This is a genomic window from Streptomyces sp. NPDC002698, from assembly GCF_042888945.1.
Taxonomy (GTDB): domain Bacteria; phylum Actinomycetota; class Actinomycetes; order Streptomycetales; family Streptomycetaceae; genus Streptomyces.
Map to the genome: position 1 here is coordinate 166792 of NZ_JBIAQM010000013.1, position 57671 is coordinate 224462.

The 57671-nt window shown below is 71.6% G+C and carries 45 protein-coding genes and 2 tRNA genes (1 of these 47 running past the window's edge); 9 read left to right on the plus strand and 38 right to left on the minus strand.

From position 1 onward, the window contains the following. Positions 1-141: 141 nt before the first annotated feature. The 8 genes from holA to leuS all read right to left on the minus strand — a co-directional run bounded on the left by holA (position 142) and on the right by leuS (position 11677). Positions 142-1128 carry a DNA polymerase III subunit delta gene (gene holA, locus ACFYW9_RS20500; protein ID WP_389152048.1) on the minus strand — a complete coding sequence of 329 codons (987 nt, stop codon included), beginning with the start codon at positions 1126-1128 and terminating at the stop codon, positions 142-144. A 424-nt stretch (positions 1129-1552) separates the two neighbouring features. Next, complete coding sequence (locus ACFYW9_RS20505; RefSeq protein ID WP_351866947.1) at positions 1553-1798, minus strand: hypothetical protein; 246 nt, start codon at positions 1796-1798, stop codon at positions 1553-1555. 91 nt (positions 1799-1889) lie between these two features. Continuing rightward, positions 1890-2720 (minus strand): arylamine N-acetyltransferase, encoded by an 831-nt coding sequence (locus tag ACFYW9_RS20510; protein WP_389152053.1) that lies wholly within the window; start codon positions 2718-2720, stop codon positions 1890-1892. A 4-nt stretch (positions 2721-2724) separates the two neighbouring features. Continuing rightward, the gene (locus tag ACFYW9_RS20515) at positions 2725-5358 is read right to left on the minus strand and encodes a ComEC/Rec2 family competence protein (RefSeq protein ID WP_389152056.1); all 2634 of its coding nucleotides are present in this window, start codon (positions 5356-5358) and stop codon (positions 2725-2727) included. Between the two features lie 251 nt (positions 5359-5609). Continuing rightward, the gene (locus tag ACFYW9_RS20520) at positions 5610-6629 is read right to left on the minus strand and encodes a helix-hairpin-helix domain-containing protein (RefSeq protein ID WP_389152059.1); all 1020 of its coding nucleotides are present in this window, start codon (positions 6627-6629) and stop codon (positions 5610-5612) included. Between the two features lie 384 nt (positions 6630-7013). Continuing rightward, a complete protein-coding gene (locus ACFYW9_RS20525; RefSeq protein WP_328452593.1) occupies positions 7014-7859 on the minus strand; it encodes a DegV family protein in 846 nt (281 codons plus the stop codon). Between the two features lie 72 nt (positions 7860-7931). Then, positions 7932-8663, minus strand: a complete 732-nt coding sequence (locus tag ACFYW9_RS20530) for a hypothetical protein (RefSeq protein WP_389152063.1) — start codon at positions 8661-8663, stop codon at positions 7932-7934. 125 nt (positions 8664-8788) lie between these two features. Beyond that, positions 8789-11677 (minus strand): leucine--tRNA ligase, encoded by a 2889-nt coding sequence (gene leuS, locus ACFYW9_RS20535; protein WP_389152066.1) that lies wholly within the window; start codon positions 11675-11677, stop codon positions 8789-8791. Positions 11678-12084: 407 nt separating this feature from the next. Here leuS and ACFYW9_RS20540 point away from each other — a divergent pair, with 407 nt between their 5' ends. Together ACFYW9_RS20540 and ACFYW9_RS20545 are read left to right on the plus strand one after the other, a co-directional pair. Further along, on the plus strand, positions 12085-13374 hold the full coding sequence (locus ACFYW9_RS20540) for a cytochrome b/b6 domain-containing protein (protein ID WP_389152069.1): 1290 nt from the start codon (positions 12085-12087) through the stop codon (positions 13372-13374). Then, positions 13371-14990, plus strand: coding sequence for an NADH-ubiquinone oxidoreductase-F iron-sulfur binding region domain-containing protein (locus ACFYW9_RS20545; RefSeq protein ID WP_389152072.1), 1620 nt, complete (start codon positions 13371-13373; stop codon positions 14988-14990). The genes ACFYW9_RS20540 and ACFYW9_RS20545 overlap by 4 nt, the downstream gene beginning before the upstream one ends. A gap of 136 nt (positions 14991-15126) precedes the next feature. Here the strand turns inward: ACFYW9_RS20545 and ACFYW9_RS20550 are convergent. The 10 genes from ACFYW9_RS20550 to ACFYW9_RS20595 all read right to left on the minus strand — a co-directional run bounded on the left by ACFYW9_RS20550 (position 15127) and on the right by ACFYW9_RS20595 (position 21275). Beyond that, positions 15127-15199, minus strand: a tRNA-Ala gene (locus tag ACFYW9_RS20550). 644 nt (positions 15200-15843) lie between these two features. Further along, complete coding sequence (locus ACFYW9_RS20555) at positions 15844-16077, minus strand: hypothetical protein (protein WP_037618755.1); 234 nt, start codon at positions 16075-16077, stop codon at positions 15844-15846. A 3-nt stretch (positions 16078-16080) separates the two neighbouring features. Then, positions 16081-16254 carry a hypothetical protein gene (locus ACFYW9_RS20560; protein ID WP_261702676.1) on the minus strand — a complete coding sequence of 58 codons (174 nt, stop codon included), beginning with the start codon at positions 16252-16254 and terminating at the stop codon, positions 16081-16083. Between the two features lie 462 nt (positions 16255-16716). Then, positions 16717-16789, minus strand: a tRNA-Ala gene (locus ACFYW9_RS20565). A 117-nt stretch (positions 16790-16906) separates the two neighbouring features. Then, positions 16907-17593, minus strand: coding sequence for a histidine phosphatase family protein (locus tag ACFYW9_RS20570; protein WP_389152075.1), 687 nt, complete (start codon positions 17591-17593; stop codon positions 16907-16909). Beyond that, positions 17590-18033 (minus strand): ribosome silencing factor, encoded by a 444-nt coding sequence (gene rsfS, locus ACFYW9_RS20575; protein WP_326787839.1) that lies wholly within the window; start codon positions 18031-18033, stop codon positions 17590-17592. The genes ACFYW9_RS20570 and rsfS overlap by 4 nt, the downstream gene beginning before the upstream one ends. 126 nt (positions 18034-18159) lie before the next feature. Beyond that, complete coding sequence (locus tag ACFYW9_RS20580) at positions 18160-19977, minus strand: LCP family protein (protein WP_389152081.1); 1818 nt, start codon at positions 19975-19977, stop codon at positions 18160-18162. Between the two features lie 17 nt (positions 19978-19994). Next, positions 19995-20726 carry a nicotinate-nucleotide adenylyltransferase gene (nadD, locus tag ACFYW9_RS20585; protein WP_389152084.1) on the minus strand — a complete coding sequence of 244 codons (732 nt, stop codon included), beginning with the start codon at positions 20724-20726 and terminating at the stop codon, positions 19995-19997. Between the two features lie 68 nt (positions 20727-20794). Next, positions 20795-20956 (minus strand): hypothetical protein, encoded by a 162-nt coding sequence (locus ACFYW9_RS20590; RefSeq protein WP_037618764.1) that lies wholly within the window; start codon positions 20954-20956, stop codon positions 20795-20797. A 127-nt stretch (positions 20957-21083) separates the two neighbouring features. Beyond that, positions 21084-21275, minus strand: coding sequence for a hypothetical protein (locus tag ACFYW9_RS20595; RefSeq protein ID WP_389152191.1), 192 nt, complete (start codon positions 21273-21275; stop codon positions 21084-21086). A 58-nt stretch (positions 21276-21333) separates the two neighbouring features. On the opposite strand from ACFYW9_RS20595, the gene ACFYW9_RS20600 reads away from it, so the two are divergent. Then, complete coding sequence (locus ACFYW9_RS20600) at positions 21334-22506, plus strand: M48 family metallopeptidase (RefSeq protein WP_389152088.1); 1173 nt, start codon at positions 21334-21336, stop codon at positions 22504-22506. Positions 22507-22618: 112 nt separating this feature from the next. Here the strand turns inward: ACFYW9_RS20600 and ACFYW9_RS20605 are convergent, their stop codons facing one another. The 5 genes from ACFYW9_RS20605 to proB all read right to left on the minus strand — a co-directional run bounded on the left by ACFYW9_RS20605 (position 22619) and on the right by proB (position 27914). Continuing rightward, complete coding sequence (locus tag ACFYW9_RS20605; RefSeq protein WP_389152091.1) at positions 22619-23686, minus strand: hypothetical protein; 1068 nt, start codon at positions 23684-23686, stop codon at positions 22619-22621. A gap of 123 nt (positions 23687-23809) precedes the next feature. Continuing rightward, positions 23810-24451: a hypothetical protein gene (locus tag ACFYW9_RS20610; RefSeq protein ID WP_389152095.1), complete on the minus strand. Its 642-nt coding sequence runs from the start codon at positions 24449-24451 to the stop codon at positions 23810-23812. A 211-nt stretch (positions 24452-24662) separates the two neighbouring features. Next, entirely contained in the window at positions 24663-25949 is a 1287-nt protein-coding gene (locus ACFYW9_RS20615) for a glutamate-5-semialdehyde dehydrogenase (protein WP_351863008.1), read from the minus strand. Between the two features lie 61 nt (positions 25950-26010). Next, the gene (locus tag ACFYW9_RS20620) at positions 26011-26478 is read right to left on the minus strand and encodes a hypothetical protein (protein ID WP_387302233.1); all 468 of its coding nucleotides are present in this window, start codon (positions 26476-26478) and stop codon (positions 26011-26013) included. 329 nt (positions 26479-26807) lie between these two features. After that, positions 26808-27914 (minus strand): glutamate 5-kinase, encoded by a 1107-nt coding sequence (gene proB / locus ACFYW9_RS20625; protein ID WP_389152188.1) that lies wholly within the window; start codon positions 27912-27914, stop codon positions 26808-26810. A 256-nt stretch (positions 27915-28170) separates the two neighbouring features. Here proB and ACFYW9_RS20630 point away from each other — a divergent pair, with 256 nt between their 5' ends. After that, positions 28171-29571: a polysaccharide pyruvyl transferase family protein gene (locus ACFYW9_RS20630; protein ID WP_389152100.1), complete on the plus strand. Its 1401-nt coding sequence runs from the start codon at positions 28171-28173 to the stop codon at positions 29569-29571. Positions 29572-29637: 66 nt separating this feature from the next. Here the strand turns inward: ACFYW9_RS20630 and ACFYW9_RS20635 are convergent, their stop codons facing one another. The 11 genes from ACFYW9_RS20635 to ACFYW9_RS20685 form a co-directional block, all read right to left on the minus strand. After that, a complete protein-coding gene (locus ACFYW9_RS20635) occupies positions 29638-30849 on the minus strand; it encodes a glycosyltransferase family 2 protein (protein WP_351863006.1) in 1212 nt (403 codons plus the stop codon). A gap of 224 nt (positions 30850-31073) precedes the next feature. Next, entirely contained in the window at positions 31074-33179 is a 2106-nt protein-coding gene (locus ACFYW9_RS20640; protein WP_389152105.1) for a hypothetical protein, read from the minus strand. Between the two features lie 170 nt (positions 33180-33349). Beyond that, positions 33350-34849 carry a bifunctional cytidylyltransferase/SDR family oxidoreductase gene (locus ACFYW9_RS20645; RefSeq protein WP_351863004.1) on the minus strand — a complete coding sequence of 500 codons (1500 nt, stop codon included), beginning with the start codon at positions 34847-34849 and terminating at the stop codon, positions 33350-33352. 753 nt (positions 34850-35602) lie between these two features. Continuing rightward, on the minus strand, positions 35603-37153 hold the full coding sequence (locus ACFYW9_RS20650) for an alkaline phosphatase D family protein (protein WP_389152110.1): 1551 nt from the start codon (positions 37151-37153) through the stop codon (positions 35603-35605). A gap of 221 nt (positions 37154-37374) precedes the next feature. Further along, positions 37375-38889 (minus strand): integrin alpha, encoded by a 1515-nt coding sequence (locus ACFYW9_RS20655; protein WP_389152113.1) that lies wholly within the window; start codon positions 38887-38889, stop codon positions 37375-37377. 208 nt (positions 38890-39097) lie between these two features. Further along, positions 39098-40534 carry a GTPase ObgE gene (gene obgE / locus ACFYW9_RS20660; protein ID WP_389152116.1) on the minus strand — a complete coding sequence of 479 codons (1437 nt, stop codon included), beginning with the start codon at positions 40532-40534 and terminating at the stop codon, positions 39098-39100. Positions 40535-40724: 190 nt separating this feature from the next. Continuing rightward, complete coding sequence (gene rpmA, locus ACFYW9_RS20665) at positions 40725-40979, minus strand: 50S ribosomal protein L27 (protein WP_037618784.1); 255 nt, start codon at positions 40977-40979, stop codon at positions 40725-40727. A 16-nt stretch (positions 40980-40995) separates the two neighbouring features. After that, complete coding sequence (gene rplU / locus ACFYW9_RS20670; RefSeq protein ID WP_164320786.1) at positions 40996-41316, minus strand: 50S ribosomal protein L21; 321 nt, start codon at positions 41314-41316, stop codon at positions 40996-40998. 267 nt (positions 41317-41583) lie between these two features. Next, complete coding sequence (locus tag ACFYW9_RS20675) at positions 41584-45657, minus strand: Rne/Rng family ribonuclease (protein ID WP_389152119.1); 4074 nt, start codon at positions 45655-45657, stop codon at positions 41584-41586. Positions 45658-45919: 262 nt separating this feature from the next. Beyond that, positions 45920-46708: a TIGR03936 family radical SAM-associated protein gene (locus ACFYW9_RS20680; RefSeq protein ID WP_351862998.1), complete on the minus strand. Its 789-nt coding sequence runs from the start codon at positions 46706-46708 to the stop codon at positions 45920-45922. 48 nt (positions 46709-46756) lie between these two features. Continuing rightward, positions 46757-47953, minus strand: coding sequence for a hypothetical protein (locus ACFYW9_RS20685; RefSeq protein WP_389152122.1), 1197 nt, complete (start codon positions 47951-47953; stop codon positions 46757-46759). A gap of 667 nt (positions 47954-48620) precedes the next feature. On the opposite strand from ACFYW9_RS20685, the gene ACFYW9_RS20690 reads away from it, so the two are divergent. Together ACFYW9_RS20690 and ACFYW9_RS20695 are read left to right on the plus strand one after the other, a co-directional pair. Beyond that, on the plus strand, positions 48621-49034 hold the full coding sequence (locus ACFYW9_RS20690) for a hypothetical protein (RefSeq protein ID WP_389152125.1): 414 nt from the start codon (positions 48621-48623) through the stop codon (positions 49032-49034). Between the two features lie 323 nt (positions 49035-49357). Beyond that, a complete protein-coding gene (locus tag ACFYW9_RS20695; protein ID WP_351862995.1) occupies positions 49358-49531 on the plus strand; it encodes a hypothetical protein in 174 nt (57 codons plus the stop codon). 245 nt (positions 49532-49776) lie between these two features. Here the strand turns inward: ACFYW9_RS20695 and ACFYW9_RS20700 are convergent, their stop codons facing one another. Further along, complete coding sequence (locus ACFYW9_RS20700) at positions 49777-51117, minus strand: hypothetical protein (protein ID WP_389152128.1); 1341 nt, start codon at positions 51115-51117, stop codon at positions 49777-49779. Between the two features lie 316 nt (positions 51118-51433). On the opposite strand from ACFYW9_RS20700, the gene ACFYW9_RS20705 reads away from it, so the two are divergent. Together ACFYW9_RS20705 and ACFYW9_RS20710 are read left to right on the plus strand one after the other, a co-directional pair. Further along, a complete protein-coding gene (locus tag ACFYW9_RS20705) occupies positions 51434-51760 on the plus strand; it encodes a carboxymuconolactone decarboxylase (protein ID WP_351862993.1) in 327 nt (108 codons plus the stop codon). Positions 51761-51873: 113 nt separating this feature from the next. Beyond that, positions 51874-53304 (plus strand): DUF2252 domain-containing protein, encoded by a 1431-nt coding sequence (locus tag ACFYW9_RS20710; protein WP_389152133.1) that lies wholly within the window; start codon positions 51874-51876, stop codon positions 53302-53304. Positions 53305-53337: 33 nt separating this feature from the next. Here ACFYW9_RS20710 and ACFYW9_RS20715 read toward each other — a convergent pair whose 3' ends face one another. Next, the gene (locus tag ACFYW9_RS20715; RefSeq protein WP_389152136.1) at positions 53338-53862 is read right to left on the minus strand and encodes a potassium channel family protein; all 525 of its coding nucleotides are present in this window, start codon (positions 53860-53862) and stop codon (positions 53338-53340) included. Between the two features lie 233 nt (positions 53863-54095). Here ACFYW9_RS20715 and ACFYW9_RS20720 point away from each other — a divergent pair, with 233 nt between their 5' ends. Next, complete coding sequence (locus ACFYW9_RS20720; protein ID WP_351862990.1) at positions 54096-54566, plus strand: VOC family protein; 471 nt, start codon at positions 54096-54098, stop codon at positions 54564-54566. 202 nt (positions 54567-54768) lie between these two features. Here ACFYW9_RS20720 and ACFYW9_RS20725 read toward each other — a convergent pair whose 3' ends face one another. Then, complete coding sequence (locus tag ACFYW9_RS20725; RefSeq protein WP_389152140.1) at positions 54769-56133, minus strand: glutamate decarboxylase; 1365 nt, start codon at positions 56131-56133, stop codon at positions 54769-54771. An 875-nt stretch (positions 56134-57008) separates the two neighbouring features. Continuing rightward, positions 57009-57671 carry the 3' portion of an APC family permease gene (locus tag ACFYW9_RS20730; protein ID WP_389152143.1) on the minus strand. Its footprint extends 831 nt past the window's final position, so 663 of the gene's 1494 nt are visible here — the last part of the coding sequence; its start codon lies beyond the right edge, outside the window — the gene reads right to left on this strand; its stop codon occupies positions 57009-57011.

The window sequence follows — 57671 nt, forward strand, 5'->3', positions numbered from 1 at the left end:
GATCTCCCTACGGCACTTCAGCCGCCGGTGCCGCCGCCTGCCGCGAGTTCCGGGTGCCGGTGGCGGTGCCTGCCGCGAGTTCCGGTGCCGGTGCCGGTGCCTGTCGCGGGGCTAGGAATTAGAGGCCAGGGGGGCCAGGGGCTAGCGTCGGCCGGAGCGGGCGGCCCGGGCGACGGCCACGACCGCCTTCTCCAGGGCGTACTCGGGATCGTCCCCACCGCCCTTGACCCCGGCGTCCGCCTTCGCGACGGCCGTGAGCGCCATGGCGACCCCGTCCGGCGTCCAGCCGCGCATCTGCTGGCGCACACGATCGATCTTCCACGGCGGCATCCCGAGCTCACGGGCCAGATCGGCGGGCCTGCCGCCCCGCGCCGAGGACAGCTTTCCGATCGCCCGCACCCCTTGCGCGAGCGCGCTGGTGATCAGGACGGGAGCCACGCCGGTCGACAGCGACCATCGCAGCGCCTCCAGCGCCTCCGCGGCCCGCCCCTCCACGGCCCGGTCGGCCACGGTGAAGCTGGACGCCTCGGCCCGGCCGGTGTAGTACCGCCCGACGACGGCCTCGTCGATCGTCCCCTCGACGTCCGCGGTCAGCTGCGACACGGCGGACGCCAGCTCCCGCAGATCGCTCCCGATGGAGTCCACCAGCGCCTGGCAGGCCTCCGGAGTGGCCGCCCGGCCCAGCGCCCGGAACTCGCTCCGCACGAACGCCAGCCGGTCCGCCGGCTTGGTCATCTTGGGACAGGCCACCTCCCGGGCACCCGTCTTGCGCGCGGCGTCGAGCAGCCCCTTGCCTTTGGCCCCGCCCGCGTGCAGGAGCACCAGGGTGATCTCCTCCGCGGGAGCCCCCAGATACGCCTTGACGTCCTTGATCGTGTCGGCCGACAGGTCCTGGGCGTTGCGGACGATCACGACCTTGCGCTCGGCGAAGAGCGAGGGACTCGTCAACTCGGCGAGCGTGCCCGGCTGAAGCTGGTCCGGGGTGAGGTCCCGTACGTCCGTGTCGGCGTCGGCGGCCCTGGCGGCGGCCACCACCTCCTGCACGGCACGGTCGAGCAGGAGATCCTCCTGGCCCACTGCCAGCGTGACAGGGGCGAGAGGGTCGTCTTGTGCGGTCTTCTTGGCCATCACCGAAAGCATCCCACGCGCCACTGACACCAAGCGCCGCGAGCCACAACCCGATACCGGCCTGGCCGGCCCGGCCTCGCGCGGCATCACCGACTCGACCGGCCCGGGCGGCGCGGGCGGTCCGGGCGGTCCGGGCCGCGCGGCACGGCCGACTCGAACTCGCGGGGCCTGGCTGGCTTGACCGGCCCGGCCTGGAGCGGCACGGCTCGGCATGGAGCGGCACGGCTCGGCCCAGCCTGGCCTGGCACGGTTCGGCTCGGCATGGAGCGGGCTGGCCTGGCCTTGCCCAGCGCGGCCCGGCATGGAGCAGCTCGGCATGGCCTTGCCCAGCGCGGCCCGGCCTGTCGCAGCTCAGCCGGGCGCGGACCGGCAATGGCGGCCCGGCGCGGCGCAGCTCAGCCAGGCCGAGCCGCGCCGCGCCGGTCTACGGCTCCTCGTGCCAGCCGTCCCACTCGGCCGCGAACGCGTCCAGGTCCTTCGGGTCCAGCCGTGCCTCGGGATCCGTCAGCACCACCAGCCACTGCGCGTCCTCGGCATCGTCCTCGCCGGCCAGGGCGTCCCGGACGAGCTGCGGCTCCTCCAGCAGCGCGAACCGGTCACCGACGGCCTCCGCCGCCTCTTCCGCGGCGTCACGGTCGGGCAGCACCAGTACATGTCTCACATCGCTCACCCGAACATTTTCCGGTACGCCCGGCGCGGCCGACGCCGGGATACGGGTCCGATGCGTGTGATCTACGCGGCTTGCCGGACCGCGGCCGCGGCTACCGGGCTTCCTTGACCTCCGGCACCCGGTCCAGCTCGATCCCGAACCGCTCGCGATACGTGGCCAGTACCTCCTCGTCCCTCGCCAGTTCCGACACCTCCTTGGTCCCGTCGGCCGTCGACACGGTGAACCTGCGGCCGCTGAGCGTGATCCGGCCTCCGTCCTCGGTGACCCGTGAACAGACCAGCGACCTGGTGAAGTGCGACAGCGGCGAGGTGCCGTGCCACCACGCTCCGGCCACGAAGTCCCCGAGCACACGCGGCCGTACCTCCAGCCGGTACTGGCGCTTGTCGCCCAGGAGCACGTCGAGGTCCTCGCACTCCCGGGAACCGCCCGCTCCCCGCACCCCCGCCGCGTCCGGCGCCGACTCCACGACCCGGAACATCCCTCCGGGGTCCCGCTGTTCGCCCCGCTCCGTGAACGACAGCGGGTAGTGGCTGTGGGCCCCGAAACCGACGTCGGCCAGCCAGTCGCCCCCGTCCACCGTCCGCACCCGCAGCGCGAGATGGTCGTAGGGGATCCCCGGCTTCCCCTCGTCCCCGTACACCCGCGCCGCGAGAAGCGTCACGTCGAAGCCCAGCGAACCCAGCAACGCCCCGAACGCGCCGTTCAGTTCGTAGCAGAACCCTCCTCTGCGCGCGCCCACCACCTTGTCCAGCAGCCTCTCCTCCTCCAGCACGATCTCCTCGCCGAGGTGGATCGACAGGTTCTCGAACGGCACCGTCCGCAGATGACACAGCTGGAGGTCGCGGAGCACATCGGACGTGGGCCACGCCGGGTGCTGGGCCCCGATGCGGCGTAGGTAGGCGTCGGCCTGTGCGGAATTCATGCGTTCAGTGTCGCGCCACTCCCAGCCCCTCGCCCTCACCGGTGACGGCGAGATCACCGTCCTCGTCGGTCCGCAGCACCACCGCGCCCCGGGCCCGCAGGGCCGCGACCGTGCTCGGAGCGGGGTGTCCATAAGGGTTGTCGCCGCCTACGGAGACGAGCGCGAGCCGCGGAGCCACCCTGCGTATGAGCTCCGGATCCTGATACGCCGATCCGTGATGGGCGACCTTGAGCACGTCCACACCGGCCAGCTCGGCGGCGGCCGGGGATCTCGCCAGCGCCCGCTGGGCGGGCGGCTCCAGGTCGCCGAGCAACAGCAGCCGCAGCCCCCCGGACCGCACGAGCAGGGTGACACTGGCGTCGTTCGGGCCGTCCGGCGGCGGGAACGGATCCGGCGGCGGCCACAGCACCCGCCAGTCGAGGTCTCCCGCGCTCCGCCCCTCCCCCGCCACGGCCCGCGTCAGGGGGATGTGCCGTGCATGCGCCTCCCGTCGTACGAACTCGGCCTGTTCCAGAGGCTCTTCGAAGCCGGTCGTCTCGATGGCACCCACCGGGCGCCCCCGGAGCACACCGGGCAGGCCCGCGACATGGTCGGCGTGGAAGTGCGTCAGGACGACGAGCGGGATTCTGGTGACCCCGAGCGTGCTCAGACAGCGGTCGGCCAGCACCGGGTCGGGCCCGGCGTCCACCACCACCGCGCTGCCGTCCCCCACCGCGAGCACGCTCGCGTCGCCCTGCCCCACATCGCACATGGCGAACCTCCAGCCGGGCGGCGGCCATCCCGTGATCACCCTGGTGAGCGGCGGCGGCTGCACCACGAACAGCAGGAGCAGCAGCGCGCCGACCCCACTGGGCAGCGGATGTCTCAGCAGCCGTCGGCCGACGGTGACGGCGGCCACCGTGACGAGGGCCAGCAGCACTGCGCCCGTCCAGCTGTCCGGCCAGTCCACGCCCGCACCGGGCTGAGCCGCCCCGGTGCGCGCGATGTCCGCGATCCACCGGGCCGGCCAGCTCGCCCACCACGCCAGGACCTCGGCCACGGGCATCGCCAAGGGGCCGGCCGCCAGCGTCGCGAACCCGAGCACCGTGGCCGGAGCGACCGCGAACTCCGCGAGGAGATTGCACGGCACCGCCACCAGGCTCACCCGCGCCGACAGCACGGCGACCACGGGCGCGCACAGGGCCTGAGCGGTGGCGGCCGCGGCCAGCGCCTCGGCCGCGCGTGCGGGCACCCGGCGTCGCTGGAGTGCCGCGCTCCAGCGCGGGGCGAGCGTGAGCAGGGCCCCGGTCGCGAGGACGGAGAGCAGGAATCCATAACTGCGGGCGAGCCAGGGGTCGTACAGCACCAGGAGCAGTACCGCGGCGGCCAGCGCCGGGATCAGCGATCTGCGGCGCCCGGTCGCGATGGCGAGCAGCGAGATCGCTCCGCAGGCCGCCGCCCGCAGCACGCTCGGGTCCGGCCGGCAGACGACGACGAAGGCCAGGGTGAGCCCTCCGCCGAGCAGGGCGGTCGCCCGGAGCGGAACTCCGAGCCGCGCGGCGAGGCCCCGGCGCTCCACCCGCTGGGCGAGGCCCGGCGGCCCGATGAACAGCGCGAGGACGATGACGAGGTTGCCCCCGCTGACGGCGAGGAGATGTGTGAGGTCAGTGGCCTCGAAGGCGTCGTCCAGCTCCGGCGTGACACGTGAGGTGTCCCCCACCACCAGCCCGGGCAGCAGCGCCCGCGCGTCCGCGTCCAGGCCGCCGGTCGCCTTTCGCAGCCCTTCGCGCAGCCTGCCCGCGAACCGCTGCGGACCGGACGGCGCTCCGACCACGTCCGGCGGCGCGCTCCCCCGTACACGCAGCACCGCCGCGATGTCCTCCCCGTCCGACAGGGCGGGCACGACCCGCGCGGCCACCCGCAGCCGGGTCGACGGCAGCAGCGACAGCCAGGGCGAGCGCCCGCCGGTCTCCCGGGACGCACCGCGTCCCGAGCGCCCCCCGAACCCCCGAGGCGCGCCTCGTCGCGAGCGGGCGTCGACGATCACCAGCACCGGTGTCCGGGTGGCCAGCACCGTGCCGTCCGCCTGGGTGACGCGCGTGACGTCGGCGTCGAACAGCAGGGCTGTCGGAGCGACGTGGTCCCCGCTGATCCGGGGCCGGGTGAGCCGGGGATCGGAGGTGATCTCCACCTCCGCGGTCACCTCGGCGTACCTCTCCGCGAGCGCGGGGACAGGTCCGCGTCGCAGATCCGCCGCGTGCAGCCCGGCGGAGGCCGCGGCGGCGGCGACGCAGAGGAGCACGGCGGCCACGGACACCCGCAACCCGCGGCGCACCACTCCGCGCCCTTGCCCCGCGCCGGAGCCTCCCCGCCCCGTGCCCGCTTCTCTCTGCCCCGCACCGGAGCCTCCCGACCCCGACCCCGTACCCGTATCTCCATCTCCCCGTCCCGTCCGCGCGGCTCTCCGCCCCGCCACTGACAGCGCGCCGGCCGCGATCAGGGACACGGCCGCGACAGCCGTGACCCGGCCCGGCGACGCTCCGACGCTCACGGCCGCCGTGAGCCAGACCGCCGCGGCGGGTGCCACGAGCCGGAGATCGACCGGACCCTCCGCCCTGGGGTGCGAGGCTCCCAGCCGCCGCCCGGACGCCGCGTGCACGGGCCTCCGGCCGGTGGCGCCGGGCAGACCCTCGGCGCGCGTCAGGGAACCTCGCGCCTCCCCGGGCTCCGTCGCCGTCCGGGGCCGTGGCTCCGTCGACGGCCGAGGTCCGGACTCCACCGTCGTGAGAGGCGCGCCCAAGCCTCTCACCACCGAGGACGTGGACTCCTCCGGCATCCTCACCGGCCCGCCGGACAGCCCGCTCAGCGCCGGGCCCGCCCGCTCGCCCCTCCTCCCGGTACCGGAACCGCTCATGGCCGCACCAGATGCCGGAGATCGGCGAAGCGGCGGTCTCCGATCCCGTTCACTTCGCGGAGCTCGTCGACCGAGCGGAACCCGCCGTGCGCCGTGCGGTAGTCGATGATGTGCCGGGCGAGGACGGGCCCGACGCCGGGCAGGCTGTCGAACTGGTCGACGGTGGCCGTGTTGAGGGGAATCGGCGCGGAGGGCACCGCTCCCGCCGCGGATCCCGCTGCACCGAAGGCCGCGGAGCCTCCGGAGCCGCCCGGTCCGGCTCCTGCCGGGGCCGTGGACGCGCCGACCACGATCTGTTCGCCGTCCACGAGGATCCGGGCACGGTTGAGGCCGTCGGTGTCCGTGCCGGACCGTAACCCGCCGGCGGCTCGCAGGGCGTCCTCGACGCGGGACCCGGCCGGCAGGCGCTGGAGTCCGGGGGCGCGTACCTTTCCGCCCACGTCCACGACGACCACACCCCCTCCGGCGGCGGCGCTCGAAACTCCGGCCGGGGCACCGGATTCCGCCCCCGGCCCGTCGCCCGGTGCGTGCTTCCCGCCGTACGGTGCGGCGGCGCTCACAACCTCCGGAGCCCGGACCGGTCGCGTCCGGCCCGCCCAGAAGTGCTGCACGGCGAAGGCGGCGGCCACGACCAGCAGCACGGTCAGCGCGGCCACGCTCCTGCGTTCCAGACCGCACCGCGACTGGAGCCACAACGGGAGCCGCTCCCGCACGGCGAGCCCGGCCCGGTCCCGCCACACGCCCGCTTCCCCGGCCGGATCACGCGAGGCCGGGGCACTTGCGGTGCCGGGGACCCGCCCGTCGTCGGGCGCCTCGCTCGCGGTCCACGCGCCCAAGGTCCGCGCACTCGCCGTCGGGGTGTTCGCCGTCGGTGTGTTCGGGGGCGTCGTCCTGTCGGCCGTCCGGCCTTCTGCCCGCAGGGTCCGTCCTGGGTCCGGGACCGTGTCGCGGCCGTGGGCCTCGAGCCGGGTGTTCCAGGGGTCCCGGACCGGATCGGCCATAACGCCCGTGGCCACTGCCGTGTTCGCCCTGGGGACGTCCCCGGCGTCGCGGTCCGTCCACGGTGGGCCGTTCCCCGACTCGTGCCGCCCCTGGGCGTGTTCGGTGAAGAGCGTGTCGGCGCGCAGCCGAAGGGCCGCGGCCGAGGCCTCATGACGACGGGTCCGGGTTCGCCCGTCGCGACGGCGATGGCGGCTGCGGCTGTCGGAGTGGGGGCCACGACCCGGTCCACTGGTCGGGGTCGCGGTGCGTGAGCTCGATCGAAGTGCCATGCGGCGAGGATGCGGCAACCCGCCGCCCTCGCGATGATCATGCTCAATTCCGGTGGAAAGCACTCCCGTTGTGGATAACTCCGTCACCCGCACGAGCTACGCACGCGAGCGACGCAGGTGCCGGCCTCCTCATCGAGGCGAGACGACCGCCGCCAGCAGACCGGGTCCGGTGTGCGCTCCGATCACCGCGCCCACCTCGCTCACATGCAGTTCGGCGAGGCCTGGCACCCGGGCCCGCAGCCGGTCCGCGAGGGCCGACGCCCGCTCGGGGGCCGCAAGATGGTGAACGGCGATGTCGACCTGTGCGCTGCCCGCCCGGTCGACGACGATCTCTTCCAGGCGCGCGATCGCCTTGGACGAGGTCCGGACCTTTTCGAGGAGTTCGATGCGGCCGTCGCGGAGCTGCAGCAACGGCTTCACCGCGAGCGCGGAACCCAGCAGCGCCTGCGCGGCCCCGATCCTGCCGCCACGGCGGAGGTAGTCGAGGGTGTCGACGTAGAAGTGGGCGGACATGCCCGCGGCCCGCTTCTCGGCGGCCGTGACCGCGTCGTCGACGCTCCCGCCCGCCTCGGCGGAATCGGCGGCGGCCAGCGCGCAGAACCCGAGAGCCATGGCGACCATCCCGGTGTCGACGACACGCACCGGCACCGGGGCGTCACGCGCCGCGAGCACCGCGGCGTCGTAGGTGCCCGAGAACTCCGAGGAGAGGTGCAGCGAGACGATCCCGGTGGCGCCGGACTCGGCGACCTCGCGGTAGGTCGCGGCGAAAGTCTCGGGGCTGGGCCGGGACGTCGTGACGGGGCGCCGCTTCTGCAGTGCCAGGGCCAGGGAACGCGCCGAGATCTCGGTGCCCTCTTCGAGCGCCTGGTCCCCGAGGACCACGGTCAGGGGAACCGATGTGATGCCGTGGCGCTCCATCGTCCGCGGCGGCAGGTAGGCCGTTGAATCGGTGACGATCGCGACATGGCGGGACATGAGCTGGAGATTACCTGGCGGGACGGGTGCGCGGCAGCCCGGGCCCTTCCACCTGCGGTCGCGACGGCCGGATCACGTCGTGCTCTCGGGGCGGGGCTTCTTCTGCCAAGGGTAGGTGGGCCGTTGGCCGGGCGGTGTGATGGCCGAAGGCCTCGCCCCGTCCTCGGGCCGGGACTGCGGGCTCCGAGCCCCGCTCTGTCCGTCGGAGGTGCCCGCGTCCGCGGCGGGAGCGTCGGGCCAGGACGTGGCCGGACCGGGCTCCTTGGTCCAGTGGCGCAGCGCGCCGGCCTCCACGTCGATCTGTGCGCTCAGTGTGTCCAGGTCGTCGCCGGCGAAGCGGTGGGCCCGGTCGCGGGCGGCCCAGCGCAGCGAGTCCGCCGACTGCGTGATCCGCTGGGTACGCTCGCGCAGACCCGGGAGTCGGACGGCGAGCGTGTCCCGGTCGGGCTCGGCCTCCAGGCGCTTCAGTTCGGCGTCCAGCTCGTGCCCGTGGGCGCTGAGCCGCTCGAAGAGGCTCAGGGACTCCTTGAGGGACTCGTCCTCCACCGCGCCCGCCTGGAGCGCGTCCTGGGTGGCGCGCATCGAGGTGCGCAGCGTCAGTCTGAGCTGGGCGAGCTCGCCCTGGGGTCCGAACTGGGCGAAGGTCTTCGCGCGCAGGGTGGTGTCCTCGACCGTGCGGCGGGCCTGCGAGATGGTGCGGTCCACACCGCGTTTGGCGGCGCCGATCACCTTCACCGTCGCATACGCGCCGAACACCACGAACAGCAGGAAGAGCAAGGCGATCACGGTGATCACGGTACCCATCACACTCCTCCTCCGACCGGCCGCGGCACCTTTCGCCGCGCTCTCAACGGTAAACGCTGCGGGCAGGTTCGGAGTTCCGGAAGGACCCCGAACCTGCCCGTAGGGGACTACCCCGAGCCGGTCGGCTACGCCGTGACGATGTTCACCAGCTTCGGCGCGCGCACGATCACCTTGCGGATCCCCGCGCCGCCCAGCGCCGCGACGACCTTCTCGTCGGCCAGCGCCACCTTCTCCAGCTCGGCGTCGGTGATCGACGGGGAGACCTCCAGGCGGGCCTTGACCTTGCCCTTGATCTGCACGACGCAGGTCACGGCCTCGTCGACGACGTACGCGGGGTCGGCGACGGGGAAGTCCTGGTGGACGACCGTGTCGGCGTGGCCCAGCTTGCGCCACAGTTCCTCGGCGATGTGCGGGGCCAGCGGCGCGACCATCAGCACCAGTGTCTCGGCGACCGGGCGGGCGACCGGGCCGCCCACCTTGGTCAGGTGGTTGTTCAGCTCGGTGACCTTGGCGATGGCGGTGTTGAACCGCATGCCCTCCAGGTCCTGGCGCACACCGTCGATGGCCTTGTGCAGGGCACGCAGCGTGTCCTCGTCCGGCTCGGTGTCGACGACCGTGACCTCGCCGGTCGCCTCGTCGACGACGTTGCGCCACAGCCGCTGCAGCAGGCGGTACTGGCCCACCACCGCGCGCGTGTCCCAGGGGCGGGACACGTCCAGGGGACCCATCGCCATCTCGTACAGGCGCAGGGTGTCCGCTCCGTACTCGGCGCAGATCTCGTCCGGGGTGACCGCGTTCTTCAGGGACTTGCCCATCTTGCCCAGCAGCCGGGAGACCTTCTCGCCCTGGTAGTAGTGCGCGCCGTCGCGCTCCTCCACCTCGGCGGCCGGCACGGCGATACCGCGGCTGTCGCGGTACACGTAGGCCTGGATCATGCCCTGGTTGAACAGCTTGTGGAACGGCTCGGCCGACGAGACGTGGCCCAGGTCGAACAGGACCTTCGACCAGAAGCGTGCGTACAGCAGGTGCAGCACGGCGTGCTCGGCGCCGCCGACGTACAGGTCGACGCCACCGGTCGGCTGGCCCTCGCGCGGGCCCATCCAGTACTGCTCGATGGCGGGGTCGACCAGCTTCTGGTCGTTGTGCGGGTCCAGGTAGCGCAGCTCGTACCAGCAGGAACCGGCCCAGTTGGGCATGGTGTTGGTCTCGCGGCGGTACTTCCGCGGGCCGCGGCCGTCACCCAGGTCCAGGGTGACGGCGACCCAGTCCTCGTTGCGCGACAGCGGGGTCTCCGGGGACGTGTTCGCGTCGTCCGGGTCGAAGGTGCGCGGGGAGTAGTCCTCGACCTCCGGCAGTTCCAGGGGCAGCATCGACTCGGGCAGCGAGTGGGCGACGCCGTCCTCGTCGTAGACGATCGGGAAGGGCTCGCCCCAGTAGCGCTGGCGGCTGAACAGCCAGTCGCGCAGCCGGAAGTTGACGGTGCCCTCGCCGATGCCCCGGCGCTCCAGCCACTCCGTGATGCGCGCCTTGGCGTCGACGACGCCCAGGCCGTCCAGGGAGACCTCGTCACCGGCGGAGTTGACGATCTTCGCGTCGTACGAGGCGAAGGCGTCGTCCCAGGTGGAGGCGTCGGTGCCGCGGTCGTCCGAGGGCTCGACCACGCAGCGCATGGGCAGTTCGAAGGCGCGCGCGAACGCGAAGTCGCGGGTGTCGTGCGCCGGGACGGCCATGATCGCGCCGGTGCCGTAGCCCATCAGGACGTAGTCGGCGATGAAGACCGGGACCTTCTCGCCGTTGACCGGGTTGGTCGCGAACGCGCCGGTGAAGACGCCGGTCTTGTCCTTGGCCTCGGCCTGCCGCTCGACGTCGGACTTCGAGGCGGCCTGCGCGCGGTAGGCGGCGACGGCCTCGGCGGGCGTCGCGTGACCGCCGGTCCACACCTCGTGGGTGCCCTCGGGCCAGGCGGCCGGGGTGAACTTCTCGACCAGCGGGTGTTCCGGCGCCAGCACCATGTAGGTGGCGCCGAACAGGGTGTCCTGACGGGTGGTGAAGACCGTGATCGCTTCGCCGTCGATCGGGAAGTCGACGCGCGCGCCCTCGGAGCGGCCGATCCAGTTGCGCTGCTGCAGCTTGATGGCCTCGGGCCAGTCCAGCGCGTCCAGGTCGTCCAGCAGGCGGTCCGCGTAGGCGGTGATGCGCATGTTCCACTGGCGCAGCTTGGCCTTGAAGACGGGGAAGTTGCCGCGCTCGCTGCGGCCGTCGGCGGTGACCTCCTCGTTGGCCAGGACGGTGCCCAGGCCGGGGCACCAGTTGACCGGCGCGTCGGAGGCGTACGCCAGGCGGTAGCCGCTCAGGACGTCGGCGCGCTCGACGGCGCTCAGCTCGTTCCACGCGCGCGAGGTGCCGTCGACGACGACGGCACGCTCACCGCTCTCGAACTGGGCGATCAGCGCGGAGATGGGACGGGCCTTCGAGGCCTCGTCGTCGTACCAGGAGTTGAAGATCTGCAGGAAGATCCACTGGGTCCACTTGTAGTACTCCGGGTCGATCGTGGCGAACGACCGGCGCTTGTCGTGGCCCAGGCCCAGCGCGCGCAGCTGGGACTTCATGTTCGTGATGGCGGCCACGGTGGTCACCCGGGGGTGCTCGCCGGTCTGCACGGCATGCTGCTCGGCGGGCAGGCCGAAGGCGTCGAAGCCCAGGGTGTGCAGGACGTTGTGACCCGTCATGCGCTGATACCGGGCGGACACATCGGTGGCGATGTAGCCCAGGGGGTGACCCACGTGCAGACCCGCACCCGAGGGGTACGGGAACATGTCCATGATGAACTTCTTGGGCCGGGCGACCAGCTCGGGGTCTCCGGCCAGGTCGCCGGTGGGGTTCGGGGCCTCGTACGTGCCCTCGGCGTCCCAGAAGTCCTGCCAGCGTGCCTCGATGTCGGCGGCCAGGGCGGCCGTGTAGCGGTGCGGCGCGGCCGACTCGGCGGTGGCGGCAGCGGTGTTCGTCTCGCTCATGTCCTCAAAGCTCCATCGATCGTCTCTGCCAGCAGAAATGAAAAAACCCCTCGCACAGGAGGGGACGCCGCGCTGATGCCGACCACGATGCGTCAGCGGTCGGGACTGATCAGCGCGGCCCGCTAAGCAGAAGGCGTACGGCACGCATGGCGTCAGGGTACCGCAGCGCCCACGCGGGCCGCGACGAGCTTTCGGGCCTGTCGGCACCGCGCGTCGCCCGGACGGACGGCAAAAAATTGTTGACCGATGTTCAAATTTTACTTCGCTTAACGGACGCTTGCGGACAACACAAAGACCTCATTGCCCTTTGGTAACAAGGCAATAACTCAAACGTGGAGCTCGGCGCCATTTCTCGACCTAGAGTGCGCCTTCGGGACCGCTTCCCCGAACCGTAGGGAGTACCCCTCATGAACCCTCGTCGTAACAACAGCTCGCTTCCCCGGATGGGCCGTTCGGCCTACGGGGTGGCCTCGGCTGTCGCCCTGTTCCTCATACCCGTGATCGTGCTGGTGGGAGGCACCGCGGTTCAGGATTTCCTGAACTTCGGCGCCGGCGTCCTGTCGCTGGTCTCCCTGACCTGCTCGGTGATCTGGGGCCTGGTCGCCCAGGACCGGCTCATCCTCGACACACGTCAGCGGATCATCGCGCAGGGCATCCACCGCGTGACCGCCGTCGGCTCGATCGCGTTCCTCCTGGTGCACATCACCGTCAAGCTGGCGCTGGACCACACCGTCCTGATCGCCGCGCTGATCCCCTTCAGCCTGGGCGTCACGGGCATCGGCGGGCTCATCGGCCTCGGCTCGCTGGCCGGCCTGCTCATGATCTTCGTGGGCATCACCGGCGCGCTGCGCAATCAGTTCGCCGCGCCGGCCGTGGTCGCCGCCCGCTGGCGCGCGATGCACATGCTGGCCTACCCGGCACTGTGCGCGGCCCTGGTCCACGGCCTGTTCGCGGGGCGCCCGGCGAAGACCTTCTTCATGGTCTCGTACGAGTTGTGCCTGCTCGGCGTCATGGCCGCCCTCGTGCTGCGCGCCGCCCCGAACTCGGTCAAGCACAAGGTCGCGGCGCGGATCCTGGCGCTCACCGGCGGCGGCAGCGCCCGCGGGTTCCGCGAGGACCTGGAGGCGTCCCGTGCCGCCGCGATGGAGTCGCCGCAGGGAGGTTCCGCGGGTCGCTCCGACCGGCGTTCCCCGGGCGCCGGCTCCGTCCCGTCCCCCCGCAAGGAGCGCAGGGAGGCCTCGTCCCCGCAGTTCGGCGGCGCGCCCGACCCCGCGGACAGCGGCTTCGCGGCGGCCTACCGCACCGTGGCGACACCCGGCGACGGCCCCGCGGCCCCCGGGACCCAGCAGTTCCAGATGCCCGTGCCCGCGCAGCCCACAGAGACGTTTCCCCGCGTCGGCAACGGCGGCGCGCAGAGCTGGCCCGTCCCTCAGTCGGCCCCCGTGGGCGAGGCCCCGGCATCGGCGTACGACCCGCTCAACGACACCGGATACACCACCCCCGTCTACGGCGCTCAGCCCGCCGGCGGCTACGGCACGAGTGATGTGTACAACACCGGTGAGACGAACGCGTCCTACCGCACGTACAACACCAATGACACGTACGACAGCGGTCCCACGACTGACGTACTGCCGGGCGCCTTCGACGCTCCTGGCTCCGGTGAATCTTGGAATGCCCCTTCCGGAGGCTTTAAGTGAACGAGGCCCTGCCCGACGTCCCGGAAGTCCGCGTAGTCGGACTTCCGCAGCTCACGTCGGGTTTCGACCTGGTTGAACGTCTTGATCTGCCCATGCACCTCAAGGTGCACGGTCCGCTCGAACCCCTGGGCGGAGAAGAACTCGCGAGCCTCGCCGAGGACATCAATCTGAAGGGCCGCGGCGGGGCGGGCTTCCCGTTCGGCAAGAAACTGCGCTCGGTCGCCGAATCAGCCATCAAGAAGGGCATCCGCCCGGTGGTGGTCGTCAACGGAAGCGAGGACGAACCGGCCTGCCGCAAGGACACGGTGCTCATCAACCGTGCCCCGCACCTCATCCTCGACGGCGCCCTCCTGGTCGCGGAGGCCATGGGCGCCCGCCAGCTCGTGATCGGCGTGACCCGCGAGTCCACCCAGCGCTCCATGGAAGCGGCGCTGGCCGAGCGGGGACTGAGCAACCGGAGGGGAGCGCCCCTTCGCGCGCGCGTGCAGCGCAACCCGATACGGATGGTGACCGGCGCGGCCGCGTCGCTGATCCGCTCGATCGACGGCGGCCCGGCCGTGCCGCCCGGCCGCAAGGTCAGCGCCTCCCAGGCGGGCGTCGGGGGCGCGCCCACGCTGCTGTCGAACGCCGAGACGTTCGCGCAGCTCGCCATCGCGGCCCGCATCGGCCCCGACCGCTACCGCAACACGGGCCTGTACGACGAGCCCGGCACCGTCATGCTCACCGTCTCGGGCGCGGTCGCGCGCCCCATGGTGATCGAGGTCCCCACCGGCGTACCGCTGCGCTACGTGCTCCAGCTGGCCGGCGCCCCGGCGATGCCGCAGGGCGTGCTGACCGGCGGCTATCACGGCAAGTGGCTGGACGCGGCGACGGTCAACGAGGCGATCGTCTCGCGGGACTCCCTGGCCGCGGTGGGCGGTGCGCTCGGCGCCGGGGCGATCCTGCCCATCACCCAGGAGACCTGCCCCCTCGGCGAGTCGCTGCGTGTGGCGCAGTGGCTGGCCGACGAGAGCGCCGGCCAGTGCGGCCCCTGCTACCTCGGTCTGCCCGCCGCGGCGCGTGGCCTGGCGGACATCCTCAACGGCGGCGGACCGGCGGCGCTCGAGGCGGTGAAGCAGGTCGCCAAGTCCGTGAAGCGGCGCGGTGCCTGCTCCCACCCGGACGGCTCGGCGATGTTCATCGAGTCGACCCTCAAGGCGTTCACGGACGACCTGGCCGCGCATGTCCTCGGAAACGGCTGCGGAAGGCCCGTGGAAGGCGTTCTGCCGCTCTTCGAGGACGGCCAGCTGCCCCTGAGCATCATGGGCGGCCAGAGCGAGCAGGAGGCGGGTCCCAGCCGCCAGAAGATCTTCGTCGACTGGACGCTGTGCCGCGGGCACGGCCTGTGCGCCGATCTCCTTCCCGAGGTCTTCGAACTGGGCGCCGACGGCTTCCCCACCGTCGCGCAGGCCCCGGTGCCGCGATTCGCCGAGGCGAAGGCCCTGCGCGCGGTACGCCGCTGCCCGGCGCTCGCCCTGCGGATCGAGGAGGACACCAGGGGCTCGTCCCCGTCGCGCAACAACCTGCCGGTCCTCTCCCAGGGCCGTGGGCGCCGCGCGCTCGGCAGCGGCCGCTGACACGAAGGAGCGGGCCACCAGGAACCGGTGGCCCGCCTTCGACACGTTCCGCGCGGTGGCCGGCCGGCCGTTCCGCGAGAGCACGGAAAACGAAGAAGCGGACCACCCTGATCGGGTGGCCCGCTTTCAACGTCTGTGGAGCTAAGGAGAATTGAACTCCTGACCTCCTGCATGCCATGCAGGCGCTCTACCAACTGAGCTATAGCCCCTTGTGGCCACGCGGTGAGACCGCGTTTTCACCGTGTCGCCGGTTTCCCCGGCGGCGACGCCAACATTACACGGTCCCCCTGGTGAACCACCAAATCGTTTCCCGTCTGTACCGATTCGGGCTTCATGTCGCATTGCGTGTGCCCCGCCGCGTGCCATGTCCGCCCGGACACGACCGCTGGGCCGAACGGGTTCGAGGAGGCGCGAGGCGGGGTTCTCCGGACGGCGACGGACGGGGAACGCCACCTGGGGCCGCTGCGCGGCTCCTGACGGGCTTCAGGGGCCACGGCGGACTCCGCCCGGCCTCCGGGGCGCGGACGATGCGTGGAAGCCGCTCCAGGGCGGCTGTGGCGTCCCGCTCACGCGTACGCGCCAGGGCGGGTGCGGTGCCCGCACGGTGCGGGCGAGGCGGGGCGGGGCGGGAACTGCGCCGGAACGGCAGCGGATTGACGCCGCCGACCCACCGAGGGGGGATCACCCGCGCCCGTCGGGCCGACCGGGGCCGGATCGCCCCGCGGCGGGACGGACCCCGGGCCGGGCCGGCGCCGGGACCGGCGGCCACACGGGCAGGCCGTCCCGGTGCCGTACAGCGCCGATGCCGTACAGCGCCGGAGTCACACGGCCCCGGGGGCGCGCGGTCCCCGGGTCAGGCCGTGGCGAACGAATAGAAGCGCTTGAGCGTGCAGTGCTCGTCGAGGAGCCGTGCGTAGATCGGCTCGCCCTCCAGCTCGCGGTACGTCTCGATCGGGTCGCCTTTTATGATCAGCGCCCGCGCGCATTCCTCGCACCAGTACTGGTAGTCGTGGTTGACCGGTTCCATGTCGCGGACGATCGGCGTACCACTGCCGCACCAATCGCATTTCCGCCTGTGTGCACCCATCAATCAGCTCCAGCTGTGGCCGCAGGCCGTGCACACGTAGGAGATTCCACCGTTGTCACCGAGAACCTGGGCAACGTGGACCGATCCGCAGGAAGGGCAGTCGAGGAGGGTGGCTTTCTTACGGTTCAGTGCCACTTCGAGGAGATCGTCGACCTCCTCGAGGATGCTGGCAGGCATCGCTACTCCCTCCCGTCGGGCCGCGCCCCCTTCCGGCCGTTTGATTCTGCCACGGCCGGAGCAATACGGTCAGCGACGCCTTCGTACCAGTCCGGACACGGGCACCCAGCACGGCCCTGGCGACCGGCGCATACGAGCACGCCAGGAGCGCGTCCGCAAAGGTATACGCCCCAGGGACCCCAAGTGACTCAAGCGGGTTCGAGATGAGTGTGCCCAAGACCACGGCTCCCCATGAGCCGGAGAGGGCGCGCGGCTCCTGACGGTGTCACGGAGGCTGCCGGGGCGACGCCTCCGGGGTGATCCACGACACGGCTTCCGGAGTCCGTCCGCCCAACTGCGCCCGCCTCGGCGCGTTCCTCCGAGGCCGGGCCCCAACTCCGGTACGAGCAACGAAAAATCCCGCTCCCTCACGGGAACGGGATCTTTCATCACTCTGTCCGACAACTCGAGAGAGTCGGTCTGTGGAGCTAAGGAGAATTGAACTCCTGACCTCCTGCATGCCATGCAGGCGCTCTACCAACTGAGCTATAGCCCCTTGCGTTCTTCCCGCCCTGCGGGCCGAACAAGAAGAACTTTAGCCTGCGACCAGCCGGAAAGTGAAATCCGGTCCCTCCGGGCCCGCGCGGCCGGACGGAGAGCCGTCCGGCGCCCCTCAGTCGTCGTCGCCGAGGACCGGTTCCGGCAGCGTGCCGGCGTTGTGCTCCAGCAGCCGCCAGCCGCGGACGCCCTCGCCGAGGACGGACCAGCAGCAGTTGGACAGGCCTCCGAGGCTCTCCCAGTGCCGGGACTCCAGACCGAGCAGACGGCCGATCGTGGTGCGGATCGTGCCTCCGTGGCTGACGACGACGAGGGTGCCCTCGTCCGGGAGCTTGTCGGCGTGCCGCAGCACCACGGGGGCGGCGCGGTCGGCGACCTCGGTCTCCAGCTCGCCCCCGCCGCGCCGCACCGGCTCACCGCGCTTCCACGCGGCGTACTGCTCGCCGTGGCGGGCGATGATCTCCTCGTGCGTCAGCCCCTGCCAGACGCCCGCGTAGGTCTCGCGCAGGCCCTCCTCGTGGGTGACGTCGAGGCTGGTGAGGGCGGCCAGCTCTGCGGCCGTCGCGGCGGCGCGCTTGAGATCCGAGGCGACGATGGCGTCGGGCTTCAGGGAGGCGAGCAGCCGGGCGGCGCGGACGGCCTGCCCGACGCCCGTCTCGGTCAGCTCGACGTCCGTCGAACCCTGGAAGCGGCGGTCCACGTTCCAGGAGGTCTGGCCGTGCCGCCACAGGATGACCCGACGGCCCCTGCCCGGCTTCGCCTCGGCGGTCGCGCCCACGGCCTCGCGGGCCTCGGCGGTCACCGCAGCTCCTCCATGCCGACGGAGTCCTCCTCGGCCTGGAACTTGGCGTGCTCGGCGGCCTTGCCGCGGGTCGCCTTGGCCTCGGCGGGCAGGTCGAGCTCGGGGCAGTCCTTCCACAGCCGCTCGAGGGCGTAGAAGACGCGCTCCTCGCTGTGCTGGACGTGCACCACGATGTCGACGTAGTCGAGCAGCACCCAGCGTGCCTCGCGGTCGCCCTCGCGGCGCACCGGCTTGGCGCCGAGCTCCTTGTTCAGGCGCTCCTCGATCTCGTCGACGATCGACTTGACCTGACGGTCGTTGGGCGCGGACGCCAGCAGGAAGGCGTCGGTGATGGAGAGCACATCGCTGACGTCGTAGGCGATGATGTCGTGCGCGAGCTTGTCTGCGGCCGCCTGTGCGGCGGCATTGATGAGCTCGATGGAGCGGTCCGTGGCGGTCACTACGCGGCTTTCCGTCGGCGGTCGGTTACGACTCAAGGGTCTCACGGACCGCCGAGGACACCCCACGCGTTTCCGGGGCCGCGCCCCGGGGCCGGGCCCCGGGGCGTGACGCCGGTCACCCGCGGGTCACCCGGTCGAGCGGCTGGTGATCTTGTAGTCCTGGCCGAGGACGACGGACACGTCCGCGTTGCCGGTGGCCTTGCCCTTCTTCACGGTGCTGGTGGGCAGACCCAGGGTCTTGGCGACCTCGACGGCGTCTTCCTTCTTGGCGGCGTCGCTGTAGGTGATCTGGGACACGCTCTGGGCGGCGGCCGAGGTGCCGGAGTCCAGGAACGTGTAGCCGCCGTTGACCAGGGCGATCCTGGCCTGGCCGGTGGCCGCCTTGACGCCGGTGGCGTTCTCGATGCCGACGCGGACCGCGGAGCCCGCCTCGGGGCTCTTCGCCGTACCGCCCAGGACGTTCTTGATCACGCTGTCGGAGGTGCTCGCGGTCAGCGTGCCGTCCTGCTGCACGGGCAGCAGCGCGGTCTTGTAGTCGCCGCCCTTGGCGAGGTCGGCGAGCTCGGCGAGGAAGGCGCCGAGGTCCTGGTCGGTCAGGGACGGGTCGAGGATCTGGGCCAGCGTCTGCACGGTGGTGGTGGCGGCCTGCTTGTCCGAGGACAGCTTGCGCATCACCCCCTGCATGACCTGTCCGAACCGCTCGAGCTGCGCGTTCTGGTCCTCGTCCGCGGCCTGGTAGGTGGCGTAGGCGACGGCCATCTTGCCGCTGAGGGTCTGGTCCTCGCCCTTCTTGACGAGCGGGGGGTCGCTCTTCTTCTTGGAGGCGGGGTCCGGAACGTCGGTGTTGGTGGTGACCTCGATGTCGCCGACGAGTTCGACGAGGTTGTTCAGGTAGGGGGTGTCCAGCCGCCAGGTGCCCTGGATGCTGGTTCCCAGCACGGTGTCGAGCGCTTCCCGTGTCCCGGAGGAGCCGTCCGTGTCGACGGACTTCGCGAGCGTGGTCGTCGAGCCGTCGTCGTCCGTCAGGGCGAGGGAGTTGGGCAGCAGGACGGTGGTGCCCTGCTTGGTGGTGGTGTTGTCGACGAGCAGGGCCGTGGCGGTGCCGCCGCCCTTGGTGTTGTGCAGGTGGACGACGACCACGTCGCGCTTCTGCGCGGCGACGGGCGTCGTGGTCCCCGGCTTGGCGTCCGAGGCGGTGCCGGGAAGCTTGCCCGCGTACCAGAGGTAGCCCGCGCCACCGGCCGCGACCAGGGCCACGACCACGACCAGGGCGACGATCCTGCTGCGGGCGCGGCGCTTGGCCTCCTCGCGGCGCTCGGTGCGGTTCTCGGTGAACTTCAGCCAGTCGATGACGTCCTCGGACTCGGTCTCCTGGTCCTCGACGAAGGCGAACTGCTCGGTGCGGTAGTCCCGGTCGGCCCGGGGAGCGTCGTCCTCGGGCGGCCCGGCCTGCTGCGGGATGCGGGGGGTCTGCTCGGCGACCCGGGGCTGCCGGCCGGTGCTCGCGGCGCCCGCCGTGTCGGCGCTCCGCCCGTAACCGTCGTGCTGAGTCCGGGTGGTCCCGGTCCCGCCGGCCCGGGGCGCACCCGTGCCGAACGGGTCGAAGGAGTCGTACGAGGAGGCGGCCGGCTGCTGACCGGTGTCGTACGGCGACACCGTCTCCTGCCTGCCGGTGTCATAGGGAGACACCGTTTCGTGCTGACCGGTGTCATAGGACGACACAGGTGGCTGGTGGCCCGTGTCGTAGGGCCGGACGGGTTCCTGACGGCCCGTCGCATAGGGGTCGTAGCCGTAGCCGGACTGCTGCCCGGCGTCGTAGCCGTCGTACCCCTGGGCGGGCTGCTGCGGGATCTGCCGGTACACAGGCTGCCCGTACTCGTCGTAGCCGACGAGTTCGTACTGCTGGTCGCCGCCGCCCGCGTATCCGTCGTATCGGTCGTTCACCGGGTGCCCCTCTCGGCTCACTGGCCGCGGTACAGCTCACGCTTGTCGATGTAGCGCACCACACCGTCCGGCACCAGATACCAGACGGGGTCGCCCTTGGCGACTCTCGCACGGCAGTCTGTGGACGAGATGGCGAGCGCGGGAACCTCGACCAGCGAGACACCGCCCTCCGGGAGTCCCGGGTCGGTCAGGGTGTGACCGGGCCGGGTGACCCCGATGAAGTGCGCGAGGGAGAACAGTTCTTCCGTGTAGCGCCAGGTGAGGATCTGGCCGAGCGCGTCCGCGCCGGTGATGAAGAAGAGATCCGCGTCGGGGTTGAGCGCGTGCAGGTCGCGCAGTGTGTCCGTCGTATAGGTCGGGCCGCCGCGGTCGATGTCGATCCGGCTGACCGAGAACTGGGGGTTCTCGGCGGTCGCGATGACCGTCATCAGGTAGCGGTCCTCGGCGGGCGTGACCGTGCGGTCGGTCTTCTGCCACGGCTGCCCGGTCGGCACGAACACCACCTCGTCGAGGTGGAACTGCGCGGCGACCTCACTGGCCGCGACCAGGTGTCCGTGGTGGATCGGGTCGAAGGTGCCGCCCATGACGCCGAGCCGACGCTTGCCCGGATTCGAGGGGCCGTTGCCGGTGCCGGTCACGAGGCGCTTCACCGCGCCGCCGGCCGCCGCGCCCGCGCCGCCCGTGGCGTCGCCGACGGCGCCGCTCTCCGTGTCACTCGCCGGACCGGTAGGCATGTCCTGCTCTCCCATGCGTGCAGACCCTACCGGCCCGGCCGACGGGCTCCTGCCGACAGGGGCCCCGAGCGGGCCCGGGAGGCTCAGCGGTCGCGGTTGAAGCGCGTGGTGATCCACAGCAGCAGGAGCAGGATGAACAGCGCCCCGCCGCCGGTCAGGTACGGGCTGAGGCTCTCGTGGTTGCCGCCGTTCTCGCCCTCGGCGACGACGGTGGCCAACTGTGCGGCGGTGTGCTGGAAGCTCATCTCGGCAGAACCTATCCAGTGGGTGCGGGATAAAGATGTCGGCCCATCGTATGCGGGCGCCCACACAGCGAACACGCCGACTCCGCCGTTGGGGACGGCGCTCCGCCCGTCGGTCCGCGGCCGGTCGTCAGCCGTCGCGCTTGTAGCCGCGCAGCAGGAACCAGGCGGCCAGGGCCACGCCGACGACCATGACGATCAGCACGACGCGGAGCAGATCGCCCGGACCCTGCCTGTCTGCGGCCGAGGCGGCTTCCGCGAGCCACGCGGCTGCGGGAATGTGCTCCATGTCGTACGACTCCTTCTCTGTACTGCCCGTCAACGGTATCTCCGCCTAGGCTGGGCTCTGCCTCAGGGGGACAGAAGGCACTCAGACGCACATGGGGGAAGACATGTCCGACGGCGGCCAGGGACGGAACGGGCACGAGAACGTGCCGAGCAGGCAGCGCAGGCGCTTCGAGGGGATCTCCTCGCGGGCCTACGAACACCCGGCGGACCGCTCGGCCCTGGTGGCCCTGCGCAAGCTCAGCGGTTTCGACACGGTCTTCAAGGCACTGAGCGGTCTGCTGCCCGAGCGCAGCCTGCGGCTGCTCTTCCTCTCCGACTCGGTGCGCGTCTCGGACGCGCAGTTCACGCACCTCAACGACATGCTGCGGGACGCCTGTTACATCCTGGACCTGGAGAAGGTCCCGCCGATGTACGTCAACCAGGACCCGCAGCCCAACGCGATGTGCATCGGGCTGGACGATCCGATCATCGTGGTGACGACCGGGCTCGTCGAGCTGCTGGACGAGGAGGAGATGCGGGCGGTCATCGGCCACGAGGTCGGCCACGCGCTGTCCGGTCACGCCGTCTACCGCACGATCCTGCTGTTCCTCACGAATCTCGCGGTCCGGGTCGCCTGGATCCCGCTGGGGAACCTCGCGATCATGGCGATCGTGACCGCGCTGCGCGAGTGGTTCCGCAAGTCGGAGCTGTCGGCGGACCGGGCGGGGCTGCTGGTCGGCCAGGACCTGCGGGCCTCGATGCGCGGTCTGATGAAGATCGCGGGCGGCAATCACCTGCACGAGATGAACGTGGACGCGTTCCTCGCGCAGGCCGAGGAGTACGAGTCGGCGGGCGACCTGCGGGACTCCGTGCTCAAGATCCTGAACGTGCTGCCGCGCACCCACCCCTTCACCGCGGTCCGCGCGGCCGAGCTGAAGAAGTGGGCGGAGTCCCGCGACTACCAGCGGATCATGGACGGTCACTATCCGCGGCGCGACGCGGACAAGGACACCTCGGTGTCGGACTCCTTCCGGCAGTCGGCGGCCAGCTACGCCAGCGACGTGAAGAACTCCAAGGACCCGCTGATGAAGCTGGTCAGCGACATCGCGGGCGGCGCGGGCGACCTCGGGGGCCGGGTACGGCGCGGTTTCGGGGGCTTCGCGGGCGGCACGCCCAAGGACGGCGCGGCCGACGGGGACGCCGAAGGCACCGGCACCGGGCAGGCGCCGCGCGAGGACCGCTCCGAGGACCGCTCCGGGGACGAGGGCACCGACGGCCGGAACTGATCGCCCCCGCCGGATTGCGCCGCCCCGCCGGGCGGCGCCGGGCGGGGCCGGCCGCCGGACCCCGCCGGGGGTGCCGCCGACCGCCGCCGGGCGGCGCCGCCCGGCGGTCCGGCTACACCCTCGGCTGCGCGCTCCTGGCCAGCGAACCGCACACGGCGGTGGCGCTGCCGGTGGCGTACGGGTCGGTACCGGCCGGCCCGCCCGCCTTGGCCGTCTCGCCCGCGAGCAGCGGCCGCAGCCGGCTCACCGGGTCGTCGGAGCAGGCGAGCGGGCCCGCCTGGACGTAGGAGACCACCAGTTCGGCCTGGTGCATGCGCAGGTCGTCGCGGTCGAAGCGGAAGGTCAGTTCGCGCCGCACGGTGAACAGGGAGGCCCTGGCCCCGGCGTTCGCACCCGTCGGCTTCAGCGCGTAGACGAAGGTGTGGTCGGCGACGACCTCCAGGGTGTTCGCGTCGGACTCGGCCGCCTGAAGGGTTCCCTGCACCCGGATCCCCTTGTCGGCGAGCTGCGTCCGGGTCGCGTCGAAGCGGATCAGCCAGCCGGTGGGGGCGTGCCGTCCGTCGGCGGCCGGGTGGTCGAAGCTCCGGTCGAACTGGTCGAGCTGCCGCGGGTCGAGCAGGATCCGTACGGGCCGGGTGGCGCCTCCGGTCAGCACGCTCGGGTCGAGCGAGGACTCGACGAGGTAGTCCTTGGCGGTGGTCAGGGCGGTGACGACCTGGCTGTCGGAGAAGTGCGCGGTGCGCCGGACGGCGGGCATGGTGATGCCGTCGGCCCCGGTGCGGAACTGGGCGGCCGGGCTGCCGGTGAACAACTGGTCGGTGCTGGTCGAGCCGGGGACGGCGGTCTGCGGAGCGAGCGGGATCACCGTCATGCGCAGCGGTTCGGCCGACCGGGTGGCGGTGGCCGGGTACGGGTGGTGTACCCCCATGTAGATCGCGGTGCCGAAGGCGATGGCTATCAGCAGGACGAGGATCAGGGCCTGCCGGGACAGCCCGCGCTGAAGGGGCGGGCGGCGGCGTACGGCCGGGCTGTGGTCGGCCATGCGTTCCCGGGCGGAGAACTCCTGGAGGCGGGCAGCGCGGACGAACGACTCGTCGAAGACGACGGATCGGTACTCGTCCTCGCCACCGGCGGGAGCACCCTCGGGTGTCCCCTCAGGTGGGTCTCCAGGCCCGCCCATACCTTCAGAGTAGGTCTCCGGGGGCTCCGGTAAACGCTGTGGTGCGCGACAAGTTCTGACAGGTTCCCACCAGGGCGGTCACGCTGTGCGACGAACGTCGCCGCCTCGGCGGGGAGACCGGTGTCAGGGCGTGCGCGGCACCGCCGACACCGCGGGACGGGAAGCGCCGACGGAGGCGGAGGGACCCGGGCCGGTGATCTTCTCCTGGCCCTGTTCGAGGCCGGAGGAGGCGGGCGAGGGGACCTGGTCCTGGCCGTCCGAGGAAGCGCCCCGGTAGACCGCCGTGAAGGCGAGGGCGACCATCCCGATGCCCATGACGAGGGCGAGGAGCCAGGCGACGGGGCGGTGCCAGCGGGCCTGCCTGCCGTAGGGCCGGCCGTACCTCCCCGGGAAGCCGTGGCGGCCCTCCAGGACCTCGGAGTCGTCCGGATCGTCCAGGTCGGGATCGTGGGCGAAGTCGCCGTGGTCGTCGGGGCCGAAGCCGTCCTCGTAGCGTTCGTCCTCGCCGCGGGCGCCGCGGGCGTGCGCCCGGCGGGCCTCGGCCTCGGAGGCCTCCGCGCGGGCCTGGGCGGCCGCGAGCAGCCGCTCCACGGCGGTCGGTTCGTGGAACGCCGCCGCCCGTACGAAGTCCTCGTCGAAGACCACGGAGGCGAACTCTTCGTCCGCGCCCCCGCGGTCGTGGTCGTCGTCGGGCTCCCAGCCGTCAGGGAACGGCGTGCCCCCCACGTCCTCCGGCACGGATCCAGAGTAGACCTGAGGGGTCAATTTGGGCAGACGGTACGGAAATTCGACCTCAGGACGGGACGGCGCCTCAGTGGACCACGGGCCGTGAACGGTCCGCCGCGCGCCCCGGCGCCCGGCGCCGCGCCGCCCGCGCGCCCCGGCGGACCTCCGGGGCGGGACCGGGGCTCCAGGGCTCTCACGGGGCCGCCACCGGCTTCGGGGACGCCGCCGTGGCCGCGCCCCCGCCGGTGCCTCAGCGGCGGATGTGGCCGTCGCCCGTGACGATGTACTTGGTGCTCGTCAGCTCCGGCAGTCCCATCGGGCCGCGAGCGTGGAGCTTCTGCGTGGAGATGCCGATCTCGGCACCGAACCCGAACTGTCCGCCGTCGGTGAAGCGGGTCGAGGCGTTCACGGCGACGGTCGTGGAGTCGACCAGCTGGGTGAAGCGGCGCGCGGCCTGCTGCGAGGTGGTGACGATGGCCTCGGTGTGACCGGAACTCCACAGCCGGATGTGCGACACGGCCTTGTCGAGCGAGTCGACGACCGCCGCCGCGATGTCGTAGGAGAGGTACTCGGTGTCCCAGTCCTCCGCCGTGGCCTCCACGACGGTGGCCTTGGAGTCCTCGGCGTAGGCGAGGACGCGCTCGTCGGCGTGCACGGTGACCCCGGCGTCCGCGAGGGCGTCCAGGGCGCGCGGCAGGAACGCGGCGGCGATGTCCTGGTGGACCAGGAGGGTCTCGGCGGCGTTGCAGACGCTGGGCCGCTGGGCCTTGGAGTTGATCAGGATGTCGATCGCCATGTCGAGGTCGGCGTTCGCGTCGACGTACACATGGCAGTTGCCGGTGCCGGTCTCGATGACCGGGACGGTGGACTCCTGGACGACCGTGCGGATCAGGGAGGCGCCGCCGCGCGGGATGAGGACGTCGACCAGGCCGCGGGCGCGCATCAGTTCACGGACCGACTCGCGGCCCTCGCCGGGCACGAGCTGGATGGCGTCGGCGGGCAGTCCGGCACCGCCCACGGCGTCGCGCAGGACCCGCACGAGGGCCGTGTTCGACTCGTAGGCGGAGGACGAGCCGCGCAGCAGGACCGCGTTGCCGGACTTCAGGCACAGGGCGGCCGCGTCGACGGTCACGTTCGGCCGGGCCTCGTAGATGATGCCGACGACGCCGAGCGGGACACGGACCTGGCGCAGGTCGATGCCGTTCGGGAGGGTCGAGCCGCGGACGACCTCGCCGACCGGGTCGGGCAGCGCCACCACGTCGCGGACGTCGGAGGCGATCGCGCGCACGCGCTCGGGGGTGAGCGTGAGCCGGTCGATGACGGTCTCGCTGGTCCCGGCCTCGCGGGCCTTCGCGATGTCCTTGGCGTTGGCGGCGACGATCTCGCTCGTACGCACTTCCAGCGCGTCCGCGATCGCGAGCAGCGCGTCGTCCTTCTCGGCCCGCGGCAGCGGCGCCAGGTCGGCGGCGGCGGACTTCGCGCGATAGGCGGCCTGGGCGACCGGGGACATGGAGTCGTACGGCGAGAGCGTGGTCATGAGGGAAGGGTAGTGCGCCCGGCGGGCCGGGCCGGCGGTTGTCCCATACGACGAGACGGGCTCAAAACGGGTGAACTCCCACAGGGGTCGCGGGCAGCGGTCCGTACCCCTCGGCGATCCGCTGGTGGTACGTCTCGCGGTCGATGACCTCCAGGCCGACGATCTCCCAGGGCGGGAGCTGGGCGGTCTGGCGGTGCTCGCCCCACAGGCGCAGCGCGACGGCCGCCGCGTCGTGCAGGTCGCGGGCCTCCTCCCAGTAGCGGATCTCCGCGTGGTCGTTGGCGTACCGGCTGGTCAGCAGGAAGGGGTGGTCGTGGGCGAGCTGTTCGAGACCGCGCCGCACCTCGGTCAGCGGGGCCTCGCCGCCGGACACGCTCAGCGTCACGTGCCACAGCCGGGGCAGGTCTGCGGGCTGCTCGCCCTCGTAGGTGTCGCCGGCCGCGACACTGGTGAGGGCCCGCTCCTCGCCCACCGCGCGGGAGGCGGGACCACCGCGGGACGCCGCCACCCCAGGGCGCACTCGTCTCACGACGGCCTCCTTTACCCGATGGTCGTACCGAATCCCGGACTCTCCCTGCCACAAAGTTGAGCAGGTGAGAAGCCGCCGTGTGGCGGTTTTACGGAACGTCCACCGGTGGGGGCGGGGGATTCGGCCGTTTACGGATGTAGCGGACAGCGGTCCCGGGGTACCCCTGGGGCGCCGGTACCGGTGCCTGGCGGGCGAGGCCACCGCGCCGTCCACCGGTCGGGACGCGGATCCCGCCGAAGCGCCCGGCCGGACGCTTCGCCCACGGGTTCGGCGGGACCCGGTACGGCGTGTTCCAGGGGTCCGACGGGACCCGGCGGGGAGCGCCTTCCCTACGGGTTCAGCAGGACGAGGTCGTCGCGGTGCACGACCTCGCGCTCGTACGCGGGGCCCAGCTCGCGCGCCAGCTCCCGGGTGGAGCGGCCGATCAGCTGGGGGATCTCCTTGGCGTCGAAGTTCACCAGCCCCCGCGCGACGGCACGACCCGTGCTGTCGCGCAGCTCGACCGGGTCTCCCGCGGTGAACTCGCCCTCGACGCCCGCGATGCCCGCGGGCAGCAGCGAGGTGCGCCGCTCGACGACCGCGCGTACGGCGCCGTCGTCCAGGGTGAGCGCGCCCTGCGGCGTGGAGGCGTGCTGGAGCCACAGCAGCCGGTCGGCCGACCGCTTGCCGGTGGCGTGGAAGAAGGTGCCGGTGTCCCGGCCCGCGAAGGCGTCGGCGGCGTGGACGGCGCTGGTCAGCACCACGGGGATGCCGGCCGCGGCGGCGATCCTGGCCGCCTCGACCTTGGTGACCATGCCACCGGTGCCGACGCCCGCCTTGCCCGCGCTGCCGATCTCGACGCCGGCGAGGTCCGCGGGCCCGCGCACCTGCGCGATCCGTGAGGTGCCGGGCCTGCCGGGGTCGCCGTCGTAGACCCCGTCCACGTCGGAGAGCAGGATCAGCAGGTCGGCGCGTACGAGGTGGGCGACGAGGGCGGCGAGGCGGTCGTTGTCGCCGAAGCGGATCTCGTCGGTGGCCACCGTGTCGTTCTCGTTGACGACCGGGAGGGCGCCCATCGCGAGGAGCTTGTCCAGGGTGCGCGAGGCGTTGCGGTGGTGGGCGCGCCGGCTGGTGTCGTCGGAGGTGAGGAGCACCTGCCCGACGCGGATGCCGTAGCGGGCGAAGGAGGCGGTGTAGCGGGCCATCAGGAGGCCCTGGCCGACACTGGCGGCCGCCTGCTGGCGGGCGAGGTCCTTGGGGCGGCGGCGCAGTCCGAGGGGCGCGAGGCCTGCGGCGATGGCGCCGGAGGAGACGAGGACGATCTCCTTCTCGCCGCCGTCACGGGCTTTGGCGAGGACGTCCACGAGGGCGTCGACCCGGTCGGCGTCGAGACCGCCGGAGGCGGTGGTGAGCGACGATGAGCCCACCTTGACGATGATCCTGTGGGCCTGCGCCACAGCGTCCCTGTCGGTGTGCGTCTCGGTCTGCCTTGCCGCTGCCACCTGCGGTGTGTCCCCTCGCGTCGGTCCCGGTGCCCCGCCCCGCAATCTACGCGAAGAGGAAGCGCCCGGGTCCGTCGGTCCAGCAGACGGACGGCTCCGCGTAGTTGCGCGATCACGTGCCGCGCACGGAGAAAAGGTTGTACGGGTTCCTCATGGGAATTAAAGTCACTGCAAAGTTAAGTTGAACAATGTGTCATCTATCGTTCCCCCCGTGAAGCGCATACTCCTGAGATCGGGCAAGAGCCCCTACGACGTCGTCCCCGTGGAAGAGGCTCTCCATCAGGACGTCTTCGCCACGAACTCGGGCAATCTCATCTTCAGCGACGCCGCGCACAAGATCCTCGAGACTCCGCGCACCGAGGTCGTGTCCAACGGCATCCGCACCGACGTGGCCGCCGCGGGCCGTATCAACGAGGAGTTCGACGCGTTCGTCGTCCCCCTGGCCAACGCGTTCCGGCCCTCGTTCGAGGCCCAGCTCAGGCGGCTGACGCGGCTCATCGGCAAGCTGAAGATCCCGGTGATCGTCCCGGGCATCGGCGCGCAGACCGGGCTGAACTACAACCCGGCGCGGCTGAAACCGATCGAACCCGCCGTGCGGGAGTTCGTCTCCGCGGTGCTCGAGCGCAGCGCGTCCATCGGGGTGCGCGGCGAGTTCACCGAGAAGTACCTGCGGGACATGGGCTTCAACGACGTCGAGGTCATCGGCTGCCCCTCCCTGTTCATGTACGGCGAGCGGCTCGACGTGCGCAAGCGGGCCGAATCGCTCGGTCCCGAGTCCCGGATCGCGGTCAACGGTTCGCACAGCGCGATGCGGACGCAGGGCCTCGACCCGGTCGTCCGCAACGCCCACGCCCGCTATCCGCATCTGCGTTTCATCGGCCAGAACCTCAGCGACGCGCGGCAGTTGCACTGGCGCGACCTGTCGGACCCGAACGGCGCCGTGACCGAGATGCCCACGCATCCCGACCACCCGATGTTCCGGGAGGACAAGGTCCGCGTCTACATCGATCCCGTCACCTGGATCGACGATCTGCGCGACTTCGACTTCTCCTTCGGCTCCCGCATCCACGGGAACATCGCGGCGCTGCTCGCCGGCACGCCCGCGACGGTGCTGTGCGGCGACTCCCGCACGCTGGAGCTGTGCCGCTACTTCGGCATCCCGCACCGGCAGATCACCAAGCTGCCCGCGGACCTCGATCCGGCCGAGCTGTACGCGGAGGCCGACTTCGGCCCGCTGACGCGCGGACACCAGGAGCGCTTCGAGCGTTTCACCGGGTTCCTGACCCGCAACGGCCTGGAGAACACCTTCACGCACGGCGACGGCGGCGCGGCCCACGAGGAGCGCCTCCGCTCCCTGGCCTTCCCGCCCGGTGTCCGGCCCTGGAACGACGCCGACATCACCTCGCTCACCACGCGCTTCGGCTTCCTCCAGAGCCGTATCACCGAACTGTCCACGGAGAACGTCCAGTTGAAGCGGGAGCTGACCCGCAAGCCCAAGACGGTGAAGCTCACCCCGGGGCCGGCGGGAACGTCCGGACGCTCGGTCTACCGGCTGGCCCGGCGCGCCGTGGGCCGGCCCCTGCGCAAGGCGTTGCAGTCGGGCCGCCAGTAGAGCGGCGGGCTCCTCCTGGCCCCGGTCTCCGTGACGGACGCCAGGAGGAGGCCCTGGGGCGCGGTGTCAGCGCCTGGGGCCGAGAACCCTCCGGGCCATCCGGCGCAGGCGCCGGAACCGTGCGGGACGGGGCCTGAAGCCCTCGATGGTGACCGTCTCCCGGGTCGTCGGGACGTAGCAGCTGTCCGGGACGCCCGCGGCGGCGTCGCGGAAGTGCGGGTAGGCGAGGAAGACCTTGCGGCCGCGCGACTCCAGCACTATCCCCGGGGCCTTCTTCGACTTGACGAACTCGACCACGTCCAGGAGGAGATCACCCCGGCCGCGGGCCACCAGGTGCAGCCGCAGCCGCTCGTGGACCTTGAGGCGGCGGGCGACGCCCTCGTGCCAGTGGGCGTCCATCAGTGGCTTGGCCAGTTCGAGTTTGTGGCCGCGCACCTTCTCGCTCTCCTTGAGCAGGCCCGGGCCGAACTGCGGGAGCAGAGTGATCAGGAACGGCCGGACCATCAGGTCGTCGCGGCGGGGCCCGGCCGGCACGTGCTCGGCGATGAGGCCCATCAGGGCGCGGGCCGAGTCGAAGCGCAGGCCGTAACCACCGCTCTTGGTCACGTGCTTGCCGTCGTCGCGGCCGACCAGGTGGTAGCAGTCGTGGTCGGCGACCACGGAGACGCCGTCGGCGCGGAGATAGGCCTCCATCGTGAACAGCGCGTCCTCGCCGGTCTTCAGCGACTCGTCGAAGACCATCCCGTGCCGGGTGAGTAAGTCGCGGCGGAAGAGCTTCTGCGCGCTGAGCGTGAACTTGATGTTCGAGGAGAAGACGTCGGTACGGGGCTGGTTCTTGCCCCACATCGATTTCGGAGCCGACCTGTTGATCCCGACGACCTTGCCCAGCACGACGTCCGTGCCCTGCGCGTCGCCCATGGCGACCATGCGTTCCAGGGCCTCGGGGCCGAAGTAGTCGTCGGCGTCCAGGAAGAAGACGTAGCGTCCCCGCGCCTTGCCGAGGCCGACGTTGCGCGGGCCGCTGGGGCCGCCCGAGTTGGCCTGCCGGATCACCGTCACGGACATGGCCGCGCGCTCGGCGAACTGTTCCAGGTACTCCCCCGTGCCGTCCGTGGACCCGTCGTCGACGGCGATGATCTCGATGCGTTCCGGGCCGAGCGTCTGGTCCTCCACGGATTCCAGGCACTTGACCAGGTACGGCATCGCTTCGTACGCCCCGATGACGATGGTCACGTCAGGCTGCGTCACGTTTCCCCCTTGTTTCAGGAAATGCCACATACACATTTCCCTCTTATCGCCTCAATCGCTACCTAGAAGACGACCGAAAATGCGGGGTGGTTGCCCTGAACGACCCATTCTGTGACCCGGGTCACAGAAACGGCGGGTGACTTGCCCGTTAAGGCTCACAGAACGACGTAAGGGAAACGGTCGTGGGCGTAAGAAACGGGCATGGCCCCGGAGAGAAACCCTCCGGGGCCATGCCCGTGTGCGTGCGGACCGGATCAGCCGGTGACCGCGGCTCCGTCCGTCTCGCCGGTCACCCGCTGGGCGGGAACCGTGCTCGCGAGGTCGACGTCGACGAGTTCGGCGGACGTCTCGCTCCGCTGGCCGCGGTTGCGCCGCTCGGACTCCCGCGCCAGCTCCCGCACCGCGGAGTTGAACTGGTCGATGGAGGCCGGCTCGTCCGGGCCGAGCAGATAGCGCTTGAGCTCCTGGCGGCCCTCCGCCTGCGCGTCCGCGGCCGGGTCGGCCACCGCCGCGAGCAGCTCGCCCAGCTCGGCGGCCGAGTTCGTCAGGATCACCGCGGCACGCACCGCGGTGTTCTGACGCTTGAACTCCTCGGCACCGAGCTCCGCGGAGTCCGTGACGGCGTACGGCTTGCCGCTCGCGATGAAGTCGGAGACGACGCTGGAGATGTCCGAGACCATCGCGTCCGAGACGTTGAAGCAGTCGTACAGGCGCGGTTCGGCACCCGTGATGACACGGTGCCCGGCGGTGCTGAAGGAACGCCAGTAGGCGTCGTTCCACTCGGCGCGCAGCCGGGCGGCCTCCTCGTGGCGGGCCGCGTCGATCATGCCGTCGCGGGTGGCCTCGGCCTCGTCGCCCTTCTCGCCGCCGGTGCCGGACAGCTCGGCGATACGGGCCTCGATACGGGTCAGCTCGGCCTTGGCCTGTTCCTGGGCGGCCGCGTCGGCGGTGAAGCGGGAGTCGCCGGCGCGCTCGACGGCGGCCTTCTCGACCAGGGCGGTGATGCGCCGGTGCGCGGCCCCGGCCTCGGCGCTGACGGTGCCCGTGAAGGGGTGCGGCTTGTACAGGACACGGACCGGCGGGTCGGCCGCGACCAGCTTCTTCACGATGTTCTCGCCGGCGAGGACGATCGAGGTGTTGCCGGGGTTGCCGTCCCAGCCCTCCCAGGTCGGCGCGTACAGGACCGTCGGGATGCGGCCGTCCGGCACGCCCTGCCAGGTCCGGATCGGGGCCAGCTGCGGGCGGCCGACCTCGACGATGTCGTCGTCACGGACGCCGACGTCGGCTATCGCGTAGCGGTCGCGGCCCGCGCGGCCCGCGGTCCACACCTCGTCGTAGACCTTGCTGAACGGGTTGACGCTGGCGAGCTTGTCGCTGTCGCCGTGGCCGATGAAGACGTGCTGGATGGTGGGCACGCGCAGCATGTGGATGTTCTTGCCCACGTTCGCCGCGTAGAGCGCGACCCGCACCGTCGACAGGTCCATGTTCATCAGGTGCACCCCTCCGGGCACGCAGATGACCGGCACCGTGGTGGGCGCCATGCGCTCCAGGATCGCCCGCTCGCGGAGGATGATCAGCGGCCGGGTGTCCAGCTGCTCCATCGTCTCCAGCCACATGTTGACCTGGTAGGCGGAGTCCTTGGAGCCCGAGAAGTAGAGCACCGTCTCCGGACGGTATTCGCCGAGCCAGCCGTCGACGGCCGCCAGGACCTTGTCGGCGTTCGGCGGGACCCTCCGGCCGCGCACGAACGGGACGAGGGCCGCGACGTAGCCGAAGGCCAGCAGCAGCGTCACGCCGACACCCGCGAAGCCGTAGACGCTGTCGTCGGTCGCCCCGGCGACCAGGAGGCCGACGACGGCCACGAGGTCGAGGTGGAGCATCTTCTCCGCGGACCGGGACAGCAGCGGGCGGGGCGGCGCGTCCGGGATGCGCACGCGCGAGGCCAGGTCGACGTTGCGGGTGGCGACGGGCATCTTGCGGCGCAGCCGTATCAGCGTGATCAGCGCGCCGTGCGGTGCCTGGAAGCCGTAGAAGGCCAGGAAGCACGCGATGGCCGCGTAGAAGACCAGGCTGCCGGACAGGTCGAGTCGGGCCAGGAGCAGGACGAGCAGCAGCTGCCGGATCAGGAACCTGATGGACAGACCGGCCCGCACCTTGCTGAGGCGGTTGACCAGATAGCTGCCGCGCCGGTGCAGAAAGTGGTCCGCCAGGTACGTCACGGCGGCCGCGGCCGCGAAGGCGCCGACGCTCGGCAGGAGCGCGGCGAGCATCAGGCAGGGGAAGCCCAGCATCATGAGGGCCGCCGCCGCCAGCTCGGCCGCGCTGCCCACCCGGGCAACGCGAATAGCGGTGGAAATCACGGAGAAACCTGCTCTTGAGGGGTGAGTGCCGGTTTTGATACCAAAAGGTCTTTTGATACCGAATGGGAACCAAAAAGCGAAATGTTAACTTTACGGACTCAGGCCCTTGTGAATACGCGGCGAACGCGCGGACACAAAGGCCTGAATTCCGAAAGACTATTCGTTTTTGATTATGCCACGCCGTCCTGGCGGTCCAGGACAGCGGCCAGGGCCGCCTCGAAACCGGTGGCGCGGCCCGCGCCGGCCGTCGGGTCCTGCTGGCGGACGTCGATGACGTGACCGGTCAGCTCGGAGAGCAGGACGTCCAGCGAGGTCCGCGCGACGGCCTCGGAGGACAGCAGCGAGCCCGCGGGCTCCTGGCCGAACGCCTTGGTGCGCATGGGGGTCGCGGTGCGCTCGGGGTTGATGCAGTTGACGCGGACGCCGTCCCCGGCCCACTCGTCCGACAGCGCCTGGGTGAGGTTCACCATGGCGGCCTTGGTGGAGGAGTAGAGGCTGTACTCGGCGCGGCCGCGGGTGTAGCTGCTGGAGGTGTAGAGCAGCAGCTGGCCCTTGCTCTCGGCCAGGTACTTGTACGAGGAGCGGGCGATCTGCACCGGGGCCAGATAGTTGACCTTCAGCGCTTCCTCGATGGTCGCGTTGTCCGTCTCGGCCAGCTTGCCGATGCGCAGCACGCCCGCGGTGTTGATGACGTAGTCGATGCGCCCGGTCTCCGCGTACGCCGTGGAGAGCGCGTCGTCGACCTCCTCGGGGTTCTCGACGTGCGTGCCGGTGGTGGAGCGGCCGAGCGCGTACGTCTTCGCGCCGTAGCTCGCGGCGAGCTCGGCTATGTCCTTGCCGATGCCGTACGAGCCGCCGAAGACGACGAGGGTCTTGCCGGTGAGCAGCTCGCGGTAGGCGGCCTCGTCGGCCTGCTCGGGCGCGGTGGTCGAGGCGAGCTGGAAGAGCTTGTCGGCGATGAAGACGTCGACGGGCTGGGTGACCTTCATGTTGTACTCGTCGCCCGCCACGACGTGGATCGGCACGTCCGGCAGGTACTTGAGCACGACCGAGCAGTCGTCCGTGGCCTGGAAGTTGGGGTCGCCGGCCGCGACCTGGTAGGCGCGCCGGATGGTGGACAGCTTGAACGCCTGGGGCGTCTGGCCGCGGCGCAGCCGGGAGCGGTCCGGGATCTCGGTGATGAACTCGCCGTCGTCGCCGTGGGTGCGGGTCACGATGATCGTGTCCGCGGACGGGATGGCGACGTCGACGGCCTGGTAGCGCTCCAGGGCCGTGACGCAGTCGTCTATGACGCGCTCGGACAGCAGCGGGCGCACGGCATCGTGGAACAGGACGTTGGCGTCCTCGCCCTCGGCCAGACCCTCGCCGAGGGCGGCGATGGCGCGCTCGGTCGTCTCGTTCCGGGTCGAACCGCCCTCGATGACGCGGGTCACCTTCGTGAAGCCCGCCTTCGCGACGATCTTCTCGACGTCCGGCACATAGCCGGGGGCCATGAGCACGATGATGTCGTCGATCGAGTCGGCCTGCTCGAAGGTGGTCAGCGTGTGCTCGATGACCGCCTTGCCGGCGATCTTCAGCAGTTGCTTCGGAATCGACAGACCCACGCGCTGACCGGTCCCGCCGGCCAGGATCACTGCGGTGGTACGGGGCTTGGCAATGTGCTCAGACACAGGTGACCTACCTTGGGGCGACAGGGAACGCGGGAATGGTCCCACCTACGGTTACCGCCATGCAAGGTGAGCGCCGTCCGCTGCATATGTGCGCGCAACCGGGCATTCACCTTGCACACAGGCGACTTCGGGGACACCTGGCCGAATTGTCCGGATTTGCTGTGAGTAACTCCACACGTCCGGCGCGGGTTCCTCACGTTCTTCTCAGGCGCCTCGGCACCCGGTGACCGAGACACGCACGAGTTCCCCCGAAGGCGTCCCGTGAACCGGTCGGATCCCGGCGGTACGGGCGGCCGCGGCATGTGGTCGAGCCGGTCCTCGTACCCCATGCGCAGCCCGTCCTGGACGTACTGCTGCCACTGCGAGGGCATGATCTTCGCCGGCGGGCGCAGCGTGACCAGGACATGCGCGCGGTCGCGGCCCAGCTCGTCGACGATCCGCGCGACGGTCGCGTCGTCGGGGGCGCCCGCGAAGAACTCGCTGCTGATCGGCGAGGTCCGGTCGCCGGTGGCGTGCACCGCGTCGACGAGCCGCCGCCGGTGCCGCTCGGCCGGCCGGGCGTCGCCCGTCGTCCTGGACCGCGGCCGTCGTCCCGGGCCGCGGCCGCAGACCGCGAGGGCGGCCTCCACCGGATGTCTGCTGTGCGCGGGGAAGCGGACGCCGTGGGGCGGCCATCGCGTCCTTCGCGTCCAGCGCGTCCAGCGCGGTCTGAGAACGCCCTGGGACTCCGGTGAGTCCCAGGGCGTGCCCGCGTCACACGAGCCGCACGCCCGGCTTCCCCGCGTCGACCCGCAGGCGGGCCAGCGTGCTGGAGGCGGCGTCGGGCTTCAGCACCGTCTCCGCGACGCGCACCTGGGCGTCGATGCCGTCCCGCCGGATGTCGAAGAGGTGGTAGCCGCGGTGGGCGTCGATGAACTTCCAGTGCGGGTTGTCCGGCATCCGCGGGTCCCACTGCTTGTGGAAGGCGGCCTGGTCCTGGTCGCCGCCGCTCGCGATCGACGTCCCGACGAACTCGGCGCCCACGACGTCGGACTCCGGGTCGGCGAAGTCCGCCTTGAGATCGCTGATCATCGTGAGGTGCCGGTCGCCGGTGAGGACGACGGGGTTGCGGATGTCCGCGAACTCCCCCATGAGAGCGTTGCGTTCGGCCTGGTAGCCGTCCCAGGCGTCGTAGTACCAGAGCTTGCCCTCACCGACCTGGAGGTCGGTCTCGGCCATCATGATCTGCGAGGCGACGAGGTTCCAGCGGGTGGGCGAGTGGCGCATCCCGCGCAGCAGCCACTCCTTCTGGGTGGCGCCGAGCATCGTGAGCGCGGGATCCTTCGCGCCTTCCTGGCTCGTCGCCTGATCGCTGCGGAACTGCCGGGTGTCGAGGACGTTCAGCCGGGCGAGGCGTCCGAAGTCGAGACGCCGGTACATCCGGATGTGCGGTCCGTCCGGGATCGCGGTGGCCCGGACCGGCATGTGCTCGTAGTACGCCTGGTAGGCGGCGGTCAGCCGGGCCGTGAACGCGTCGTGCGTCTGCTTGTCCGGGTCCTGCGGGATCTCCCCGGCGAAGTCGTTGTCGACCTCGTGGTCGTCGAAGGTGACCACCCAGGGGGCGTTCGCGTGCATGGCCGCGAGGTGCGGGTCGCTGCGGTACTGGGCGTACCGGTTGCGGTACTGGACGAGGGTGTACGGCTCCCCGGCGCCCTCGTGGCGGCGCACGGCCGTCGCCGACGGCGAGGACTCGTAGATGTAGTCGCCGACGAACAGGACGACGTCGGGGTCCTGGTCGAGCATGTCGGCGTACGGGGTGAAGTAGCCGTTCTGCCAGTTCTGGCAGGAGGCGAGGGCGACGCGCAGCGAGCCGCCCGCCCGGAAGGGGGGCGGCGCGGTACGGGTGCGCCCGGTCGGGGAGAGCCGGCCGTCCGCGCGGAAGCGGTACCAGTACACGCGGTCCGGGAGCAGCCCGCGGACGTCGACGTGCACGCTGTGGCCGTACTCGGGGCGCGCGTACGCGGTGCCGCGGCGCACCGGCTTGCGGAAGCGGGCGTCCGCGGCGATCTCCCATTCGACCGGCACCGCGCGGTCGGGCATGCCGCCGCCGTTCAGCGGGTCGGGGGCGAGCCGGGTCCACAGCACGACCGCGTCGGGCAGCGGGTCGCCGGAGGCCACCCCGAGACTGAACACGCCTTCGGGCAGGGGTGGTTCGGCCGCACGGGCGGTACCCGGCAGCCAGAGCTGGGCGGAGGCGGCGGCGCCGAGGACGGCGGCCGAGGCGGTGAGGAAGCGGCGGCGATCGTGCGAGACGGCTCCGGACATGGGCGAACTCCCTTGCGTCGGTTGCCTCTTGGACACCGGGAAGCCCACACGGCGCAGCGGCCCGCCTCTTGAACAGAGCGCATCATAGGCATGACAAATGCACGAGCAACGAACGACCCGCCGCGACGGGGCGTCCTGACGCCCTTCCGGCGGGCTTTCGGCGGAACTCCCGTGCGCCCCGGCGGCCCTGACGTGCGTTCAGCGGGTCCTCGGGGGACGGGTCAGTCGCCGAGGGACCTTCCGAAGGCGGAGCCCGTCGCGGGGACCAGGCCCAGGGCGGCTCCGCCGAAGCTGGACGAGCCGCTCGCCGTGATGCCTCCGGAGCCGGCGGAGAAGGTCCAGACGGCACCGTTGCCCGCGTTCTCGTCCGGGTCGCCGACGATCAGGCCGTCCTTCTTGTCGCCGTTCCCGTCGACCAGGGCCGTCTCGGCACCGAACCGGTCCAGCTTCTCCGCCGTACCGGGCACGCCCGAGGTGCTCTGGGTGAACGACTTGGCGCCGGTACCGGTCAGACCCGAGGCACTGCCCCTGAGGACGAGCACACCGCCCGCGTCGACGGTGGTGCCGACGTCCTCGCCGGGCAGGCCCGTCGCCACGTCGAGGTAGCCGTCACCGTTGGTGTCGCCGACGGACAGGCCGGTGCCCATGCCGTCGCCCTTCTCGTCGGTACCGGGGACGCCCGGGGTGTCCTGGCTGATCCACACGGGCTTGCGGGTCGTCGAGACGCCCCCGGGGCCGCCGTGGACGACGCCCACCGCGCCGCCCTTGGCGGGCGATCCGGCGTCGCCCGACGCCGAGCGGCCGACGATCACGTCGCCGTACCCGTCCTTGTCCAGGTCGCCGATCGCGACGTCCTCGCCCGCGACGGCACGGCCCTGGGCGTCGTGCAGCAGGCCCTTGTCGGTGAAGCCGTCCTTGCCACCGGCGAGCAGCGCCGTCCTGCGCGTGCCGCCGTCCCCGGTGGTCACCGCGAGGTCCGCCACACCGTCCCCGGTCACATCGCCGGCCGCCATCACCGGGTTGAACAGGGCTTTCTGCGGATCGACGGTGAAGTGGTCCCTCCCGGCGTTGCCACCGCCGCGGGTGAACGGGCCGTGGCGCACCGTCCCGTCCTCCTCGGGCTGGACGTCCGGGTCGTCGGAGAGCCATTGCTCGGCGCCCGCCGTCACCAGATCCGGGTGCTTGTCGCCGTCCACGTCACCGACGGTGAACTCGCCCCGCCACTCGTAGTACGGGCTCCATGCGAGCTGGGTGGGAGTCGCCGACAGTCCCTTGGGGCCACCCCAGTTGACGACCACGGCGTAACCGCTGTCCACGTCCATCATCGACACCGCCACGGACGAGAGCAGATCCGCGTATCCGTCGCCGTCGAGGTCGGCACTCCGCAACCCGGAGCCGTATCCGTACTCGGGGGTGTCGCCGGTGCCGTGCCCGGGCCAGGTCAGCACCTGCTTGCGCGCGGTGGACAGTCCGCCGGAGGCTCCGTACAGCACGCTGACGGCCCCGGCGTTCTTCAGACCGCTCTCCGTGGTGCCCGGCGCTCCGATCGCGAGATCCGGATAGCCGTCGCCGTTGAAGTCGTCGTGCAGCCGCTTGGCGCTCGGCGTGGTGGAGCCGGTCGTCGGCACGGGCGTCGCGTTGACTGCGGACACGGCCAGCGCGCCCGCGGCCAGGGCCACACCGGCACCGATGACGAAGGGCCTGCGGCGGGCGAAGAAGGAACGGCGGTGGGACATGGAGCTCCTGCCACGAAGGGAGCAACGGCGCCGAAAGCCGCTGCGGCGGGTGTCCGGAATGCACAACGGGCGCGGAGAGGAAGATCCTCTCCGCGCCCGCTACGACTCACGGTCCGGCCTTTTGGTTGCCCTGCCCACGCCCCGGGTTCCCTCACGTCCACTTGGGACGACCGCGGCGGCGGGCACGCACGTCCCGCTGGAGCGAGACCTAGAACGGCTCGAAGTCGTCGTACTCCTTCTGCGACTCGTCCCGCTCGGCCTGCTGGTCGCGGCGGCGCTGCGCGGCGGGGCGCGGAGCCTCGAAGCGGTGGTCCTCACCGCGGCGGCCCAGCATCTCCGCACCGGCCATGACGGTGGGCTCCCAGTCGAAGACGACCGCGTTGTCCTCGGGGCCGATGGCGACGCCGTCGCCGGAGCGGGCGCCCGCCTTCATCAGCTTCTCCTCGACACCGAGGCGCGCGAGCCGGTCGGCGAGGTAGCCGACGGCCTCGTCGTTGTTGAAGTCGGTCTGGCGCACCCAGCGTTCGGGCTTCTCGCCGCGCACGCGGTAGAGGCCGTCCTCCTCCTGCGCCACGGTGAAGCCGGCGTCGTCGACCGCCTTCGGGCGGATGACGATCCGGGTCGCCTCCTCCTTGGGCTTCGCGGCACGCGCGCCGGCGACCATCTCGGCGAGCGCGAAGGACAGCTCCTTGAGGCCCATGTGGGCGACCGCGGACACCTCGAAGACGCGGTAGCCGCGGCTTTCCAGGTCGGGGCGGACCATCTCCGCGAGGTCCTTGCCGTCCGGCACGTCGATCTTGTTGAGGACGACCATGCGCGGACGGTTGTCCAGGCCGCCGTACTGCTTCAGCTCCTCCTCGATGATGTCGAGGTCGGAGATCGGGTCCCGCTCGGATTCGAGGGTGGCCGTGTCCAGGATGTGGACGAGCACGCTGCACCGCTCCACATGGCGCAGGAACTCCAGGCCGAGGCCCTTGCCCTGGCTGGCGCCGGGGATGAGGCCGGGCACGTCGGCGATCGTGTAGACGGTCTCGCCCGCGGTCACCACGCCCAGGTTCGGGACGAGGGTCGTGAAGGGGTAGTCCGCGATCTTCGGCTTGGCGGCGGACAGGACCGAGATGAGCGAGGACTTGCCGGCGCTCGGGTAGCCGACGAGGGCCACGTCGGCGACGGTCTTCAGCTCCAGGACGATGTCCTGCATGCCTCCGGGCACGCCGAGCAGCGCGAAGCCGGGCGCCTTGCGGCGGGCCGAGGACAGCGCCGCGTTGCCGAGGCCTCCGCGGCCGCCCTCGGCGGCGACGTACGTGGTGCCCTGTCCGACGAGGTCGGCGAGGACGTTGCCCGCCTTGTCGAGCACGACCGTGCCGTCGGGCACGGGCAGCACCAGGTCCTGGCCGTCCTTGCCGGAGCGGTTGCCGCCCTCGCCGGGCTTGCCGCTGGTCGCCTTGCGGTGCGGTGAGTGGTGATAGTCGAGCAGCGTGGTGACGGACTGGTCGACGACCAGGATCACGTCACCGCCACGGCCACCGTTGCCGCCGTCCGGGCCGCCGAGCGGCTTGAACTTCTCCCGGTGTACGGAGGCACAGCCGTGACCTCCGCTACCCGCGGCGACATGCAGCTCGACGCGGTCCACGAAGGTGGTCATGTGGGGTGCCTCCAGCACTTCGGTTACATCAGTACGTACGGAATGTCTCTTACGTAACACGCGAAAGGCGGACCCTCTTCCCGTGGGGGAAGTGAGGTCCGCCTCGCGAGGAACTCTGTTCTACGGAGCCTGGGCCCCGAGGCACCCGACCCGGTCCGCGTGGAACCGGATCAGCCTCGACGGGACTCGATCAGGCGACCGGAACGATGTTCACGACCTTGCGGCCACGGTGCGTGCCGAACTCGACCGCACCGGCGGCCAGCGCGAACAGCGTGTCGTCCTTGCCACGGCCGACGCTGACGCCGGGGTGGAAGTGGGTGCCACGCTGGCGGACCAGGATCTCACCGGCGTTGACGGTCTGACCGCCGAAGCGCTTCACACCGAGCCGCTGAGCATTGGAGTCGCGACCGTTCCGAGTGGACGATGCGCCCTTCTTGTGTGCCATGTCTCAGTCCCTACCCTTACTTCGCAGCCGCGGGGATCTCAGTGACCTTGATCGCCGTGTACTGCTGGCGGTGGCCCTGACGACGGCGGTAGCCGGTCTTGTTCTTGTAGCGAAGGATGTCGATCTTGACACCCTTGTGGTGGTCCACGATCTCGGCCTGGACCTTGATGCCCGCGAGGACCCAGGGGTCGCTCGTCACGGCTTCGCCGTCGACAACGAGCAGGGTCGAGAGCTCGACCGTGTCGCCAACCTTGGCGGTGGGAATCTTGTCAACCTCAACGATGTCGCCGACAGCAACCTTGTGCTGGCGACCACCGCTGCGCACGATGGCGTACACGCGGATCTCTCTTTCGCTCGGAACGGGACCCCGCAGTCCAGCCGCCGACTCGCGCGAGCGGCCTCTCCCGGAACGCTGAGCACGAAGCTCGCAGCACCAGGAGGAAGAGGTTTACGGGGATGCGGCGCGTCAGGGGACACGCCGACGGTCAAGGTTACGGGGCCACGACCGAAAGGGTCAAACCAGGCCGGGCCCCGCGGGTGTGCCACCGGTCACGCGGTGTCCCCGGCCCGCTTGACGCGCGGGCCGGGGACACCGTGCGGAGCCTCAGCTCTCGTCGGTGGACGCCGTGACGGTGGAGAGCGTCTGCTCGGCCGCCGCGGTCTTCTTCGCCGTGGACTTGACGGCCGCCTTCTTCGCGGTCGTCTTCTTGGCCGTGGCCTTCTTGGCGACCGTCTTCTTGGCCGCCACGGCCTTCTTGGTGGCGGCCTTCTTCGCCGTCACCTTCTTGGCCGTCTTGCGGGCGGCCGTCTTCTTGGCGGCCGGGGCCTCGGCGTCGGCCTCGACGGCCTCCGGTTCGGCCTCGGGCTCGGCGACCGGCTCCGCGGCGGCCGACGGGACGACCACGACGGCCGCCTCCGCGGACGCGGTGGGCGCGGTGGCCTTGCGCACGGCACGGCGGCGCGGACGGGCCGGCGCGGCGCTCTCGGCGGGGGCCTCGGCCACCGGCTGGGGCGCCTTCTCCGCCTCGTCGGCGGTCTGCGCGGGGGCCTCGGCGACGGGCGCCGCGACCGGCTCCGTGACCGTCACGACGGCCTCCTCGGCCGACCTGGGCGAACCGGCCGGCGCCGACACCTTGCGGGTCGCACGACGGCGCGTACGGCCCTGGGGAGCGGCCTCCGCCACGGCGGCCGCGGGGGCCTCGACGGTCTCGGCCGGAGCCTCGACGACCGGCTGCTCGGACACCGGCTGCTCGGCGGCCGGCGCCTCGACGACCGGGTCCTCGGCCGCGAACGGCTCGGCCTCGACGGCCTCACGGGACCGGGCGGCGGCGCGCTCGGCGCGCTCCTCGCGCCTGGTCCGGGGAGCGCGCTCCTCGGTCTTCGGCGCACCGGCGGGAGCGGACGCGCGCCGGGAGGCACGGCGCCGCGAGCGGCCACGGGTGGCCGCGGCCTCCGCCTCGGCGGCGCTGCCGTAGAACTCCTCGTCCGGCTGGAACTCGGTCTCGACCAGAGCGACGGGCGCGGCGACCTCGGCGGCCACCTCCGCCTCGGTCTCGGTCTCCAGCTCCTCGGCCACCTCGTGCTCGTGGTCGTGCTCGTGGTCCTGGACCAGCTCGGCACCGCCACGGCCGCGCTTCTTGCGCTTGCCGCCGCCACCGACGGACGTCGGCTGCTCCATGTGCACGATGACACCGCGGCCGTTGCAGTGGACACAGGTCTCGGAGAAGGACTCCAGCAGACCCTGGCCCACCCGCTTGCGGGTCATCTGCACGAGGCCCAGCGAGGTCACCTCGGCCACCTGGTGCTTCGTACGGTCCCGGCCCAGGCATTCGAGCAGACGCCGCAGCACCAGGTCCCGGTTGGACTCCAGGACCATGTCGATGAAGTCGATGACGACGATGCCGCCGAGGTCGCGCAGCCGCAGCTGACGCACGATCTCCTCGGCCGCCTCCAGGTTGTTCCTGGTGACGGTCTCCTCGAGGTTGCCGCCCTGGCCGGTGAACTTTCCGGTGTTGACGTCGACCACGATCATGGCCTCGGTCTTGTCGATCACCAGCGAGCCGCCGCTGGGCAGCCAGACCTTGCGGTCCAGCGCCTTCATGAGCTGCTCGTCGATCCGGTACGTGGCGAAGACGTCGACCTCGGAGGTCCACTTCGACAGCCGGTCGGTCAGGTCGGGCGCCACGTGGGAGACATAGCCGTGGACGGTCTCCCACGCCTCGCCACCGCTGACGATGACCTTGGAGAAGTCCTCGTTGAAGATGTCGCGGACGACGCGGACGGTCATGTCCGGCTCGCCGTAGAGAAGGGTCGGGGCGTTGCCGCTCTTCGCCTTCTTCTGGATGTCCTCCCACTGCGCCTGGAGACGTTCGACGTCACGGCGCAGCTCGTCCTCGCTCGCGCCCTCGGCGGCGGTGCGCACGATGACGCCCGCGTCCTCGGGGACGATCTTCTTGAGGATGGTCTTCAGACGCGCGCGCTCGGTGTCGGGCAGCTTGCGGCTGATGCCGGTCATCGAGCCCTCGGGCACGTACACGAGGTAGCGGCCCGGGAGGGAGACCTGGCTGGTCAGACGCGCGCCCTTGTGGCCGATCGGGTCCTTGGTGACCTGCACCAGGACCGACTGGCCGGACTTGAGGGCGGCCTCGATCCGGCGCGGCCCGTGAGCCATGCCGAGCGCCTCGAAGTTGACCTCACCGGCGTAGAGCACCGCGTTGCGGCCCTTGCCGATGTCGATGAACGCGGCCTCCATCGACGGCAGCACGTTCTGGACCTTCCCCAGGTAGACGTTGCCGACGTACGAGGTCGCCTGCTCCTTGTTGACGTAGTGCTCGACGAGCACGTCGTCCTCGAGGACACCGATCTGGGTACGCTCACCGCTCTGACGGACGACCATCACCCGCTCGACGGCCTCGCGGCGGGCCAGGAACTCGGCCTCCGTGATGATCGGAACACGGCGGCGGCCCTGCTCGCGGCCCTCGCGACGGCGCTGCTTCTTCGCCTCGAGACGGGTCGAGCCCTTGATGGACTGCACCTCGTCCGAGGGCTGCTCCTCGCGCCTGCCGCGCGGTTCGCGGACCTTGACGACGGTGCGCTCGGGGTCGTTCTCGCCGGGCTGCTCGGCCTCGCCACCGGAGTCACCGGCGCGACGACGACGGCGACGGCGGCGCCGGCTGCTGCTGGAGCCGCCCGGCTCCTCGCGCTCGTCGTCCTCCTCGGCGTCCTCCTCGGCCTGCTCGGCGGTGTCCTCGGCGTCCTGCGCGGCCTGCTCGGCGGCGTAGTCGTCCTCACCGGCCTCGCTGTCCGCGTCCGACTCGGCGGACTCGCCGCGGCGGCGACGGCGGCCACCGCGACGGCGACGGCGACGGGAGCCCGCGGACTCCTCCTCGCCCTCGTCACCCTCGACGGCGTCCTCCGCGTCCTCGGCGGATTCCGCGTCCTCGACGGGCTCCGCGGCCTCGACGGGCTCCGTGTCCTCGACGGGCTCCTGCGTCTCCTCGGTCACGGCCTGCGGCTCGTCCTCGAAGCCCCGGCGACGCCGGCGCCTGCGGCCGACGGCCGGCTCCTGGACGGTCTCGACCGGTTCGGGAGCCTCAGCGGCCTCGGCCGCCTCGGCGGCAGCCGCGGCGGCGGCGCGCTCGGGCGTCTGGAACATCGGCTCGGTGAACACCGGCGCCTGGAACACGGCGACGGCCGGACGGGCCGGGCGCCGCGAGGACCCCTCGGTCTCCTTCGGGGCGGGCGCGGAGAAACCGACGGCGGCCTTGCGGGTGGCACGGCGGCGGCTACGGCGCGGGCCGCCGTCCTCGGGCTGCGCGGCCTCGGTCTGCGGGGCCTCGGGCTGCGCGGCCTCGACGGCCTGCGGCTGCGCGGTCTCCTCGGACTTGCTCTCGCTGGTCACGGGCGCCTCCACACGCTCGTCGGCGGTGTCGCCCTCGGGCGCTCCGGCGGGTGCGGAGGCCCGGCGGGTGGCACGACGGCGGGTCGTGCGGCGCGGGGCGGCCTCCTCGGCGACGGGCTCGGCGGCGGGTGCCTCGGGCTCGGCCTCCGCGGTGGCGGGGGCGGCCACCGGCTCGGCGGCGGTCGTCACGGCCTCGGCGGTCTCGGCCGCGGCGGGCGCTCCGGCGGGCGCGGAGGCCCGGCGGGTGGCGCGACGGCGGGTACGGCCGGCGGGCGCGGTCTCCTCGACCGCGGCCGGGGCCTCCTCGACGGGCCGGCTCTCGGGCTCGGCGACGGCGGCGGGCTCGACGGTCTCGTCGGCCTCGGCGGTCCCGTCCGTCCCGGGCGCTCCGGCGGGAGCGGAGACACGACGGGTGGCGCGCCGACGTGTACGGCGCGGTGCGGCGTCGTCGGAAGCTGTGGTGGCGGCGGCCTCGACCTCGGCCGGGGCCTCCTCGGCCACTTCGGCCGCGGCCGTCTCGGCGGCCTCTTCGGTCTCGTCCGTCTCCTCGGCCTCGGCGTCCGCGGAGGTCACAGCCCCCGCGGAAGCGTCCTCGGCCGCGAGGTCGGCGGACGCCACGACCGGTATGGCCGACGCGGTGGTCTCGGCCGCGGCCTCGGTGGCGGCGGTCGGCGGACCGGCGGGGCGCGACGCCGCACGGCGGCGGCGCCGCGGCGGCAGGGTGTCGCTGGGAGTGTTGTTGTCGGAACCCTCGGTGGGTTCGGTCGGCTCGAGCATGCGGGTGGATCTCCCGTCAGGCTCCCGGGCGCCGCGCCTGGTCCGGCGATGCCGGTGACGTCCGCGGCTCGCGCGATGCGCGGTGCCGCCGTCCGGGGCGCGGGCGCCGCACGGGAGCTCTCTTTGTCCTGTCTCGCCGGTTCCGTACACCATGTGTGCGTACGGCCTGGCGAAAGTCTTTAAGGTCGGTGCGCTGCCCGACCCAGGTGGCTCCCGGATACGAGGGCGACGCTACGACATCTGTCCTTACGCGGGACCTTCCTTACGCCGACGCCTTCGCGGCGGCAGTTTCGGCGGCCCCTGTGCGATCGGCTGGGGCGGCTGCGACTGCCTCGCGGTCGGGCGCGAGCGGGTCGGTCACCGTGCCGGTCTCTTCATCGAACAGCCCCTGCGCCAGCCTGGTCACCGCTGCGGCGACCGGCGGCGCCAGGTCGGCCACGGCGCTAAGACCGGACAGGACGTCGTCGGGTCGAACGGCAGGCGTCACGTGCCGAACAACCAGCCGCAGTATCGCACAGGGCTGGTCGGTCGGCCTATCAGCCTGTGGACTGTGCGTCTCGGAGGTGGTTTCGAGGCTCGCCACGGCACCGCGGGCGTCGAACGTCCGCATGCCGTTCTTGGCCTTGCGGCTGACCTCCACGGTCTCGGCCGTGTTGAAGGCCTCCACCGCGCGCTCCGCGTCCGCCGGGTCCACGCCGTCGAGGCGCATCTCCCACACGGAAGCGGTGAGCCGGTCGGCGAGACCCGAGACGCGGGCCTCGACCGCCTCGATGATGTCGAGCCCCTGGGGCATCGACTCGTCGAGGAGCTCGCGCAGCTTCTCGGGGTCGCGCTTCGCGGTGAGCGCGATCTCCAGGTACTCCGCCTCGCTGCCGGTGCCGGTGGGTGCGGCATTGGCGTACGACACCTTCGGATGCGGCGTGAACCCTGCCGAGTACGCCATGGGTACGGCGGCACGGCGCAGGGCACGCTCGAAGGCGCGCTGGAAGTCACGGTGGCTGGTGAACCGGAGGCGGCCGCGCTTGGTGTAGCGCAGTCGGATGCGCTGCACCGCGGGTGCGGGCGGCGGGCCTTCGGGCTGTCGCTTGCCCAGTGTCGCTCAGTCCTTCATGAGTGCGGTCGTACTGCTACCTAGAGTACGTGTGTCGGGGGCCGCTGGTTCCCGCCGGGCGACCGGCCGTGGTTCCGGGGGCGTTCCGAAGAGCATGCGCCGGAAGTCGGCGCGGGCCTGCCGCGCGCTGTCCCGGGCGGCTTCCAGAGCCTGCCGCGCCGTCCGCCGGATCCCGCGCGCCGCCTCGGCCGCGGGCTTCAGCACCAGATCGCGTACGGCGTGCCCGACCGGTGTCAGCACGGTCCGGTAGGCCCAGCGCGCCGGTTCGACGAAAGTCCACCGGAAAAGACGCGCGAGGAACCGTCCGACGGCGAGCGAGACGTACCCGGCGATCCGCCAGGCGTGCCCGAGGGCCTCGCCGATCTCCCTGGCCACGACGGCGAGGGCCCGCCCGACGGGCGCGAGGACCCAGCGCCACACGGCGAGAGCGGGAAGCACCAGCAGGACGCGGGCGGTCCAGTAGAGCGCGGTACCGATGCCCACGAAGATCAGCCGTACGAGCCGTACGAACCGGTCGGCGAGGAAGGCGACCGCCCTGCCGACGGGGGCCAGGACCCAGGTGTACAGCCACAGGGCGGGGACCACGAGCAGGTACCGCACCAGCCGGGCGAGAACGGTGTACACCCCGATCGCGACGGCCGCGAGGACCATGCCGGCGCCCTTGAACAGCCAGGCGACCGCGTGCCCCGGGGGCGTGAGCAGCCGCGCGTACACCCAGCCGGCCGCGGCCGCGAGACCACCGAGGAGCCGGCCGAGCACGGCCACGCCGCCCGTGAACAGCCGGGCGAGCACGGCACCGGCCCCTCGGGCCGCCCGGGCGAGGGCGTGCCCGACCGGGGTCAGGACCGTGCGGTACAGCCAGACCGCGGGCACGACGAGCAGCACCTGCCCGAGCCGGGCCAGTACGCGGCCGAGCGGGAGCGCGACGTAGCGCCACAGCGCCACCCAGGGCCACACGAACAGCGCCCGCCCCACCCACCCGAGAACCCGCCCGAGCGCTCGCCCCAGCGGCCGGAACAGCGTGTCCCGAAGAAACCTTCCGCCGACGACGAGCGCGTCCCACACCATCCGTACCGGCACGACGAGGACGAGCACCACGATCCGCACCGGAACACGGATCGCGACAGCGAGACATCCCTCGGCCTGCGTACCGGGCGGGGCGGCGGACGGCTTTTCCAGATCCATACCCGCATAGACGCACCGGCCGCCACATTGGATGCGACATATCGGCACTCGACATATCGGCACTCCGCGTATCGGCGCTCCGTGGGGCACCGACGCCTTCACCCTGCCGAGCGGACCCCCAGGGCGCGGTGAGTCCAACTTCGGATCACCGGCCGACAGTTGAGCCGGAGTCACCAGACGTTGCCGAATTGAGCTGATCTGATGATATGTATGGCGAGTTCCTCGGTATGCGCCGGTCCGACCGGCGTCGACGGGTAAAGCTCGCGATCGGCTTCTGGAATTTTCCACCGACCGACGCAAGGAGCGCCCCCGTATGAATCCCGAGTCCCGGACCGCCCGCCTGCCGGGCCCGCCGGCCCGCGGCCGGTTCAAGAGGGCGGGTGTGGTCGCCTCGCTCGCACTGGTGATGGCGTCGGGCGTGGTCGGCCCCGCGACACCGGCGGACCTCACCCCGGACGGCAGCGACGGATGCAGACCGCACCGCCCCGGCGACGGAAGGTGGTGCAGGGGCCCGAGGGGCCCGAGGGGGCCCGCCGGACCCCAGGGCCCACCCGGCCAGACCGGGGCCACCGGAGCCACCGGCGCCACCGGTCCGGTGGGTCCGGTGGGTCCGGTGGGTCCGGTGGGCCCTGTGGGCCCTGTGGGCCCTGTGGGCCCTGTGGGCCCTGTGGGTCCGACGGGCCCCTGCGTCGGGATCGACGCCGCGCAGGAATCGGCGGACTTCGAGATCCGTCTCGCGCTGACCGGCGGAAGGACGTACGCGGGCATCCGCGACCAGCGGGCGGGTGAGCAGCAGACGCTCCTGTGGACCGACCTCAGCGCCCGTCCCGACTATCCCGCGGGCGGCGCGGCCGGCCTGCCCTGTGACGTCACGGTCAACGCGCACAACCGGTCCGAGACGGTGAAGCGCATCAAGTTCGACGTCATCACCACCACCGGTCAGGTCTGGGAAGCCGCCTGCGTCGCGTTCACCACCACCCACCCCGCGACGCTGAACTGCGCCGACCGCACGGGCCGTCCCAAGCCCTGGATCCTGGTCGCCCGGCAGCCGACGCCCGACGCCCTCAACGGCGGGGCATGACCGACAGCGGAGGGGTGTCCGAGGGCGGGCGACCGGCGGCGGCTCGGACACCCCTCGCGGCATGCCGTCCGGCGGTCACTCCCCCGAAGCCCCCGGAAGCGGGCCGGTCCGGCACGACGAAGCCGCCCACCCGGATGCCCCGGGGTGGACTGCCCGGGGGTGGACGGCCCGGTCCGGACGTCCAGAGGCCGAAGCCGGCGGCGGCCCGGCGTCCTGAACATCGACGCGGCCGGCGTCCCGGCCTCACCGGCGGAACCGGCGTGGTCCGGTTTTCCCACCCGCCACCGGGGAACCCGGCCGGTGAGATGTGCGGAGGTGCTGCGATGAGTGCCGGAGAACGGGCCAGGGCAAAGGCCGAACAGGTCGTCGGCAGGACCGTGCGAAAGGCGGCCCACGCGCTGCACAAGGAAACCCTCGCGGCAAAGGGCGCCGCGCTGGAGACACGGGGCAGGATGCGCGGCACGAAGGAACAGGTCAAGGGACCCTTCGGACGCTGACGGCTCCGCCGCTCATGACGCCTCGGACCGGCCGCCGGGCCCGGAGGAGCCCCGTTCTGCCTCCGCGACCGTGCGGACCGTGCCGGTGACGGGTTCCACCCGCCGAGGTGGGCCCGCCGATGTGGGCCCGCCGACCCGGACCTCGCATCCCGCGAAAGGCACGACAGGCAATCGGGTCGTCCGACCGTCCGGCCGGCCCTCGGTGGCCGAGCGGCGGCCGAGCGGTGACCGGGGTGGCCGACCGCTCAGCGACCGCCTTCCGGCGCCGGTGGCGCGGCTTTCTCCGCCTCGGTCGTGGCGCGCCCGGAGGCCGCGAGGAGCGCGAGGATCGCGAGCAGGGCCAGGAGGACGAGGACGAGCAGCAGGATCGTCAGGACCGTGGGGTGGTTCCAGAGGGCGAAGACCAGGGCGACGACCAGCAGCGCGACCAGGGTGATCCAGCGGCGGTGCGCCTGCGCCCAGGTTCCCGCCCGGCCGGTGCGGACCTGATGGGCGTACGCCCACCGGGCCGCGGAGTCCGCGGCCCGCTCGGACGTACCGCGGACCGCGATCGGCAGCCGCCCGGGACCGATGAGGTAGGCGCCGAGCGCGATGACGACGCCGAGCACGATCGCCGTGCGGAGGCTGACCTTCAGGAAGTGGAGCAGCGTGTCGAAGACCGCTGCTGCGGCGGCCTCCGACTGGACCTGGGAGGGGAGGTGGTCCAGGTAGTAGCGGCGGGCCACGACCAGGACGACGGCCACGACCAGGCAGGCGAAGGCCGCGCCGAGCGCCGTACGGGCCAGGGCTCGTCGGCGCCGGTGGGCCAGCAGCACCCCGGCGGCGCCGATCACCACGACCAGCACGGGGAACCAGTTCCCGATCACGTCCAGCAGATGAGCTCCGCCGCGGATCTTCTCCAGTTGGTCGGACTGGAGGAGCACCATCTGTTTGTCGACGTCGGGGATGGCGGCCGCCGGGGACAGGCCGGCGTCCACGAGCGACTGTTTGACCTGGTCGACGGCTTCGCCGACGTTCAGGGTGACCGTTCCGCCGTTCACGCCGACGGCTCCCCGGCCCTGGCCGGTCAGCGCGTGCACGAGAGCGGCGTGGGCCTCTCGGTTGGCGCTCGTCCAGATCTTCTCGAAGCGGTCGCTCCGCACGAAGCGCGTGGCCACCTTCTGCACGGTGTCGTCGACCGCGGAGTCGAGCTGGGGGCCGAGCCCCTTCACGGCCTGTGCGGCCTTCGGCGGCAGGCCCTGCGCCTGGAGCCACGCGGCGATGTCCGAGGCCGCCTGGCTGCCGTCGACCCGCACGTCGGCGGCATGGGTGACGCGCTTGATCACCGCGTCCTCGATCGCGGGATCGGAGGCCAGCGGGGAGACCGTCGCCACGTACCGGTCGGTGTCCAGCGCGATGTCGTGCACCCACACGGTGAGCAGCGCGATCGGTACGAGGACGCAGGTGAGGACGATGAGCACCGCGGAAGCGGTGTTCCTGGCGATCCGCGCGGCCGTCGAGCCGCCCTTGTGCCCACTCCCCGCCGCGTCACCCGCGTCCTTCTCCGGGACTGCGTCGGGCTCGAACGGATCGCGGGGGCTGGTCATGGATGCTCCGGGGCTCATCGGGGACGGCCTGCCTCCATTTCCGTCGCCGCGCGGAGAAACGGCACGCCCGGACGGGCCGTACGGGCTAGGAGAGCCGTCCGCCGACGCCCGGTGATCGTCGGGGCCCGCGCTTCCGGCCCCTTGGTGGCCGATCCGTCGGTGCCCGGCCCACGGCGCCCGCTCCGACCGGGGCGATCCGAGCCGCCATGCGGGGTGCCCGGGACGGATCTACCGTTGAGGGAACCCGGCGCTCGCGGATGCTCGATGCTCCGCCGCTTCCCACCGGCGCCGGAAGTCCACCGGAAGGCACCCGAACATGGCCACTGCGTCGGAAACCCCTGTCCTGGACACGCTCGCCGCGATGACGGTCGACTCGATCGAACGGTGCGGGCTGGCCCCGGACATGCTGCTGCTCACGCGCATCGCGGCCCTGGCCGCCTCGGACGCCCCGCCGATCTCCTACATGGCCCATATCGGCCCCGCCATGGAAACAGGCATCACCACGGCCCAGTTGCAGGACGTCCTGGTCGCCATCGCTCCCATCGTGGGCACAGCCCGCGTCATGACGGCAGCGGGCAACATCACGGCAGCACTCGGCATCGCCATCGCTGTCGCCGACGCCGAGATCCAAGAGCAGGGCTGAGAACCGACGCCACCGGGAAGAGCCGATCGGCACGGCACACCAGGTGGGGGACCACGGCAGCGCTCCGACGCCGTGGTCCCCGGGGGCAGCGGAGCCGGACAGGAGAGCCGCCCATGCCCAAGCACGTGAGCACGGCCATGCGTACGTCGCCCCACGCGACACCCGCGGAGCGCGCGGCCCTCGGCAAGGAGGCGCGTCGCCGCTGTCCGCGGTCGAAGCACGCGGTGTACAGGCCCGGTCCGAAGAGACCGGACCCGCTGGCGATCCTGGAGGAGCAGTCCGCGGCCCGGGTGCGGGAGTTGGTGCCGATCCGGTACAGCCGGATGACCGAGTCCCCGTTCCGCTTCTACCGGGGCGCCGCGGCGATCATGGCATCCGACCTGGCCGGCGGTCCCGTCTCGGGAATCGACGCCCAGTTGTGCGGAGACGCCCATCTGCTCAACTTCCGGCTGCTGGCCTCGCCGGAGCGGAAGTTGATGTTCGACATCAACGACTTCGACGAGACCCTGCCGGGGCCGTGGGAGTGGGACGTCAAACGGCTGTCGGCGAGCTTCGTCATCGCCGCCCGGGCGAACGGCTTCGACGACGCCGAGCGTGCCCGGATCGTGAGCGGTACCGTGCGCTCGTACCGGGAGGCCATGCGCCGTTTCGCCGGGATGGGCAACCTCGACGTCTGGTACGCGAAGATCGACGCCGAGCGCCTCAAGGACCTCACGACGGACCGGCTCCGCGGGAGCGGCCGGAAGAAACTCGACCACGCCCTGGCGAAGGCCCGCTCGCGCGACACCGTGCAGGTCTTCGACAAACTCACGCGCCAGGTCGACGGCCGGCCGAGGATCGCGCCGGACCCCCCGCTGCTGGTCCCCATCGCCGACCTGCTCCCCGACGCCGAACGCACCACGCTGGAGCGCCAGTTCCGGGGACTCATCGAGCGGTACGGGATCACCCTGCCGTCCGACCGGCGCGCCCTCCTGGACGACTACCAACTCGCGGACGTCGCCCGCAAGGTGGTCGGAGTCGGCAGCGTCGGCACCCGGTGCTGGATCGTCCTGCTCCTCGGACGGGACGGCCGCGACCCGCTGTTCCTGCAGGCCAAGGAAGCCGACACCTCCGTCCTCGCCGACCACGTCGGGGCCAGCCAGTACCGCAACCAGGGCGAACGCGTCGTCGCGGGACAGCGGTTGATGCAGGCGGCGAGCGACATGTTCCTCGGCTGGGAACGCGTGGACGGCATCGACGGCAAACGCCGCGACTTCTACGTCCGGCAGCTGCGCGACTGGAAGGGCATCGCGATGCCGGAGACGATGTCGCCCCTTCAGCTGGAGACCTTCGGCGGCGTCTGCGGCCTCACCCTCGCCCGCGCGCACGCACGGTCCGGCGACCGGATCGCGATCGCCTCCTACCTGGGAGGGAAGGACTCCTTCGACCGGGCCCTCGTCACCTTCGCGGAGGCGTACGCCGACCAGAACGAGCGCGACCACCAGGCACTCGTCGACGCGGTGAAGGCGGGACGACTGCCCGCGGAGGACGTTCCCGCCGGCTGACCGGCCCCTCGGACGCCCGGCGCGGCCGGCCGGCTATCCCGCCCCGCCCTGCGTTCGCCGGCCCTCTTCGACCGCGTTCACCAGGACCCGGGCGGCCACGCCGAGCAGCAGAAGGTTGGCCGTGATCTGTCCCGTGACAAGGATCCGGGCCGGCTCGCTGCGCGGGCTGATGTCGCCGAACCCGACCGTGCTGAACACGGTCATCGTGAAGTAGAGGGCGTCGGTCCTCGACATCGCCTCGCTGAAGCTGCCCGGTGCGCTGCGATCCAGCAGGTAGTCGGTCGTGGCGAAGAGCAGCAGGAACAGGGGAAGTACCGTCGCCAGCGCCGCCATGGCACGCAGCCTGGGACGCTCGGAACTCACGATCCCGCGCACATGCCACCCCATGAGCAGGGCCACCGCCACCAGCCCGCCGAGGAGCACGAGGACGGACGTCGCCGTGAAGGCCGAGTCCAGCGGCAGCAGGTAGTAGGCGGCGACCAGGGCGGCCGCGACAAGGACGCACCGCACCGTCGTGAGCACGACCGTCCGACGTCCGCTGCGCCGCTTCCTGTCCACGATCCCCTCTCGGACGCACCCGATGCCGTACGACCCCGGCCGGCTCCTGGACAGCCACTCTCCCCGAATGGTCCCGGTGCCGTACGGACGGCACACCACGAACTCACCGAAATGGCTCGTGCGGCCACGCCGCCCGCCCGGGAACAGACCGAGGAGATCCACCGATGAGTTCCGCCGGCCGCGCCGGTCTACCAGGACGTACACCCGTCGAAACCACCGCATGGAGACCCGCCATGACCGCTCCCGCACACCCCGGCCGCATGCTGTTCGTGAACATCCCCGTGTCCGACCTCGAGCGCAGCAAGGCGTTCTTCGCCGGGCTCGGGTTCGGCTTCAACCCGAAGTTCACCGACGAGAGCTCCGCCTGCATGCTGGTCGGCGAGGACGCCTTCGTCATGCTGCTCAGCCGCGAGAAGTTCGCGGAGTTCGCGAAACTGCCGATGGCCGATCCCACCACGCACACGCTGGCGCTGTACTGCTTCAGCGTGTCGTCCCGCGACGAGGTCGACACGGTCAGCGCCGCCGCGCTCGCGGCGGGCGGCTCCGAGGCGGACGGCGCCGAGGACTACGGCTTCATGTACTCACGCAGCTTCTACGACCTCGACGGCCACGGCTGGCAGGTCATGTGGATGGACCCGGCGGCGGCGGAGCAGGGCCCCGAGGAGTTCGCGGCCTCCGCGCAGGACGCCGACACCCCGGCCTGACCCACCGCGTTCCGCACGTGCGCGTCGTCGTGCGGCCGACCGCCACGCCGAGCCCCTCCCGGACGGGGAGGGGCTCGGTTTCCTGCCCGTCGGCGGGCCGGACCACCGTCCTACGGCAGGCCGGTCCAGGACCGGGCCTTCTCGCCCACCCCGCCACATCCTTGGATCCGGCAGGTGCGTGCGGCCTGGGGCGGGAGGTACGTCAGTAGCCGGTGCCGCGTTTGACCTGGGCCCGCTCGGTCCCATGGGTCGCACCCTTGTCGTCCAAAGTGCGACACGCGTCGTCGATGTCCTGGCCCAGGCGATCGATCTGCTCGCGGCTCAGCGTCTCCTTGACCAGGGCACGCATGATCTTCACCCGCTCCGCGTTGGGCGGGAGCGTGTACGCCGGCACCATCCAGCCGCGCTCGGCCGAGAGCTGCCAGGCCACGTCGGACTCGTCGTAGGCGTGCTTGCCCGCGAGACGGAAAGCGACCAGCGGCAGCTGTTCGAGGTCGCCGCCGATCACTTCGAAGCGACCGCCGCTCCGCAGGTTCTCCGCCAGCGCCTGGGCGTTCTCCTGCATCATCTTCATGACGTACGTGTAGCCCTGGCGACCGAGCCGGACGAAGTTGTAGTACTGCGCGAGCACCATCGAGGCACCGGTGGAGAAGTTCAGCGTGAACGTCGAGTCGGTCTTGCCCAAGTAGTTCTCCTCGAACACGAGGTCCTTGGGCAGATCTGACTCCTCGCGGAAGACCAGCCAGCCGATGCCGGGGTAGACCAGGCCGTACTTGTGTCCCGAGACGTTGATCGAACGGACCTGCTCGAGTCGGAAGTCCCATTTCGAGTCCGGGTAGAGGAAGGGCCACACGAACGCCCCGCTGGCTCCGTCGACGTGGATCGGGATATCGAGGTCCCGCTCCTTGCGGACGTCCCGCAGAAGCTTGTCGATCCCGACGACATCGTCCTTGTGGCCGGTGAACGTGGTGCCCAGGACGGCGACGACGCCGATCGTGTTCTCGTCGAGATGAGGCTCCACGTCCTCCGGTCCGATGGTGTACTTGCCCTCGGCGAGCGGCACGATCCGCGGCTCGACGTCGAAGTAGCGGCAGAACTTCTCCCACACGACGTGGACGTCCCCGCCGAAGACCAGGTTGGGGCGGTCGACCGACAGATTTGCCGCCTGGCGACGCTCCCGCCACTTCCACTTCAGCGACAGCGCACCGAGCATGATCGCCTCGGACGAGCCCTGGGTCCGGCATCCGGTCGTCCTGCCCGGCGCGTTGAAGAGGTCGGCGAGCATGCGCACGCAACGCTGCTCGATCTCGGCGGAAATCGGGTACTCCGCATGGTCGATGAAATTGCGGTGGAGATTCTCGGCGATCAGCCGTTGCGCCTCAGGCTCCATCCAAGTGGTGACAAACGTGGCGAGGTTGCGCTGCGGGTCACCCTCCATGGCGAGATCCACATCCACGAGCCTCATTGCATCCGTCGCAGCCATACCTTCCTCGGGGAAAGTCTCCGAGGGAGCGGGCACGGTCAGGAACCGGTTACCGAAAAGGACCGAATCGTCACGCTTGCTCATGCCGCGATTCAAACAGCGGCGGAGCCCGCCGCGACGGCGGACACGCCGCACCGGTGCGGCCGCGAACCAACCGCGGGCCCGGTCGGGACCTCCGCCGCCCGGCGGGACGACCGTGACCCCTTCGGCGGCCCGCGCGACCGTGCGGGCCGGGGTCGCGCGCGACCGCTGTCCGGTGCGCCGACCAGCTCCAGCGGTGTCGCGGGACCGCTCCCGGAGGCGCGACGTCAGTCGAGTCGCGGACGGCCCCGCGGAGACAGGCCGTGATCTCGCATGCGGTGCTGCATGCCGCTGGCGGTCACGGACAACCAGTGACGCAGGGTCAGCCCTTCCTCGCCGCGCCAAGCGGCTTCGGCGACGCTGTGGACGACCGTGCAGATCCAGCAGTCCCGCGCGGGGACGAAGGCGTTCGACGGCTGACCCGTGCGCGAGCACGGCGAGGTGGGATCGTCCGCGGCAGAGATGACGGGTCCTCCGGCTTTCCCGCGCCGGCGGGGCCATCGAGGACGACCGCGAAAAGAGAGGCGGCGGCTTCGACCCCGCCGACACGCGTATACGTCGTCGACAACGGGCCGAAGGTCTCGCCCACCCACGTCGCAACGACCGCGGGCCCAGCCACCGGGAACCCGAAACCGGGTTCCAGTGTGTCGACGACTGGTGTCTCAGGGCTACTCCCCTTCGCAAAGGTTCACCCTACACCGATCTGCGAACGTGCGACGGCCGGCCAACGCGGGCGCCGGACTCGCCACGCCGGTGGCCGACTACTACGCGCGCTGTCTTACGGCAGGCCGCCCACCGGGGCGGCCATCGCGGTCGCCTCGGCCTCGGTCTCCGGGGTCACGGGGGTGTCCGGGGTGCGGGGGCATCGGTTCGGAAGATCAATGCTTGAAGGCGCTCATGTCTCCGGGCTCGGTCTCCAGCCCCTCGCGGTCGAATTTCAGCATGAAGAGGAAGTACAGCCCGCCCGCGGCGAGCAGGCCGACCACGATCACGACGGAGACGAGCGCTTCCCGGGGTGCCACCAGGACGAACAGCGCCACGAGCGTCCACGCCAGCGCGCAGATCGCGACGGGGAGCTCGAAGCGCCCCAGGTCGAATGCGCCCTTCTTGCGATCCAGTCCTTTGCGCACCGCCAGGTAGAGGACGACCGTCGAGCCGTAGGTGAGCGCGGGGAGGATCGTCGACGCCGTGATCAGCTCCAGGAGTGCGGCACCCGGCAGGGCGACCATCAGGACGACCCCCAGGGTGAAGATCAGGACCGTCGCCGGGATCGGCGTCTGCGTGCGTGGGTTGACCCGTCGCATCAGCCGGTGGGCGGGGAAGCGCGAGTCCCGCGACATCGCGAAAATCATCCGCGAGCAAGCGACCATCACGACCATCCCGGCGCCGAAGAACGCGAAGGTGATCGCGACCAGCAGCACCTTCTCCATCACCGGACCGAGCTGATCGCGCATGATCGCCGCGACCGGTGAGCCGTCGGCGGTGACCTTGGGGATGTCATCGATCGCGACGGTGAGCGCGATCAGGAACAGCATGCCCAG

What these genes read in the sequence shown, in the direction of transcription:
- holA (WP_389152048.1), bottom strand. Translation starts at nt 1,128, where the DNA reads ATGGCCAAGAAGACCGCACAAGACGACCCTCTCGCCCCTGTCACGCTG.
- ACFYW9_RS20510 (WP_389152053.1), bottom strand. Translation starts at nt 2,720, where the DNA reads ATGAATTCCGCACAGGCCGACGCCTACCTACGCCGCATCGGGGCCCAG.
- ACFYW9_RS20525 (WP_328452593.1), bottom strand. Translation starts at nt 7,859, where the DNA reads ATGTCCCGCCATGTCGCGATCGTCACCGATTCAACGGCCTACCTGCCG.
- ACFYW9_RS20530 (WP_389152063.1), bottom strand. Translation starts at nt 8,663, where the DNA reads ATGGGTACCGTGATCACCGTGATCGCCTTGCTCTTCCTGCTGTTCGTG.
- leuS (WP_389152066.1), bottom strand. Translation starts at nt 11,677, where the DNA reads ATGAGCGAGACGAACACCGCTGCCGCCACCGCCGAGTCGGCCGCGCCG.
- ACFYW9_RS20540 (WP_389152069.1), top strand. Translation starts at nt 12,085, where the DNA reads ATGAACCCTCGTCGTAACAACAGCTCGCTTCCCCGGATGGGCCGTTCG.
- ACFYW9_RS20555 (WP_037618755.1), bottom strand. Translation starts at nt 16,077, where the DNA reads ATGGGTGCACACAGGCGGAAATGCGATTGGTGCGGCAGTGGTACGCCG.
- ACFYW9_RS20560 (WP_261702676.1), bottom strand. Translation starts at nt 16,254, where the DNA reads ATGCCTGCCAGCATCCTCGAGGAGGTCGACGATCTCCTCGAAGTGGCA.
- nadD (WP_389152084.1), bottom strand. Translation starts at nt 20,726, where the DNA reads ATGGGAGAGCAGGACATGCCTACCGGTCCGGCGAGTGACACGGAGAGC.
- ACFYW9_RS20590 (WP_037618764.1), bottom strand. Translation starts at nt 20,956, where the DNA reads ATGAGCTTCCAGCACACCGCCGCACAGTTGGCCACCGTCGTCGCCGAG.
- ACFYW9_RS20600 (WP_389152088.1), top strand. Translation starts at nt 21,334, where the DNA reads ATGGGGGAAGACATGTCCGACGGCGGCCAGGGACGGAACGGGCACGAG.
- ACFYW9_RS20605 (WP_389152091.1), bottom strand. Translation starts at nt 23,686, where the DNA reads ATGGGCGGGCCTGGAGACCCACCTGAGGGGACACCCGAGGGTGCTCCC.
- ACFYW9_RS20615 (WP_351863008.1), bottom strand. Translation starts at nt 25,949, where the DNA reads ATGACCACGCTCTCGCCGTACGACTCCATGTCCCCGGTCGCCCAGGCC.
- ACFYW9_RS20635 (WP_351863006.1), bottom strand. Translation starts at nt 30,849, where the DNA reads ATGTGGCATTTCCTGAAACAAGGGGGAAACGTGACGCAGCCTGACGTG.
- ACFYW9_RS20650 (WP_389152110.1), bottom strand. Translation starts at nt 37,153, where the DNA reads ATGTCCGGAGCCGTCTCGCACGATCGCCGCCGCTTCCTCACCGCCTCG.
- ACFYW9_RS20655 (WP_389152113.1), bottom strand. Translation starts at nt 38,889, where the DNA reads ATGTCCCACCGCCGTTCCTTCTTCGCCCGCCGCAGGCCCTTCGTCATC.
- obgE (WP_389152116.1), bottom strand. Translation starts at nt 40,534, where the DNA reads ATGACCACCTTCGTGGACCGCGTCGAGCTGCATGTCGCCGCGGGTAGC.
- rpmA (WP_037618784.1), bottom strand. Translation starts at nt 40,979, where the DNA reads ATGGCACACAAGAAGGGCGCATCGTCCACTCGGAACGGTCGCGACTCC.
- ACFYW9_RS20675 (WP_389152119.1), bottom strand. Translation starts at nt 45,657, where the DNA reads ATGCTCGAGCCGACCGAACCCACCGAGGGTTCCGACAACAACACTCCC.
- ACFYW9_RS20685 (WP_389152122.1), bottom strand. Translation starts at nt 47,953, where the DNA reads ATGGATCTGGAAAAGCCGTCCGCCGCCCCGCCCGGTACGCAGGCCGAG.
- ACFYW9_RS20695 (WP_351862995.1), top strand. Translation starts at nt 49,358, where the DNA reads ATGAGTGCCGGAGAACGGGCCAGGGCAAAGGCCGAACAGGTCGTCGGC.
- ACFYW9_RS20700 (WP_389152128.1), bottom strand. Translation starts at nt 51,117, where the DNA reads ATGACCAGCCCCCGCGATCCGTTCGAGCCCGACGCAGTCCCGGAGAAG.
- ACFYW9_RS20705 (WP_351862993.1), top strand. Translation starts at nt 51,434, where the DNA reads ATGGCCACTGCGTCGGAAACCCCTGTCCTGGACACGCTCGCCGCGATG.
- ACFYW9_RS20710 (WP_389152133.1), top strand. Translation starts at nt 51,874, where the DNA reads ATGCCCAAGCACGTGAGCACGGCCATGCGTACGTCGCCCCACGCGACA.
- ACFYW9_RS20720 (WP_351862990.1), top strand. Translation starts at nt 54,096, where the DNA reads ATGACCGCTCCCGCACACCCCGGCCGCATGCTGTTCGTGAACATCCCC.
- ACFYW9_RS20725 (WP_389152140.1), bottom strand. Translation starts at nt 56,133, where the DNA reads ATGAGCAAGCGTGACGATTCGGTCCTTTTCGGTAACCGGTTCCTGACC.